Source organism: Parabacteroides sp. ASF519 (assembly GCF_000364265.2).
Classification (GTDB): Bacteria; Bacteroidota; Bacteroidia; order Bacteroidales; family Tannerellaceae; genus Parabacteroides; species Parabacteroides goldsteinii.
In genome coordinates, this window is sequence record NZ_AQFV02000006.1 from 4,729,063 (window position 1) to 4,786,733 (window position 57,671).

51 protein-coding genes, 1 tRNA gene and 2 pseudogenes (1 of these 54 running past the window's edge) are annotated in these 57,671 nt (G+C 43.4%); 13 read left to right on the forward strand and 41 right to left on the reverse strand.

Features of this window, described 5'->3' with window-relative positions; all coding sequences use genetic code 11:
- Positions 1-424: 424 nt before the first annotated feature.
- Positions 425-655 (reverse strand): hypothetical protein, encoded by a 231-nt coding sequence (locus tag C825_RS18845; RefSeq protein WP_010803661.1) that lies wholly within the window; start codon positions 653-655, stop codon positions 425-427.
- Between the two features lie 66 nt (positions 656-721).
- Positions 722-1,015, reverse strand: coding sequence for a hypothetical protein (locus C825_RS18850; protein ID WP_010803662.1), 294 nt, complete (start codon positions 1,013-1,015; stop codon positions 722-724).
- Between the two features lie 202 nt (positions 1,016-1,217).
- On the opposite strand from C825_RS18850, the gene C825_RS18855 reads away from it, so the two are divergent.
- Positions 1,218-1,472: a helix-turn-helix domain-containing protein gene (locus C825_RS18855; RefSeq protein WP_010803663.1), complete on the forward strand. Its 255-nt coding sequence runs from the start codon at positions 1,218-1,220 to the stop codon at positions 1,470-1,472.
- Between the two features lie 40 nt (positions 1,473-1,512).
- Here the strand turns inward: C825_RS18855 and C825_RS18860 are convergent.
- From C825_RS18860 to C825_RS18910, 11 genes and pseudogenes are all read right to left on the reverse strand, one after another.
- Positions 1,513-1,926: pseudogene (locus C825_RS18860) on the reverse strand (BRO-N domain-containing protein); the annotation flags it as partial.
- 333 nt (positions 1,927-2,259) lie between these two features.
- Positions 2,260-2,763: a hypothetical protein gene (locus C825_RS18865; RefSeq protein ID WP_010803665.1), complete on the reverse strand. Its 504-nt coding sequence runs from the start codon at positions 2,761-2,763 to the stop codon at positions 2,260-2,262.
- A gap of 58 nt (positions 2,764-2,821) precedes the next feature.
- Complete coding sequence (locus C825_RS18870) at positions 2,822-3,493, reverse strand: hypothetical protein (RefSeq protein ID WP_010803666.1); 672 nt, start codon at positions 3,491-3,493, stop codon at positions 2,822-2,824.
- Positions 3,494-3,803: 310 nt separating this feature from the next.
- Complete coding sequence (locus tag C825_RS18875) at positions 3,804-4,022, reverse strand: hypothetical protein (RefSeq protein ID WP_010803667.1); 219 nt, start codon at positions 4,020-4,022, stop codon at positions 3,804-3,806.
- Positions 4,019-4,495, reverse strand: coding sequence for a hypothetical protein (locus tag C825_RS18880; protein WP_010803668.1), 477 nt, complete (start codon positions 4,493-4,495; stop codon positions 4,019-4,021). Before C825_RS18880 ends, C825_RS18875 begins: the two co-directional genes overlap by 4 nt.
- Positions 4,495-5,535, reverse strand: a complete 1,041-nt coding sequence (locus C825_RS18885) for a DUF6371 domain-containing protein (protein ID WP_010803669.1) — start codon at positions 5,533-5,535, stop codon at positions 4,495-4,497. The genes C825_RS18880 and C825_RS18885 overlap by 1 nt, the downstream gene beginning before the upstream one ends.
- A gap of 172 nt (positions 5,536-5,707) precedes the next feature.
- The gene (locus C825_RS18890) at positions 5,708-6,763 is read right to left on the reverse strand and encodes an AAA family ATPase (RefSeq protein ID WP_010803670.1); all 1,056 of its coding nucleotides are present in this window, start codon (positions 6,761-6,763) and stop codon (positions 5,708-5,710) included.
- Positions 6,753-7,055: a hypothetical protein gene (locus tag C825_RS18895; protein WP_010803671.1), complete on the reverse strand. Its 303-nt coding sequence runs from the start codon at positions 7,053-7,055 to the stop codon at positions 6,753-6,755. The genes C825_RS18890 and C825_RS18895 overlap by 11 nt, the downstream gene beginning before the upstream one ends.
- A gap of 1 nt (position 7,056) precedes the next feature.
- Positions 7,057-7,356, reverse strand: a complete 300-nt coding sequence (locus C825_RS18900; protein ID WP_010803672.1) for a helix-turn-helix domain-containing protein — start codon at positions 7,354-7,356, stop codon at positions 7,057-7,059.
- A gap of 166 nt (positions 7,357-7,522) precedes the next feature.
- Positions 7,523-8,095, reverse strand: coding sequence for a hypothetical protein (locus tag C825_RS18905; protein ID WP_044214520.1), 573 nt, complete (start codon positions 8,093-8,095; stop codon positions 7,523-7,525).
- A gap of 3 nt (positions 8,096-8,098) precedes the next feature.
- The gene (locus tag C825_RS18910; protein WP_010803674.1) at positions 8,099-9,424 is read right to left on the reverse strand and encodes a tyrosine-type recombinase/integrase; all 1,326 of its coding nucleotides are present in this window, start codon (positions 9,422-9,424) and stop codon (positions 8,099-8,101) included.
- 268 nt (positions 9,425-9,692) lie between these two features.
- Here C825_RS18910 and C825_RS18915 point away from each other — a divergent pair.
- A tRNA-Cys gene (locus C825_RS18915) sits at positions 9,693-9,764 on the forward strand.
- A gap of 154 nt (positions 9,765-9,918) precedes the next feature.
- On the opposite strand, the gene C825_RS18920 is transcribed toward C825_RS18915, so the two are convergent.
- Positions 9,919-10,896 (reverse strand): hypothetical protein, encoded by a 978-nt coding sequence (locus tag C825_RS18920; RefSeq protein WP_007653209.1) that lies wholly within the window; start codon positions 10,894-10,896, stop codon positions 9,919-9,921.
- Between the two features lie 292 nt (positions 10,897-11,188).
- On the opposite strand from C825_RS18920, the gene C825_RS18925 reads away from it, so the two are divergent.
- From C825_RS18925 to C825_RS18955, 7 genes are all read left to right on the forward strand, one after another.
- Positions 11,189-11,854 (forward strand): DUF3575 domain-containing protein, encoded by a 666-nt coding sequence (locus tag C825_RS18925; RefSeq protein ID WP_052334407.1) that lies wholly within the window; start codon positions 11,189-11,191, stop codon positions 11,852-11,854.
- Complete coding sequence (locus C825_RS18930; protein ID WP_010803677.1) at positions 11,851-12,729, forward strand: DUF5119 domain-containing protein; 879 nt, start codon at positions 11,851-11,853, stop codon at positions 12,727-12,729. Before C825_RS18925 ends, C825_RS18930 begins: the two co-directional genes overlap by 4 nt.
- 48 nt (positions 12,730-12,777) lie before the next feature.
- Positions 12,778-13,809, forward strand: coding sequence for a hypothetical protein (locus C825_RS18935; RefSeq protein WP_010803678.1), 1,032 nt, complete (start codon positions 12,778-12,780; stop codon positions 13,807-13,809).
- 68 nt (positions 13,810-13,877) lie between these two features.
- Positions 13,878-14,819, forward strand: a complete 942-nt coding sequence (locus C825_RS18940) for a fimbrillin family protein (protein WP_010803679.1) — start codon at positions 13,878-13,880, stop codon at positions 14,817-14,819.
- 15 nt (positions 14,820-14,834) lie between these two features.
- Positions 14,835-15,980, forward strand: a complete 1,146-nt coding sequence (locus C825_RS18945; protein WP_007653197.1) for a fimbrillin family protein — start codon at positions 14,835-14,837, stop codon at positions 15,978-15,980.
- A gap of 11 nt (positions 15,981-15,991) precedes the next feature.
- Complete coding sequence (locus tag C825_RS18950; RefSeq protein WP_007653196.1) at positions 15,992-17,158, forward strand: BF2992 family fimbrillin-A clan protein; 1,167 nt, start codon at positions 15,992-15,994, stop codon at positions 17,156-17,158.
- 12 nt (positions 17,159-17,170) lie between these two features.
- Positions 17,171-20,461, forward strand: a complete 3,291-nt coding sequence (locus tag C825_RS18955) for a DUF4906 domain-containing protein (protein WP_010803680.1) — start codon at positions 17,171-17,173, stop codon at positions 20,459-20,461.
- Between the two features lie 87 nt (positions 20,462-20,548).
- Here C825_RS18955 and C825_RS18960 read toward each other — a convergent pair whose 3' ends face one another.
- From C825_RS18960 to C825_RS19035, 16 genes are all read right to left on the reverse strand, one after another.
- Positions 20,549-21,400, reverse strand: a complete 852-nt coding sequence (locus tag C825_RS18960; protein WP_010803681.1) for a D-Ala-D-Ala carboxypeptidase family metallohydrolase — start codon at positions 21,398-21,400, stop codon at positions 20,549-20,551.
- Positions 21,393-21,596 carry a hypothetical protein gene (locus C825_RS18965; protein WP_010803682.1) on the reverse strand — a complete coding sequence of 68 codons (204 nt, stop codon included), beginning with the start codon at positions 21,594-21,596 and terminating at the stop codon, positions 21,393-21,395. The genes C825_RS18960 and C825_RS18965 overlap by 8 nt, the downstream gene beginning before the upstream one ends.
- A 36-nt stretch (positions 21,597-21,632) precedes the next feature.
- Complete coding sequence (locus C825_RS18970; protein WP_010803683.1) at positions 21,633-22,085, reverse strand: HU family DNA-binding protein; 453 nt, start codon at positions 22,083-22,085, stop codon at positions 21,633-21,635.
- A 201-nt stretch (positions 22,086-22,286) separates the two neighbouring features.
- The gene (locus tag C825_RS18975) at positions 22,287-22,724 is read right to left on the reverse strand and encodes a hypothetical protein (RefSeq protein WP_044214523.1); all 438 of its coding nucleotides are present in this window, start codon (positions 22,722-22,724) and stop codon (positions 22,287-22,289) included.
- A gap of 127 nt (positions 22,725-22,851) precedes the next feature.
- Positions 22,852-23,133 carry an HU family DNA-binding protein gene (locus C825_RS18980; RefSeq protein ID WP_010803685.1) on the reverse strand — a complete coding sequence of 94 codons (282 nt, stop codon included), beginning with the start codon at positions 23,131-23,133 and terminating at the stop codon, positions 22,852-22,854.
- Between the two features lie 189 nt (positions 23,134-23,322).
- Entirely contained in the window at positions 23,323-25,737 is a 2,415-nt protein-coding gene (locus C825_RS18985; protein WP_250690603.1) for a BACON domain-containing protein, read from the reverse strand.
- On the reverse strand, positions 25,692-26,042 hold the full coding sequence (locus C825_RS18990) for a hypothetical protein (protein ID WP_250690604.1): 351 nt from the start codon (positions 26,040-26,042) through the stop codon (positions 25,692-25,694). Before C825_RS18990 ends, C825_RS18985 begins: the two co-directional genes overlap by 46 nt.
- Before the next feature lie 71 nt (positions 26,043-26,113).
- Positions 26,114-28,771, reverse strand: a complete 2,658-nt coding sequence (locus C825_RS18995) for a BACON domain-containing protein (protein ID WP_010803687.1) — start codon at positions 28,769-28,771, stop codon at positions 26,114-26,116.
- 30 nt (positions 28,772-28,801) lie between these two features.
- Positions 28,802-29,956, reverse strand: a complete 1,155-nt coding sequence (locus tag C825_RS19000; RefSeq protein WP_044214525.1) for a BF2992 family fimbrillin-A clan protein — start codon at positions 29,954-29,956, stop codon at positions 28,802-28,804.
- 17 nt (positions 29,957-29,973) lie between these two features.
- The gene (locus tag C825_RS19005) at positions 29,974-31,095 is read right to left on the reverse strand and encodes a fimbrillin family protein (RefSeq protein ID WP_010803689.1); all 1,122 of its coding nucleotides are present in this window, start codon (positions 31,093-31,095) and stop codon (positions 29,974-29,976) included.
- Positions 31,092-32,306: a fimbrillin family protein gene (locus C825_RS19010; RefSeq protein ID WP_010803690.1), complete on the reverse strand. Its 1,215-nt coding sequence runs from the start codon at positions 32,304-32,306 to the stop codon at positions 31,092-31,094. The genes C825_RS19005 and C825_RS19010 overlap by 4 nt, the downstream gene beginning before the upstream one ends.
- Positions 32,307-32,437: 131 nt before the next feature.
- The gene (locus C825_RS19015; protein ID WP_010803691.1) at positions 32,438-33,355 is read right to left on the reverse strand and encodes a fimbrillin family protein; all 918 of its coding nucleotides are present in this window, start codon (positions 33,353-33,355) and stop codon (positions 32,438-32,440) included.
- On the reverse strand, positions 33,352-34,287 hold the full coding sequence (locus C825_RS19020; RefSeq protein ID WP_010803692.1) for a DUF5119 domain-containing protein: 936 nt from the start codon (positions 34,285-34,287) through the stop codon (positions 33,352-33,354). Before C825_RS19020 ends, C825_RS19015 begins: the two co-directional genes overlap by 4 nt.
- A gap of 12 nt (positions 34,288-34,299) precedes the next feature.
- On the reverse strand, positions 34,300-35,637 hold the full coding sequence (locus C825_RS19025) for a DUF3575 domain-containing protein (RefSeq protein WP_157310097.1): 1,338 nt from the start codon (positions 35,635-35,637) through the stop codon (positions 34,300-34,302).
- A gap of 553 nt (positions 35,638-36,190) precedes the next feature.
- Positions 36,191-37,168 (reverse strand): site-specific integrase, encoded by a 978-nt coding sequence (locus C825_RS19030; RefSeq protein WP_010803694.1) that lies wholly within the window; start codon positions 37,166-37,168, stop codon positions 36,191-36,193.
- 630 nt (positions 37,169-37,798) lie between these two features.
- Positions 37,799-38,212 carry a hypothetical protein gene (locus C825_RS19035; RefSeq protein WP_007653188.1) on the reverse strand — a complete coding sequence of 138 codons (414 nt, stop codon included), beginning with the start codon at positions 38,210-38,212 and terminating at the stop codon, positions 37,799-37,801.
- 219 nt (positions 38,213-38,431) lie between these two features.
- Between C825_RS19035 and C825_RS19040 the strand changes: the two genes are divergently transcribed.
- Together C825_RS19040 and C825_RS19045 are read left to right on the forward strand one after the other, a co-directional pair.
- Entirely contained in the window at positions 38,432-39,904 is a 1,473-nt protein-coding gene (locus tag C825_RS19040) for a RimK family ATP-grasp domain-containing protein (RefSeq protein WP_010803695.1), read from the forward strand.
- Positions 39,905-39,907: 3 nt separating this feature from the next.
- A complete protein-coding gene (locus C825_RS19045; RefSeq protein ID WP_010803696.1) occupies positions 39,908-40,369 on the forward strand; it encodes a GNAT family N-acetyltransferase in 462 nt (153 codons plus the stop codon).
- Here the strand turns inward: C825_RS19045 and C825_RS19050 are convergent.
- Complete coding sequence (locus C825_RS19050) at positions 40,360-42,348, reverse strand: retaining alpha-galactosidase (protein ID WP_007653182.1); 1,989 nt, start codon at positions 42,346-42,348, stop codon at positions 40,360-40,362. The two genes, C825_RS19045 and C825_RS19050, sit on opposite strands and share 10 nt — an antisense overlap.
- Positions 42,349-42,471: 123 nt before the next feature.
- Here C825_RS19050 and C825_RS19055 point away from each other — a divergent pair, with 123 nt between their 5' ends.
- The gene (locus tag C825_RS19055) at positions 42,472-44,202 is read left to right on the forward strand and encodes an SGNH/GDSL hydrolase family protein (protein WP_010803697.1); all 1,731 of its coding nucleotides are present in this window, start codon (positions 42,472-42,474) and stop codon (positions 44,200-44,202) included.
- Here C825_RS19055 and C825_RS19060 read toward each other — a convergent pair.
- The 5 genes and pseudogenes from C825_RS19060 to tsaD form a co-directional block, all read right to left on the reverse strand.
- The gene (locus C825_RS19060) at positions 44,179-45,237 is read right to left on the reverse strand and encodes an MATE family efflux transporter (protein WP_250690605.1); all 1,059 of its coding nucleotides are present in this window, start codon (positions 45,235-45,237) and stop codon (positions 44,179-44,181) included. The two genes, C825_RS19055 and C825_RS19060, sit on opposite strands and share 24 nt — an antisense overlap.
- On the reverse strand, positions 45,192-45,542 hold the full coding sequence (locus C825_RS19065) for a hypothetical protein (protein WP_250690606.1): 351 nt from the start codon (positions 45,540-45,542) through the stop codon (positions 45,192-45,194). The genes C825_RS19060 and C825_RS19065 overlap by 46 nt, the downstream gene beginning before the upstream one ends.
- A gap of 88 nt (positions 45,543-45,630) precedes the next feature.
- Positions 45,631-46,185: a Crp/Fnr family transcriptional regulator gene (locus C825_RS19070; RefSeq protein WP_007653179.1), complete on the reverse strand. Its 555-nt coding sequence runs from the start codon at positions 46,183-46,185 to the stop codon at positions 45,631-45,633.
- A pseudogene (locus C825_RS19075) lies at positions 46,178-46,668 on the reverse strand (CinA family protein). Before C825_RS19075 ends, C825_RS19070 begins: the two are co-directional and overlap by 8 nt.
- Positions 46,669-47,348: 680 nt before the next feature.
- Complete coding sequence (tsaD, locus tag C825_RS19080) at positions 47,349-48,368, reverse strand: tRNA (adenosine(37)-N6)-threonylcarbamoyltransferase complex transferase subunit TsaD (RefSeq protein WP_010803700.1); 1,020 nt, start codon at positions 48,366-48,368, stop codon at positions 47,349-47,351.
- Between the two features lie 143 nt (positions 48,369-48,511).
- Here tsaD and C825_RS19085 point away from each other — a divergent pair, with 143 nt between their 5' ends.
- Positions 48,512-52,981, forward strand: a complete 4,470-nt coding sequence (locus tag C825_RS19085) for a translocation/assembly module TamB domain-containing protein (protein ID WP_044214693.1) — start codon at positions 48,512-48,514, stop codon at positions 52,979-52,981.
- Here the strand turns inward: C825_RS19085 and C825_RS19090 are convergent.
- From C825_RS19090 to C825_RS19110, 5 genes are all read right to left on the reverse strand, one after another.
- A complete protein-coding gene (locus C825_RS19090; RefSeq protein WP_010803702.1) occupies positions 52,944-53,876 on the reverse strand; it encodes a tRNA-dihydrouridine synthase family protein in 933 nt (310 codons plus the stop codon). The genes C825_RS19085 and C825_RS19090 overlap by 38 nt on opposite strands.
- Positions 53,876-54,541 (reverse strand): lipoyl(octanoyl) transferase LipB, encoded by a 666-nt coding sequence (lipB, locus tag C825_RS19095; RefSeq protein WP_010803703.1) that lies wholly within the window; start codon positions 54,539-54,541, stop codon positions 53,876-53,878. Before lipB ends, C825_RS19090 begins: the two co-directional genes overlap by 1 nt.
- The gene (gene mtgA / locus C825_RS19100) at positions 54,487-55,281 is read right to left on the reverse strand and encodes a monofunctional biosynthetic peptidoglycan transglycosylase (protein WP_010803704.1); all 795 of its coding nucleotides are present in this window, start codon (positions 55,279-55,281) and stop codon (positions 54,487-54,489) included. The genes lipB and mtgA overlap by 55 nt, the downstream gene beginning before the upstream one ends.
- A gap of 75 nt (positions 55,282-55,356) precedes the next feature.
- Positions 55,357-56,295 carry a DUF1848 domain-containing protein gene (locus C825_RS19105; protein ID WP_010803705.1) on the reverse strand — a complete coding sequence of 313 codons (939 nt, stop codon included), beginning with the start codon at positions 56,293-56,295 and terminating at the stop codon, positions 55,357-55,359.
- Positions 56,296-56,361: 66 nt separating this feature from the next.
- On the reverse strand, positions 56,362-57,671 hold the 3' portion of the coding sequence (locus C825_RS19110) for a GLUG motif-containing protein (protein WP_010803706.1). The gene runs 727 nt beyond the window's last position; 1,310 of the gene's 2,037 nt are visible here — the last part of the coding sequence; the start codon falls outside the window, past its right edge; its stop codon occupies positions 56,362-56,364.

Sequence of the window (57,671 nt, forward strand, 5' to 3'; positions counted from 1 at the left end):
TTGCCATCACTCCAAACTATCTACTTCGAAACATACAATCGATAATAAAGACAGCACGAAACAGTGTTCTCATATTCCTGGTATTCCTTTATCTAAAAACTCACAGTTTAGAATTAAGCAATGAAAATATTCGGTTAAATTTTCACCGATGTTGTTAAACCCCCTTGGTTTAACCTTAGTATATTATGCTAAGTTAAGCAACATATTAGAAAAAAGTTTTTTACCTTACATTGAATCGGTGACCTCAATCCGAATGGGGGCATCCGTCAGCCTCCTTACCGTAATCTTACCGCTATTTATGACGATCCAAAACTGGATTATCATACAAACCCGGCAGCCGTATTACTGCCGGGGCATCATAGAGATACGGATACGTTGGGTACGAAAGACCCCAATGTGCTGTATCAACGCTTGATATGTTGTTTTATGCGGCAGTCAATGAGGCAAAGAACTTTCTGTATTCTCTTATAGCTTGGATAATTGATAAGTACTTACCCTGTGAGGCTTCCGGATCATTAAGGCTCATATCGGCCAGATCGCATGTTATATCGTCTATCTCTCGTAAGATATCCATGATACCGGCATTGTTATTACTCTGTAATTCTTCAATCTTAGATAAGATTGCACTGTCGATGTTAGTTCTTTTTGTTTCCATAATTGTTTATGTCAATAATATTTCTTGTTTGGGATGGAGTGGTTACTATCCACCCCACCCAGATTATTAATCTCCGTTATATCTATTGTTAGCATAATAGTTCACCAAAGTATCAGCCATGAAAGCCATAGAAGAAACCTTTACATTGCGCTTTGCGTCTCTTTCCTTTTCCTGCTTTGCAGCAAGGTTCCAAAGGTTATACATGTTCATAGCTTTGTTATAAGAAGACCGTTCGTTCTTCCAGGCTTCTTTCAAGCATTCGCCAAATGTTAATACATGATTACGATACTTCTTTCCAGCCTTGAACATTGACCAGGCTGATTTCATGATTCTACTTTTGCTGTACTTTGGTGCTTCCATTGTTTTGTTGTTTTACTTTGATGATGCAAATGTATAGTTAAAACTAAACCTTCACAAAGATTTGTTTAGCTTTAACAAAACATTAACACATCACCATCATTTAGTTAAAACAGCATTTTGTTGGAATAAAGTTTAGATATTACTGTATTTCTTCATGGAAAAGCAATATATTTGCGTCAAGTTATAACTAAACATTTGGGATATGGATATTAAATCAGTAATTAAAGCACATGGCTATACTATTGAACGTATAGCAAATGAATGGGAAGGTAAAAACGGTAAGCCAATAACTAAAGGGGCGTTATCACAGTCTATTAACAAAAATCCCACGATTGACACTCTCCAAAGAATAGCTAATGTAATAGGGTGCAAAGTGGGGGATTTCTTTGCAGATGAACTTGATAATGTAATTCGCTGCCCTCATTGCGGGAAAGATATCAATATTAAAGTAGAATAATGTCCCGTCCCGCTTCTGTAAATACCGAAGTGTCCCACTTTTGGCACAGGTATCCGTTTTTGCGAAGCCATTCGAATAATCTGTTTTGTCCGATCTTGATTCCATTTTGTTGTAAAATCTTCGCCAACTCAGCTATCAAGCATGAACGCCGGGATGTGGACACTGCATCTGCGAATAATACCTTGGGAGCGTCAGATCGAATCTTTTGTTCTGCCTCGATACGTTTTTGTTGTTCCTCCTTGAGATTAGTGGCTAACTGGATCAGGAAGTCGGGTGAAGTTAAAGCCTTTTCCAATGTGGTGTTTGTCATATATGCACCATGCTTGCGGATGGAAGGAAGGACTTCGCTTGTTACCCATTTACGGAAAGACTTCACTTTCGGAGATGAGCTTTGTAAAATCACATCATAGAAGCCTGATTCAGTGACGAAATTAGCTTTTGTGTTTCCCGTGTTACCCTCCGTCAAGTTTAGGGCGTGTAAATCAATAAGATACACTTTATTAATCCGTAGAATTTACGGCATTGAGTTAATACCCCAATTTAAGGTATTATTAAACGTCTGATTTTCACCATGTCGCATTTTTGAGATATGGGGTATCGGTTAAACCTAGCCCCTCCCTTTCCATATTTGAAAGGAACCGGCATTATCGTGAAACACCTTTTTGCCTGATTATCAGATGATAGGGATTTACACCTTATAAACAGAAAAACCAGGATAAACTAATAATCAATAATTTAGCCCCGAACCGATTGTTACCGGAACGGAGCTAATACCTAAACAGTCTGCTCAACCTTCCGGTTGGCCAGCTTTCCCTATCGCCTCCTTTTCCTTAAGATACAAAGCACATTTCGAGCATTGAAGAGGCAAATAGTACTTGATTTGTTCCTCCTGTTCTGTTTGCTCTTTTTTCATCTGCTGAAGGTCGGCAAGTTTCATGCCGATATCGGCCTTTAACTTCGGGTCTTTCTCTCGCCGGAATAGTATTGTCAGTTCCCGGACTAATTCGGCCTTACCTATGTCCTGGCCTTCCATGCCTCTGTCAATGTCAGAGGCACGTGCTTGCGTCTGGTACTCCTGAATGAATGCTTGTACCTTATCGCTGTTGAACCATTTAGACAGATTAACCCGGAATCCTTCGCCTTCAGATTTTAACGGCTTTTCCCGTGAGCATACGAAAGCCATTTTCTTGTCTTTGGTAATTAAATAAGCCTGTAGGCAAAACCGTTCTTTCTCAGTCAGTTGAGACATGAAAGAGACTCTTTCTTCCAATGCGTATATTCGTTGTGCCATAATGATTTAATTTAGGGGGGGTATGCGTATTTTTCGGCATACCCCCTGTGATTAATAATTATAAATTGATAGAACTTACTCCTGTTCTCTCGAAACGTTCTTCTAATCTGGATGAGATCTGCTTTAACCGGAATAAATCCCATTTAGCAAACTCTTCAACCGTTACGCCCTGGCCAAAACGGGCAAACCAAAGCTGATTGCCCGCAAAAGGTCGCAAACCTTGTTCTTTCTCATAATCCCGACAGTCCCTGTATGCTGTGTACAATTTTTGATACAACTCAAACAGCTTCTTTTCTTCTGCACGGAATCGACGTATGCCGATTGACGAGATACACTTGTCTACTTCTTCAGGATTAAAGCAGAATCGCCCGTTTCCCGCTTGAATAAGCGATAATTTTACACCTTTGATGTTCCGGGCATAATCCGTACAAACGCCCTCCAAACGACCTAATACAGCGTCAAAAACCTTTCTGATCCTAACTTTCTCCTCATTCGGGCAAAAAGGAAGAGAAAGAACGTATTCCCGTTCTTTATTTCGGATAATTTCCGCTATAGCCCGTTCAGTCTTTAAAGCTTCCAGCAATTCAATATCAACTGCAAAACCTTCCTTTTCGAATGCAGGCACTAAAATTTCATTGATAAACTGCTCAATGTCATGGAATCTCTGCAATTCTTCCGCTCTTGCTTCTTCGTTGATAACTGTGTTTGGTAAATTAATAATCTGTGTCATAATTATTTATGATTTAATAGTGAGAAAAAAAATCCAAGAAAAAAAATTTATCTGTATCGAATGCCCCCCAATTCTACCACCTGGTAGACCGGGGGTGTACCCCCTCCCTTACCAGTCATCTGAATGCAGATAAAAACGTTTCAACTTCCGGCAATATCGCCTCCGAATAAACTGTTGCCGTTGCTCCTTCGAACGAAAGTAGAACATTGTTCGGCTGTCAATCCTCAACTTGTACATTGTCGACACGTCAGGAGATAAACGAGTTGTGTCTAATGGCTGTTGCCTGTTGATTAAGTCCAGCTTCTCCATATCACATAATCTCCATTACAAACCGTTCGAAGGTCAATACAATAGGCTGCTTACCCGTAAATCGAAAAGCGTAATCTAGCTTATCGTTATGCTCCACACATAGGTAGATATCCCCTCTTCTAAGATTCTTTTCCCACCAGGCGATATCAAACGGTATCTTCATACCCATTCTGTCAATTAGGCGTATCTGGTCGATGTTTTCTACTTTTGTCGCTATCATATGCTCATTTCGTTTAAAAAGTCGTCGTAACATTTAACGATAGCATAATGACCGCCAGCTGCTTTTATTTTTGCCTCAACATCCTTCTGTATATCCGATTGGCGATCCTTACCTATTTTGATCTCAAAATTGTACACCTTGCCGTTATAGGTCACTTGTACATCGGCAATACCTTTCGTTGTACCGGACTTGCGCCAGCATCCCAGATGCGAATCATATTGTCCCTGGCTATTCTGACGCTGATAGAAGGCATTATTAACCTTTGACCAAGCATCTATACATTTAGCCAAAGAATTGGCTGTATCGTCCCGAAATGAGGTCTTAAATCGGCAATGTTTAGGTATAGAGCTATCCCGGTATTTCCAATCGAAATAATCTTCCTCTAATTGCTTCACGCTATCCGGCTTCATATACCGGGATTTGGCCGGTTTCTTTATCTTTTCTATTGTAGGAATTAAATCATTCGTATTCATTACGCAATAAGTTTTAAATCAAATGTTTCAATTAATGATTTCAGTACCGGGTTAATACCTAACAGTGTATCCAACGTATTCGGAGCCGGTCTACAATCAGTCATAAGATCACGTATTAACCAATCTGCCAGGTCGATCTTGTTAATCCTATCCTGATCGGTCGCATTCTTTTCCAATATATCCGATACCAGGACATTACACCCTATGGATTCAAGCTCTTTGGCCTTATCTTTCCAGTAGTCGAACCCGTCTACATCGGGGAACGCTAGAACCGTTCTTCCATGCAATACCTTCATCTTTTCAATAGATAGCTGGCTTTTGCCGCCCGTGGCCAACCATATGTATTCAGGGTACACACCAGACGCAATCAAGGCTGATTTCTCACTTTCTACCAATGCTACCGGCTTTTTAGGGTACATCTTCAAAAGCTGCTCACCGAATAGGCATTGAACCAGGTTGAAATTGTCCGGCAATAGCTTCTTTTTCTTCAATATCGAATGAACCCAGTTGATGCCACCTGCATCTTTTACCCTACGTCCGGTTTCCGGGTTGTACCGCATGATCTTGCCGGTTCGAGCTTTGCCATTGATATCAATCTGCCAGTAGATGATACAACCGTCTTTAGTGGCTCCCAAAGTGTAATCATTCATCAGTCTTTCAATCGTAGGTGATTCCAGCGTATAACGGTCAAATAAGCCGCACAAGAAGCGGATAAACGAACTATTATAGCTTAATGCCTTTTCAACGTATTGAAAAGGAATATAGCCTACTTCTTGTTGAGGCTTCTGTATTGTTTTTTGCCGGACAGGAGCTACAAACAGTTCTTTCTCTACCGGATTATCAATAAAGAACTGTTTCGGTGTATAGTGGTATCCACAACTACTTTCGTGATTGCACCGTCCGACCGTTCTATCTATCGGTTCCCCTGTATTGCCGTTCATGTAATAAGCGAACGAGTGAGGATCGCCACACAACGGGCATTCATGCCGGGAAGATCGACCGGCGTATTTTTCCAAATATGGTTGATTGTAATTTGTCATACTATTATCAATTGAAAAGAACAACATCAATGAATATAGGTGGGTACTATGGTTATGGCTACTTAGGTGGGTACAGGGTACACCCCCTATATATAGGGGGGTGTGTACCCGGTTACCCGTACCATTGCTACTGTACCCGAAAATACCCGATTGTACCCGGTAGTGTACCCGCTTAAAAAGGTAATTGTTCCGATTCATTATTTGTCTCCTTTCCTTTGTAATAAAGTAACCCCACATTGTTTTCAACAAGTACCCCTATTTCCCTGGCTTCTCTTATTCTTCGGTTAGCCATAGATTTCTTTATCCCCTCGTCGACCATAATAGCATCTCTTAAATCAGTTTGCCGAATAGGTTGAGTATATTTACAAAAGATGGTCTTAAGATTATCTTCTTTATCAGACTTTTCAGGAATAGAAGCAAGTACGGGTAATCCTTCCTTATTCACGGCAAAAGCAAAATCGTCTACTGCAATATCTCTGCACCGTTCTACTGATACGGTTGAGATATCACCATCTGCCCGGACGATAAACAAGGCTTGTGCCTTATTGAGAAAGTTTGTTCCTAAATGGCCTCTAGGTTTATCGCCTCCTGGATTGGTATGTAATACTGTAACAATATGATTATCTAATTCTTTCGTGATATCCATGAACATCGTAGCCAGCTTTGCACTTTCAGAGCTATCATTTACATCAAGGATAAGATCAGCAGCACCGTCTACCACTACCAAAGAAGGACGATATAACCGAATCGCTTTATCTGTTAATTCTCTGCGCCTCCCCGGTTCGTACTCTCTAAAACAAAGCATACGGAACCGATCTGTTTTTTGATTCGTTGGTAATCCTGCAATTCGGCATACCCGTTTAGCGATTTTGGCCGCATGATAGATACTTTGTTCCGTATCGATCCATAGTACACTGCCTGCATCATTAGGACTACTCATGTTCATGTATTCATCAGTACACAGATAAGCACCAACCATAGCAGATACACAAAATGTTTTCCGGCTTTTAGCGGCTCCGACCACAACAGAAAAGTCACCTTTGCTGATCATTACCTTATTCCCTTGATACAGTACTGGTGGTGGTGATGGGATATCAATACTTAAGTCTATTTCTGCTTTTTGAAGCAATGAAAGAGATTCATCATCGATATTTACGCCATTATTACCACTGTGCAAATCAATCTTTTGCAACTCGGCTTTAATAATATCTCTGTAGTTAGAAGTCATCTTGTTGGTCATTTAAAAAAGATAATTCACCCTGTTTATTATCAGGTATCAGCCAGTAAAGTTTGCACATGTTTGCCTGTCTGACATCTTGAATATTATACCCATCTTTACGCAAATCAGAAATTACTTTGCGAGCGTCATTACTATTTGTGAGATTATTAATATCTTTCGCTGTAAGTCTTTTTCCTGACCTAAAAAGGAATCGGACAGTTGCACGTATTCGATTTTTTGCACTATCTTTGTTCCCGGTTTCAGGGGCGGGCTTTGTGTTCGCCTTTTTCTTTGCTTCCATGTTATCCCCTCCGGTATTTAAATACTACTTGCTCTTTCACAGCTCGATCTATAGCATCCGCATCATACAGTATTCTACTTCCAATTCGTTTAGACTCAATAAGCCCCTCCTTAGTAAGCCTTGCCAAAGTAGGTAATGTTACATGTATTTTATCGGCTGTTTCTTGCCGGGTATAATACCTCGGTTCTCTCTTTTCCGTCACTACAAGAACCTTCTCCGACACCCTATCTACTATAACGTCTATAATTGGAGCAAAAAAGCTCATTATGACGGATTGTTGTGTTGAATTCAAATTATTCATCTTTCCTATTCTTTTTAAATTGATAAAGAAAGATTCGTTGTGCACCGCAAATCTTTTATGCAAAAGTAAATAGGGGGGAAAAACAAAAGTGAGTGCAAATATTAGGGTAATTTACCCCCTATTGCACCCACTTTTTACTCCCAGTGGTTATCAGTTAGTTATGTCTTTATCTATAGTAATTCCTTATCATATCATATTTATCTTTATTGTTTTTTGTTTCATCTTTTGCAATTATACCCATACCTGCAATAACATCATATAAAATAGGGTATATTTCATATTTATTCAAATTATTCCAATTCCCGGAATCAATAAGTTCATTCTTGATTTTATTTAGGAACTCTTTAAGATAAACGCTTTTCCTTATCTCTTTCTCATATGTTACAGAAGATAACCGCCTTTGTACAACTTCTGGATCAATAACCGATGCTCCGTTTGAAGAAAGGGACAGCATGTATTTATCATTTAAATCGATTAACTGATTTGATAAGGCTCGTCTTATCAGTTCGACAATGTTATTATCAACAAATATTTTTTGAGAGTGACATTTCCCCGATATAAATACTCCTTCTTCCTCCGATTGTAATAATCTTAATGCATTGAGTAAGTTATATTCTTCATTATCCGCTTTATAACTCACCTCCATAAAAGCCGAATCAATTGCTTTATCAAGAACATCATTGCCAGTTTTAGGCATATTGAGCAACCAACTCATATTGTTAATAATTCTTTTCATCATTTTTTATTTGGCTACTTTCAATTTTGCGAAATAATTCTCTTTTGCAGCAATCATACTCTTTTCTGATTCATCAAGTTTAAGATATGTCTTTAGTTGCTGTTCGCTACTATGGCCGGTTATAGCCATGATAGAGCTAAGAGACGCACCAGCTTTATACATATTAGTCGCAAGACTTCTACGGCAAGTATGAGTTTTCAAAAGGTCGCAAAAACGTTTCTTTGCTACATATTCCATTGCTCCCCGTTGTTCATCCAGTTCTACTATCTCCGTCCAACCTAGAGCTTCACCAATTTCTTTGATATGGTCGTTTATCTTTTGATCATAAACTTTTGGCAAAGATCCGTCATACTTATTTAAGATAGCTTCTACTCGAGGATCCAGGGGAATATACACAATGTTCCCTGTCTTTTCCTGCTTTAGTTTAATATAACGGTTCCCGTCAGTAAGGGTAACGAGCATCTTTGCATTGATGCGCTTATAATCGCTTACACGCTGTCCGGTCAGGCAACCTACTACAAACACATCTTTTACTTTCTCCCATGCCGGACGATTAGATAAATCATACTCGTAAAGCTCCTGTATGCGTTCCTCTGTCAAATAAACATTATCAACATCTTTATAAATAACATCAAATCCAGATCGAACGTTACCGGCATCCATTAGCTTTAATTGTTCAGCTGCATAACAGATCGTTTTGCATATCTTCACCATTCTAGCAATAGTATTCGGAGAATATTCTTTGTCGGTCAGGAATAACCGGAAATCATTATAAAACTCTATTGTTAGATCGCTAAAGTCAACAACTCTTAGCCTTGCTTCCTGATATGCTTTGAACTGCGAATGGAAGCCCTTATAACTTTTGACTGTTCCAGGTGATACATTAGTAGTACCGCCTTTTTTCTTGCGTTTCCCTGTTTCACACTCATGGATGAATTGAACAATGAAGTCATTGAAGTTTGTAGCTTGTTCTTCTTCCAATGCTTTCGCCTCAACTTCTGCACGTTTCTTTTCTTCTGCGATCTGTTCTGCATACACTATTTCATGAATGCGTTTTTTAGCCATATCAGAAGTAATAGCCACACCATTCTTTATAAGGGCATCAATCATGGCGGAAATAGCATCAAGTTTAATAAAGAGGTTTTTACCTTTACCATTCCTGAACACTGTTAACGCTTTTGCACCAGTCAAAGACTTATTCCATTCCTTGATATCAACTTCTAGTCCAGTAGACACCCGAATGTTTATCTTTGGCACTCTGTTTTGTATGCGAGCGTATAAGGTTGCATATCCTTCACTTTTATCGGTTCTTAGAATGAATGTAGCTGCCATATCTTTTACTGTTTAAATTGGTACTACAAATATAGAGGTTCTTTTTAATTTGGTACTACATTGGTACTACAATCTTTTATCTTATTTTATTTCTATTTCTTTCACAAATAAAACAAAACACTGATTTTCAATAATACCAATATTTAATCTTTTATTAAAGATATAAGCAAAATAAAAGAAAAGAGGTTCGCCAGGAACCTCGAAGAGAAAATAACAATTGATAATTAACAATTACAATTTTATTAATCAATTGATTTTTAGCCACATTGGTACCTTGGATGAGTGGCTTAGTCAGTGGTCTGCAAAACCATGTACGGCAGTTCGAATCTGCCAGGTACCTCCGAAATTAGTGAAGGAACAGAATGAAAATTTCTGTTCCTTCTTCTTTTTTTAAGCACTTACGCTATCTGTCATGAAAGAACTGAAAACTTAATACTCCATAACTCCTTGCATTTCATTATTTGAGAGGTGAATTGCATAAGTCGGTATTACCCTTACAACAATATCTTATCGGCCATATTGTTTACGTAGTTTTTTTGCTCGTTAAAGAAATCAGCTTGCTGTAATTCGTTGGATTGAGTTATGAGCGTCGAATATTTCTTTAGTGAATCTATCCAGTGTTTATGCCTGTCAATTATATTTCGGTTTCTTGTGTGCATAGGATAACAGACGTTATGCCAGAAAGCCGATTCTTCATTATCTTCCCAAGATATATAAGATGTACTGCTGCTGATACCGAGCATGGATAGATAAATATCATAACTGCTTCCATTAGGATCAGTTCCTTTTGTTATGATCTTTTCCGTAAAATCCATATAGCGTAGATACTGTTCTTTAAGCCTGATGAGTTCCGATTCATCTATAAGTCCCCGTATGTAGAAATATTGTATTTCTTTTATCAGGTTCAGATGTATATTTTTATCTATGATCATGGTCACTTTCTTTAAGTTTTTATGTAAGTTGTTGATATTTTTGCATATATCTTTTATCTGGGGAGGGATAACCAAGTTTGAATAATGATAATTCAAAGGTACCTCTTTCATTTGATGCATCCAATGGTAGTAGACGAATTTGAATAACTCGTCAAAACCGACAAACATAGTACTCAACATGTTATTTATCGTGTTTATAACCTCTGTATTTTCAGCGTTTAGAATATTCTTCAGATAGTTCTCATAAAAGAGAAGAAATTCCAGAAAGTTGTTATCCGGATTCTTATCGGAAGAGCCTATGTAATTAAAAGTAAAGGTGTTTGTATTCTTGTTTCCTAATATTTCATCAAGTGAAAAACTTAATTCAACAGATAGTTTATGTATCTCTTCCAATGATAATGCTTTCTCTCCTCTCAATCTCCGGTAAGCCGACTCTTTTCCCAGATCTAAAATATCCATCAAGTAATTAACAGGTTTGATATTTTCTGGTATACAGTTCAGTATTTTATCTAAAACAGATTTGTTTAAATTATTATTCATAAGTAAACCAATTATTTAACATGGCTAAATTAGATATAAAATCCTGTGTGAAGAATGTCTGGAGTGAAGGGTTTGTGTCAAACATTGACACGAAACAGTTGTTTATTTTTAATAAATGACACTGTTGCATATCGATTATGATAAAATGACAATTTGTAGGTTTATTGTTTATTGCAGTTTCGAATAACCGGATAATTAATTGATAATTGTATGAAATCCTATCATCCGGTTCACGTACACTCAGTAATTTTACAATTGGATAAATAGAGTGTTTTTCACGAGGAAGATCATAATGAAACATAATAATAGCATTGTACATACAATAGTAATAAAGCTTCTGTTTATTGTCGGGTTATCGGTTTGTATTGTAACTACTGTATTTTCTAATACTACCAAACAATTAGAGGATATCCAAACACCGCAGAAGAGTGTTTCTCCTTTGCTGGCAGTAAAGACTAATCTCATATATTGGGTTGGTATTATGCCTGATTTTAAACATTATAGGTGGATGCCGAATTTAAGTCTTGAATATTTTTTTGCCGACCGATGGTCGATTAACGCTACTGGAGCATACGCCAAAAGGAAGGTCGGTGGAGATCAGTATTTCGGAGTTTCGGCCTGGAGCCTTGAACCCCGTATCTGGTTGAATGCCGACGGTACTTACCGCTGGCTGTTTGCCGGGTTTTATGGTGAAGCCGGCGATTTCGATAATCAACGAATGCATATTGACGACAATCGGACAGGAAAGTTTGCCGGTCTTGGTTTATCCGTAGGAGGGCATATTCCTATAACCGACCGTCTGGGAGTCGAATTAGGGTTGCGTGCCGGATATAGCCGTCGCACAATCGATTATTATACGCCGGAAAATGAGCATTATTATTTTGATTACGATAAGAAGCGTAATAAGTTTGGAATAACAGGGATTAATATCTCGATTGTGTACCGATTTATAAAATGAAAAATAAGGTAAATATATATATCATATTGAGCATCGTTCTGATAGCTATGCTAATGTTCGGATGCACACGCCGTGATCTGGAGATGAGGCCTGATAATGGATATCTGAAGATAAACCTGCATTGGAAACAGTCTTCTGTGCCGGGAGTTACTACCTATTATTTCTATAACAGTCGCGGTGGTGAACCCATTGTTGCTGAAGGAACATCCTCTGGCTTCGAAGGTTGGCTGCCGGCCGAAACTTATCATGTGATAATCTCGAACAAGGAAATGAGCGGTGCGTCTTATCAAGTGAATGGTAGTCACGAAAATGATATTATACTGGCCGGGGAGGTATTCCATCGGGCAGGTCCCGGATATATCGGTAGTGTAGAAAGAGTGTTTGGCACCGGACTGGAAGAAATAGAAGTTCCCCGTTCGGAGATACCTGTCGTGGTAGATGCTTATCCTCAGAGCTACACACGTTATATTACCTTTATATTACAATCGGATGCGCTGAATAATGTTTCGGCATTGTCGGTGGATGTGGATGGGATTATCTATTCGGTAAAAGCTTTTAGCGGCGAAGCCGCTAGCATGGGAACAGCCGTTGTACGGGCCGAAGCTTCCCGGAAGGACGGAGAGAAGGATTTCAGTACCACTGTTTCCGTTTTCGGTTTTATAGATAAAAACGAAGTTACTGCGGATGTGACCTTCTCCGGTGGAGAAACGGTGACAACTCTGCCGTCTGATATAACCGATGATCTGGCTGCTCTACCCGAAGAAGGCGGGACGGTAATTGTGCCATTGAAATTCCCCGATGGAGGCGAGTTTAACCTCACGATGGTGGTTCGTCCCTGGAGTTGGGGAGGTAGCGGAGGTGCTGTCATAGAATAAGGAAATGAGAGTTTAAATAGATAAAAGAGTAAATAAACCATTAAGTGAATGAAAATGAAAACGAAAACAAAAATTACATCGATCTTTATGCTGGCATTGTTGGCAACAGCCTGCTCCAATGGGGACGACCCAGTCAATGGAGGGCAGGATGGAGAAGATAAAAGTGAAATTTTACTGAGAACGACAGTTATGACCCGTGCGTCGGTGGAATCTAACAGCAGTGGTATTATCACAACACCGACCTCACTGAATGTTGCTTTTCTTAGAGCTCCGGATCATTCATCTTCTACTGCTACATCTACGGTATGGGCTGATGCAATAGCTACGGCTCAGACAGTAGAGGGGACAGGACCTGGAGTTGTTGATGCTACATTGAAAAATGTAAGCGATGAAAATATGCTTAAATTTACTAATTCGCAGTATTATAATATCGATGGTACTATATACTCTCACTTGAAAGGTTTTTACCCGAAAGTTAACTTAGTAAAGGATACCCATGTTAGTGCCACATGGATGATAGACGGTAAGACTGACGTGATGGTAACCAATTATTTTCATGACAATAAAGAAGTATCGGGTTCCTCGAACCCTGTAACATTCCAACATTTGCTTTCGAAAATAACAATCAAGGTCATTGCCGATAGCGATGCTGCAGCAAGAAGTTGGGGCGATGTTACCGAGGTGATAATCACAGGTACGAAATCTACGGTAACTCACACGTTTGATGGTAATGAAGCTAATCAGTATCAATCAACCAGTACTGCATCAACAAAAGAGATCCCTGTATTAAATGCGAGTGGCGATCAGGTTCTCGATACACAGGCTGACAACCTTACGTTAACAACAGATACTCTTACTTTTGGTAAAGCAATGGTTTATCCCGAAGCGAACTATAATTTAGTAGTGAAGACTTCTGGTGGTGATGATGCGGAACTTAATGGGATAGTGATTTCTGATGGTGGTGCTAAACCTGGTATGGATCATGAGATTACTTTGACATTTAAATCCGGCGAGATTTTACCTTCTATTAAAGTAAAACCGTGGGAAGATGGCGGTACAGGATCAGGTACCATACAATAATAGCAACAACTTACACAGACCGGACAGGATTAGTTTCTTTTCCGGTCACCAAATGAAAAAGAATTAGAATGAAATATTGGCCTGTATATATTATCACAATCGTACTCTTTCTGTTAACAGCATGTAATGAAGACCCGATAGCTGAGGTGCCTGTTAAGAATGAAATCAAATTCAATACGGGTGTCGTTTTAACCCGTGGGGTTATAGAATCCGATGAAAATCATATCCCTCAACAGGAAATGATTGGCATACAGGTGATACGAGGTACTGATGGAGATACGCAGCAAGGCTTTCTTACTTCCAATATAGCTTCTTCCGCTTCCATTGCAGCAGGCAGCGGAACGATAGATCTGGATATACGTCAATATTTCGATGAGGCTAACAATAATGCTCACTTCATGGCATTTTATCCGGAACATAATAACTATGAAGCTGGAAAGGCGTCGTGGACAATCGACGGAACACAAGATATTATGGTGACTAAGCCGGTTACCGCGGTTTATCAAGATGGACGTGAAATTGCGTTTGAATTTGAGCACAGTCTGGCACAGGTCGTATTAAAACTGGTTGCTGAAGATGATCATGTAGCTGAGTTATACGGCGATCTGCTTTCAGCAAAAATAAATGTCCCCACTCAGTTCGAACTGACCATATCCAATATCGGGGAGACTGCTCTGAATAAAATAACCCAACCGGACGATAGTCATATGGGTGAATTTGATTTTGGAGAGATGGAGCTGCGAACAGATACGGTTACTTCGCAAGGGGTGTTGGTTTACCCGGATGCCGCCGGCCTGACTGAAATCACCTTGGAGTTTGAAAACAGAAAAACCAAATCATACCCGTTCAGTGGTGTGACGCTGCAAGCAGGACATAAAACAGTTGTTATAGCTACAGTAAAGGGACATACCGTACTTTTCGATGTTATTAGTCTTGAACCCTGGGAGGATGCAACCGAACCGGATAACGGTAACGAGGTTGGGCTGGGTAAACCCGGTGAATCTTTATAATAAAGGAGAATATCTATGATCGAATTAATATATAAATATAGTCGTAACATTGGTTTTTTATTACTTGCCGGTCTGTTCTTTTTGGGCAGTTGTAGTAATGAAACGGAAATCAAGGACGACTCTTCTTCCTCACCTGTTCCTGTCTTGTTTAATGCAGCGGTAGGAACAGTGATAGTAGAGAACGGAGATGTTACGCGTGCCGGAATCGAAGAGTCGAATCCGGGTATGGAGAATATGGATTCTTTGGTGACCAGCGGTAGAGAAGTTCTGATCTATGGTACCCGTTATAATAATGGAAGCGCTGATTGGTTAAATCCGTTTATGAATGGGTTGACCGGTTCGGTAAAGAAAGTAGTTGACGGCTACAAAATTGATTATTCACCACTGAAATACTATTATCCGGAAGATGATGAACAATACGATTTTAAACTGTTTTTCCCGGCCCCATTGGCATCTTCCGCGGGAGGTGATTCGTCGGGAGTAACCATTCTTCCGCCCACTTCTGAACGTCCGCTCGGTTTGCGTGTGAATTTATATCGCCGCCCGGATCTGCTGAAGGCTACGCTGACAGACAAACAGAAAACCGATCAGCCACTAGAAACCCAATTCGAGCATCTGTTAACCAGTGTTGTCCTGAAAATAATTAAAACAGATGAAGCACCGGATGTACCGGAACAGGATATCTTTATCAATCGTATGACCGTTTCGGGTGTGACACGGGGTACCTATGATATAATCAAGGAAAAGTTCGAACCTCCTGTGAAAACAGGTACGGATCCCAGTCTGACGGATGCAACTTCGGGCGCTTCTATCCTTATTCCCGGTTATAACAGGGACAGCACGTTTCTTGTGCCGGCGGCGAAAGATGAACCGGCACTGATTCGGGAAATATTTTTGTTTCCCGTAGCCTCCACTGCTTCTACTGAGCTCGACGAATTGGAACGTTATTTCTTCGATATCTGGCTTAATGAAAGGCGGTATTCGTTTATGCTGCCTACCTGTACTGATCTCGATTGGGAGGGATGGAAACCTGGAGAACGTTATACCTATACTATAAAGGTGAATGAGGCGGATATTTACATTGAACTGGACGAGATTCAGCGCGAACGGTGGAAAACGGAAGATAAAGAAGATATTACAATTGGAGTTGGTGGCACTTAACAGAAGTATATATGAAAAGAAAATTTTACATACCGATTTTAATAGTCTGCTTGTTTACAGCATGTAGTGAGCAGATTCCGGAACCGGACATAAACGGTGGCGGTGACGGGGAGGTACTGATCAATATCCTGCCACCTCGCATTGCAACAACTGATGATCAGCTTACGCGTTCCATGGTTACGGAAGCGATGCCTGCCGGATCGACCATACGGTTGTATGTCTATGATGCCAATACCAGCGAAGGAGAAAATAATCCGTATTCAAATAATAGGTTGCAGGAAAAGGAAATGACATTCAAGGTGCGAAGTCAGGAAGAAAGAAATAATTCCTCCGATAAACGAGCACTCGTTCCGTGGCGTGTCGATCCTGTAACCGGAGAGGCCTTGGAGGATGGAGAAATAACCCATACCGACCTGCATCTTCCCGGGGCTCTCTATGATTTTTTTGCAATTTCGCCGGCTGTTCAACTGAATACATCGGCGATAGATGGGTATGACGTACCGGGATACCGATTCCGGCATGGCGGTGTCGTTGCTCAGGAAGGGGATATACCGGTCACTTTATATACCTCTAGTCCTCTTAAAGGAATACAAATCAGTCAGGATGCCGGACAAGTAACCGAAGGAACACCGGGTGTCTACAATATTCAGCTCGAGCCGTTCACTTTGCTTTCCTCACGGATCAGATTTATTGTTATTCGGGGAAGTGATGTTGAGAGTATGCGGATAGAAAATAGAGGTGTCGAGATGAGTAATATGACTTACAATGCTTTTAGTACTAACTTCTTTATTGGCGAGCAAAAACTGAGAGAAACGATCCTGACTGAAGAAGGTGCTGTCTTCGGAACTGTTTCTATCCGGAATGCGCGTAATGTTTATCAACAACCGAAAGGCTATGAAGATGGAATACATGAGAAAACTGATACCTGGGAGTTGATTTCCGAGGTTATCCCTAATCCCGATACCAATACCGAAACAGTGACCCTCAGAAGCAGGGATGTCAAACTAACGTTCCACTTGCTGATAAACGGAGATAACTACAAATCTTACGAATCCGTATTAAGGAATCAACGATTTGAACGTGGAAGCGAATACACGTATGAAGTGACGGTGAATGCCGGAGGTATTTTTGTAAGAGGATGGCGCAATGCCCAATGGACAGTTACCATACCCCGATAAATAAGGATAATTATGAAAAGAAAGAGAATAGAGAACGGGAATATAATTTGGCAATTAATCTTATCTGTAATATTCGGAGCAGTTATGCTGATCGGATGTACGGATGATGCATTCGAGCCAAACAAACGTAAGCCGGTCGATCAGATCGGTGTACCCGAAGGATTCGTACGGGCACATGTCAATATGATAGCATCCGGCTTTGAAACTGTACAAACTAAGTCATTAACCAGTCAGCAGGAGCATAATTGGACACATGTTGTTGTCGGACAATTCGATGCGAATAATGAACTGATTGATGCGTCCGTTAAACAATACGTTCCTGATGAAAGTGGTAATTTTAATGTCATTCTAGCCAATAGTGGTGGTACAAATAACCTTATTTATTTCATTACCAATTACGGTGAAGCCAACGGTGATATGGGAATGTCTGGGAATAATCCTTTTATTAATCCTGCCACGGGTACTCTTGCTGTAAATCTGGACGAATTTAAAACACTCGTTTATACGCCGGACAGTACGGATAATGCAAGTATCTCATCCGGGGATAAACTGGTGATGGTTGGTTCTATAAATATGGAGGTTAGCCTGGAGGAAACACCTATATCAAGTATACTGGTTTATGTGGATAAACTTACAGCAAAACTGGATGTGATGATAGAAGCTTCCCAGTCGATCAGTTCTCCCTCTCATCCTTTCATTGGTGCAACCCTTTCTATAACCGGACTTCAAATAGTGAATGTTCCCAAGCACGCCGCTTTTGCTACTGATGGAGACAAAATTACTGTTCCGGAGAATCTGTCATCTATTAAAGCCGGTTTGACAGATAATGGAGGAGATCTGGTTAAAAATTACAGCACTTCCGAGTCATATTATATACTGGAGAACAGAATGCATGGTGATGATGAGGCTCTATATCCGAATAATACATCTGAAAGGGGAAAGGAACAGTTTAAAAACAATGCGGCAGCCGATAATGAAATCGACAATATGGCTACATATCTGCTGGTCGAGGGAGTAATGAATGATGGACGTAATGTGGGAAAGGTGACCTGGAAAATATATTTGGGTGAAAACAATATAGACAATTTCAATATCAAACGCAACACTCATTATACCGTTACCGTGAAAATTGACGGAGCCGGTATCGTAACTTCCGATATCCGTGTAGATAAAGAAAATCTGCATGTGCGTGAATTGCGTTATCTGAATGGTCGGTATGCTTCCAACCGTTCGCCCGAAACCTCTTATCTGGATCCGAATGATACGAATTGGGGTAATCAGGTAAGACCTGTTCCTGTCGCAAACACTAATTCTTATCTGTATATGGATGCAGGCGAAGATACCTGGGGATTTGAACTGGTCGATATTTATGGCAATGTTATCACCAACTGGCAGGGGCTATCGCTTTCGTATCTTCCTCTTAAAGATGGTGCATCGGATCCCGGAACAAATGCAAATATGGGAATTGGAGAGATTCGTTCCAAGTGGGTAGAAGATGATGAAGCAAACTGGATAAATGTAGGTATGAAGAAGAATGGATTGCCTTCGGGAGCACGTATCAGAATAAATGTCGGAGTAAACGTTATGCCTGTGCCGCGTACTGTAGAATTACGGTATTTTAATGATAATGAACCGGATATGAGCCGAGCTTGGCGGGTTACCCAGTATGCTACCGATAAGATTACGATTCTCGACAATAACTTTTTCCCTTCTGAAGCCGGTACGTATGGTGTGATGGTTCGGGCTAAAGAAGGATCCTATTGGAGACTTCAGGAAATAACGGATGCGGGACCTGTATTTGAGGGGGTGATGGATCTTGGTGGGGACAAAGTTCAAAACACTGTAGGGGATGGTTATGTCAGCGGACATGGTACAATTCTCTTTAAAGTAACAAGATTTGACGGTGTTGCTAATAAACGCAAGAGAATCGTAGTGAGAACATTTGATGGAAATCCCAATGGTGAAATTCAACCCGGATATGCTGATAAAACGGTATACATAAATCAAATGGCCTCTGCAGAGAATCTTATAAAAACTAAAGCATTAGCGTCCGGAAGATATGTTTATGATTATACTACCGATCCTTTGTATGAAACAATGTTTGCCTTTGAGGGTAGTTTGCCGATGGGGATAAATCTTGTTGATGAAGGTACTGACTACGACAAAGATGAATCCAAGTACGGGGCTACGAGTACGAGTGACGGAAAAGAGAACACGTTAAAGATTTTCAAAGCATTGGAAGGATATGTGGCTGAACAGATTAATTATGCCGCTCAGGGAATGACGGCTCCACCGGTCTTTTCACCGGCAGGTTTTTGTATGATGATGAATGAAGAATGGTGGGATATAAACAGTGCGGATGATCCCCGTTTGGAATGGTATCTGCCTGCACGTTACCACGGATTGATGGGGGCTACTGCCGTTATGTTAGGAGTGAAAGGCATTGCGCTTAATAGTCGTGGACATTACTGGACGAGCACGGTGCCGAAGACTACTCCCTCGTCAGTACAGAATTCGGCATACTTTGCCGGAACTACCGTGGATGTGAGTGCCAATTATAGCTCAAGCAGTATTGTGCGCTGTGTGCGGGATAATAAAAATGTGGAAAAGACGTATCCATACCTCACGAATATAAGCGGTAATCCGGTAATCGTATCATACGAAAAAGTGAATGGTGTAGAAAAAGGATATGTCGATGTTAATCCCATGACCACAGGAACGTATAGTTATTACAGATTGGGATCGCCCTTGCGTTTCACTGAAAAAGATCAGGTATCTGACGTGTCGGGAGAAGGTCCGGCAGACCCAAACTGGAGTTACCTTTCCCCCCGATTCCGTGTAGCGAAAAAGGATGCTGTTATAGTTAATTCTTTGTCAAACGGCACTTGGGTGGAAGCTTCAGGATGGAGTAATTCGAATGCGGTTGATCTTGCAACACCTCTTACTGGTTGTGCTGCTTATAGTGAAGAGGGCAGTGAATCAGGATGGCGTCTTCCGTCGGAATTGGAGATGAGGCAGATTCTTTTGCTGGGAGGTGGTGTCGGCTCTAAATCGGGTAGTCCCGCGCAGATTCCGGAATTACAAAAAGGAGGGATGACTTTTAATGATTTTACTGATCTCGGTTTCGACCATCTCGGAGGAGAGCAAACTAACGGACGTTATTATTGGGTAAACCGAAAATATCCGAATGATAATCGTGCTGTATATTTCAATGTAACCAATAGATGGGACAATGCAATCAGCGGTAGTGCCATGGATTGGAATACGTCTTCTGTTTACGTCCGTTGTGTAAGGGATATGTAAGAATGATGCAGTGTAAATAAAAAGATATAATATACTCATTGAATTAATATCAAAGCCACTCCACCCCTAATGAAGTGACTAATAACCTCATGTTTGCGATGAGTTTCCGAACCCCAGGCATACCCCGGCTAACAGGACAAAAACTACTATCCAAATACTCACAGACGATGAGTGTTTGTACTGATTTTCGGAAAAAAAAGAAGAAACAGCGGTTTGATGGCGGGTCAATTCTACTGACGAATTAGCGGTCTTACTACTTATGTCGGTTATGCTGTGATGTTTTTTCCCTTGCAATAAAGCTATCTCTGCCGGATATTGTCGGCCGGTACTATCGGGTGGCGAAAAGACCACCCGGGTTATATTCCAGTTAATAGAATCTATAGTGAATGTTTTACGGTTAAAAAGGGAAGAGTCTTTGCCGGAGGCAACTAATGAGTCAATATAGAAAGCATGTTCTTCTCTCGTGCTGCCCCGTCGTATCTGGCAAGACGGCAACAGAAATACCAGACATAAAATATAAAATAATATCTGCATTCTATTGGTACCTTTCTCTTTCAGGGAGAGATGAAGAAAATTCCGTTTCTTGTACAGAATGGCCTGGTCGAAAAGCAATCCTGATTTCTTCAGGATATCCAGTAAACGGCACGGTCCTTCCGGGATATAGCAATCGGCAGCCTCCCCTTTCCGGTGCTGGCTGTTAACGACACCACCAGCTAGACGGTTAACAGAGTCACTACGATAACCACTCAGTACGGCAATCGGACTATTATAGAGCCCTCTCAATGGTTCCAACAGATGAACGGCCAGATAACAAAGTGACTGACGGACAGCAGGAGGCGGTTCATTATCCAATCCGTTCTCTACCGCTATACGGCTATAAGTCAACTCTTCCAGACTGAAATGTTCACTCAACATGGCTTTATGCTTTTTGTTACTCATGATTGTTGATTTTAAATTTATACGAATAATCCACTCCGAAAAGTGCTCCGGCAAACGTGCTGATTTCTCCGAAAGCCACCAGCACACTACTGTCTATCAACCCGTCAGGGTCTACCCAAAAACCGCTGAAGAGAAGAACAATCCCGCTCACTGTGAGCAGGATTGCAATAATTAACTGAACCGTTATCCGTTTCATAACCTAAACATTGAATCTCTAATTATGAATTCTCAATTATTCGATCTCCGGTCTATCGCTACTTCCGCCCCCCTCTTCTTCCTTCTCTTCGTCTTTCTTCTCGACCAGCTTCTCAAAACTGGCCTGGCTCTTGATAGTCCGAAGAGCCTTCCCCGGATAAAACCGCACTTTAGGTTCGCGAATCAGGTTTGTATCAAAAGTTTTCTCATCAGTGACCCCAGGAGAACCGATCGTATAACGAAACGTACCCAATTCCCCCACACTCACCCGGCGGCCATGCTGCAAATGGCGCACCAGTACTACATTCAAGCGGTCGAGCACCGCTTTCACCCCAGCGCTTCCCACGCCACTACTGTCACTCACTTCCTCAATCAACTCCGGGAAAGCAATATAATCGCCCGATACAATCTGTGCATACTTCTTTTCCGGCACTTCCCCTTTGTCGTTACCTAAATTCTTCTTGACAACCAATTTGTACTTTACACTCATGATAATAATAAATTAATAGATTAATACCCAATACCTCTATCAGTAACTGATACAACAAAGATAAACCGACAGAAAATTGAAATCTTCTGAAATATGCAGACGGCATAAGGTCACAAAATAGATAGCCTTCACTTTCTATTAATAAATGAAAGAATCACTGCATATTCCAGAAGGGTGAAAAGCCTGTTATTTTAGGTTTTATTAATCAGCGGGCAAATGACCGGACTCATTATCGGCATTCCATAAATCAAACAGTTCACAGAGATCATCCGAAGTGATACCTTCACGAAGCAGGTCTCCGAAATACTCCACTGATTTATTTTCATGAAAAGCAAGAAGATACACAAAAGACAGATGCAGATAGGAAGGCATAAAACCATTCTCCTTTTTTCCTTCCAGCAAAGAAAATACTTTCCGGAGAAGTTCAGGTTGTTGTAAATCATACCCCAGTAATCCAAATACCGTTTTATTAAGTAGATAATCTAATGTCTTTTGCCAATGGTGTTGAAACAAGTCACCCAAGAATAACCGGTACCGTTCAGGTGTATTTTCCCAATCGCAAAATGCCGTATCGACAGCTGCTTTTTTATAAATTAGCTGTTCCGATTCCGGCAAGTTTCCCAATAATGATTTAAACATTCTTACAGAGGGTGTCTTTGTCCCAAAGAGTTCTTTTAGTTTTGTATACATTATACTTTCAGACAGGGGAATGGTTTATCCCTGCCTGAAAGCACATACCAAATCCATATAACCGCGTAACGATTTCCTATTTCCGATCATTCAAAAATTTCAATAGGTCCTTACCGGGCCTAAATTTGACACTGGTACGAGACTTTATCACGACTGAAATGCCGGTACGTGGATTACGTCCAAGACGTTCGGATTGTTTCCAGGAAGAAAAAGTACCGAAACCTTGTAACATAATAGAGCCGTCTTTTAAAAGTTCGTTTGCCATAACATCTTCGAAAATGTTTATAAAGCGCAAAGAATCCTTTTGGGAGATCGACATCTTTTTTGCGATCTCACGCATTAAATCTGATTTGTTCATGATTATTACAATTATAATTATAAAATATATACCGGTAATAAAAGAGTGGCACAATATATTTCTTACGGATATTATGTCACATGTCAAAGAACGCTTTAAATGGTATCTATAGTTACCTTTTCATCCTTCCGTTCAATATTTCACCTGCTGAATACAACCATCATCATTCCTTGATTTAGCTGGCCATAATCAAATATCACGGACACATCGAATATAGTTCGTGTACTTCGTTTCTCCGTTAACAATGCTACCGTTACCCATGTGAAGTCCAGTACGGCGACTGCTGTCGCCTTCGCCGACCGTACTACTCCAATACCACATATTGATGAATTTAGTGCCAAGTAACTTCGAGTCTTCCTCATCGTCTGCTGCATTACTGTTTGTTCCTTTACACTTTGTCCACATAGCATACAATTCTATGACTGTTGGCAAACGCCAACCTTCTCCCTTACTCGTACAATAATTCTTTGCTGCACCATCTTTATATTTATGATCCTTTGTACTCTGAATATTCTCCACCTCTATGGTATAAGGTATAGGTATAGTACAAGATGAAGATTCGCCTTTGTAATCACTTCCGGTCCCTGTTACATTTCCATTATCGTGATTAAAAGGCGGATAAGAAGTCAAATTAACACCTGAATTTTTATAAGCTGTTGCTAGCTCCTGATTAATCGTTACAGTATTTGTCAATCCTGCCTGTTTAACCTTCACAACTTTTGAATGATTGCCTCCAGTAACTGCAATAGTAAATATAGCCTCCCGAGCCACACCAATATTCGTCGTAGAAGAAAATGTTAATGTTTGACTACCACCTTTCGTTATTCCCGAAGTTGTGCCGGGAGTTATTCCATTTTTTGTGACAGAAGGGTTTACGGTCCAAGGTAACCCTTTTGTCCCTGTTACAATGACCGTTCCGGAGCTTACTGTACTTTCCAAATCCAGCACCGTTGGTGAAACTTCAAACACCGATCCTGCCTGTGCTACCGTTATAACCTTTGATGGTCCCGGATGAGAATTTCCTATTTCATTTCCGACACGTACCGTGATCTTTCCTCTTCGTTCCGAAGCATTTAAGTTCAAGGAAGTCTTGTAATTGATTATTTGAGAGTCTGTACCTGTTGTTCCGCTTTCCGGAGTCAATAAAGACAACCAATCAGTTCCACTAGTCACTGTAGCAACCCACAGTAAGTCGTGGGTTGCTACAAAACTGTCTGACAGTTTTTCGTCGGCTTCCGGTCCCAGCTTTGGGGTTAGGTCAGTAACTTCAATAGATGCACCAGCCTGGGTGACAGATATACTTTCTGTCAAATCGGTATCCCCTGTCTCACTGATTGCATCCCCACCTTTCAACAAGATAGTCCCAGTACGACTTGAAGCAGACGGATTACTAGATGTTGCTTTGACCGCCAATATTTCATTTTCTCCCGTTGCTTCTGTCCCTGAAACAGGAGTTACCCCATTCCATGCCAACCAATCTCCCCATTCCGAAGCCAACGTTGCGGCCCAGGGTAACCCTTTCGTCGCTTTAAAAGTGCTGCTTCCCGTTGAAGATCCTTCGGCTTTCAATGAGACAGAGGAAGAGCCGACCGATAAAGAAGAAGCATTCTGCCTCACATAAATATCTTTTTCTCCTACGGTAAAAGAGGTTTCCCGAACTTCAGCCCGCGGATTCGCTGCGACTGCCTCAAACTGTACTTTGTAAGGACCTATAAAGTCCAGTTTATTACCTGCCTCATACGTTTTATCACCAACCACAGCAGACAACCAGGTAGGAATGGTAAACGACCATTTAACACCCGGACGGGTAGTAACCTGAAATATACTGGTAGCACCTTTCTCCGCTCCCAGATTATTCGGATCTTGCATCTCCGGAACAGTTCCTACCGTTACCCGTTTATCAGAGAAGTCTATACCGGTAAGTTTAATATCAATGGTATAAAACCCATTTCGGATAATATTATAATCATTATTTCCATTACCAGGATAAAGGGTGAAGACGACATCACTATAAGTAACTCCATCCTGTACAGCCTTCCCAGTCAAACGGATACAGGTTGCATAACTTACACCTTCACCTGTTTTATTCATAGGAATTTCTTCTATATTATTCCCCGTTCCGGCAGGATTTTCAGGAATATACCAATAGTGTATGCCACTATTACCTGGGGATGTTACCGTATAGGTTTTAAAATTACCATCTCCACTCAGTTGTCGCGGCATTCCATCTCCGATATATTTGATACTGACCGGGACATGACACAACTCAAGTGTCGCCGGAGTAAAAGAGAAGTTTTCACCACTTACCGAATAAGAAAATTTAATTTTTGCCAACGAACGTTTCAATTGGATATCCTCACTGATATTTTCTGTGATTTTACCTGACCACATGCCGCTCATTAAACACAGATTACTGACCGGTAATCCTTTATCTGTAAAAGCCTCTGAAGTTGTCAAAGCCTTCAAATCGGCTTCTGTACCCGCTTTTTCCTGCAAATTCCCGGCATTGGCAACGACCCACACATGACTGGTCTCTTCAAGTCGTTTCAACGGCAGGTTCACACTTTCCTGTGTAACCAAAGATGAAAAATATTCATTTGCCACCAATTCACCTTTTTCATTATACTGTCCGGCCCATAAGTTCTGAATAGTTCTATCTGCCGATTCACCCGGATCAGTTGTCGACCGGGTCTTTGGCCGCCGACAGGAACCGGTATGCTATCGACCTCGGTTGTTCCTTCTGTTGTAATAACCATGCTACGTGTTTGCGCTATTGTACTCGCTAAGACATTCAGATGAAAACAAGTTGATACTTCTTTTCCCTTGCCCATACCGGTTACTACTTCGTTTTGCGTGCAACTACAATACAAAACCGTCAATAGGAAACAAGCCAATAGCCTTTTATTCATGATTGTAATATTCATTATTTAATAAAACACATTTCTTACTTTTTATAATTATCCTCTTTTAAGGCCAACTATTAAAGATCACGGACACAGCGAACATAGTGTGATTGCGACTGGGCATCGTTTCCGGTCCCGCCATTATCCCTAAATTTCAACATACATCGTCCGTTACCATTTTTATTAAAGACAGAGCTGCTCCAGTACCACTGCGTAATTTTAAACTCGGCAACACCGTTATTTTGCAGCGTAACCCTATTATCATATATAGCTCTCAACTCAATAATAGTAGGCACACGCCAACCATCCTTCTTAGCTTTACAATAATTTGCAGCACCTTCATAACTAGAAGTTGATCCCCGCTCCCCTTCCTCGACTTCTATAGAATATTCACTCGTCAATGTACAATCTGAAGATTTACCATTTCTATCAGATCCCAACCAACTTGAAGTTGTCGAACCTCCATCATAATTAAAAGGAGGATAAAGGGTAAAATCAGTTACAACACTTTTATAACTTGCAACAACAGCACTATTTATAGTAACCTTATTACTTACTCCTGCAGCCTGATTCACCGTAACCGTTTTAGAATGATTTCCCCCTGTAACTGCAACCGTAAAAGTAGCAGAACGAGCCTCCCCGATATTTGCAGGTGCAGTAAATGTTAAGAATTGACTACTCTTATCCAACATTGAACCTGAGGCATTTACTGAAATATCAGTACTTCCGTTTTTTCGGGTTACCGTCCAGGGTAATCCTTCTGTTCCGGTTATAATGACCTGACCTGAACTTTCAGTATTCTCAAAATCCAAGCTTGTAGGCGACACATCAAAAACTGAGCCGGACTGTGTGACCGTTATATTAGTAACCGGTCCCGGATGCTCATCACCTGCTCCATTACCTACAGACACTGTTATCTTTCCGGTTCGCTCCGATGATGATAAATTGAGTGTCGATTTATAATTTATCGCCTGAGAATTTCCATCCGTTGTACCTGTTGAAGATGTTAATAAAGTCAACCAACTATTTCCACTAGTCACCGTAGCAACCCACGGTAAGTCGTGGGTTGCTATAAACCTGGCAGCCAGGTTTGCCGAGGCTTCCGGACCTATATTTTGAGCGGCACCGGAAATCGTTGAACCCGCCTGAGTAACAGATATACTTCCTGTCAGACCGATATAAGCTGAGTTACCAACCGATTCTCCCCCTTTTATCTGTAAGCTACCTCTACGAACGGATGAAGACGGATTACTAGATATAGCCTTAATGGCCAGTGATTCATTTGTACCCGAAGCCTCTACACCCGGAGTTGGAGCCGTCCCGTCCCATTCCAGCCAGTTACCCCATTCAGAAGACAATGTCGCAGACCAGGGTAATCCTTTCGTAGCCTGAAAAGTACCGTTTCCTACAGCTGTTCCTTCAGCAGAAAGTGATATGGAAGAACCGACAGTCAAAGATGACGCATCCTGTCTTACTTTTATTTCTTTCTCTCCTACTGTAAACGACGTTTCGCGTATTTCGGCACGAGGATTTGCAGTCGCTGTTTCAAACTCCACTTTATAAGGACCAACAAAATCCAATCTGTTTCCAGACTCATACCTATGTTCCCCAACTATGGCTGAGAGCCAGTTTGGAATAGTAAACGACCAGGGAATACCCGGACGGGTAGTAACCTGAAAAATTCCTGTTGCTCCTTTTTCCGCCCCCAGATTATCCGGATCCTGCATTTCAGGAACAGTGCCTACCGTCACACGCTTATCAGAAAAATCTATACCGGTCAAAGTTATGTTAATCGTATAAAGACCGTTCCTCACAATATTATAATCATTATTCCCGTTACCCGGATAGAGTGTGAACACGACATCATTATACAAAACACCATCCTGCAAAGCCTCACCGGTTAATTTAATACATGTAGCATGTTCTACACCATCACCTGTTTTATTGGTTGCTTTATTTTCTGTATTATTTCCTTTCCCTGCCGGATTTTCAGGCATATACCAGTAATGTGTACTGCTGTTACCGGGAGATGCGAACCTATAGGTGGTAAAATCACTTTCACCCGTCAACTGTTCCGGGTTTTCATCTCCTATATATTTCATTTTAACAGGAACATTACACAATTCAAGAGTTGTAGGAGTAAAAGAAAAGTTCTCACCGCCTACCGAATAAGTGAATTTTATCTTAGCCAACGAACGGCTTAACTGAATATCCGCACTGATATTATCCGTTATCTCGCCAGACCACATGCCGGTCATTACACACAGGTTTCCGGTTGGTAATCCCTCTTCTGTGAATACATCGGACACATATAGTGACTTCAAATCAATTTCAGACACCGCCTTGTTATTCAAGTTTCCGGCATTAGCCACCGCCCATACATGACAGGTACCGGACATACGTTTCAAAGGAAGATTGACACTCTCCTGCTTTGGTAAAGAGGGGAAATATTCTTCAGCAACCAGTTCGCCGGTTGAGTTATATTGTCCCATCCACAGGTTATACAATGTTTTATCTGCAGTTTCTCCGGGATCGCTTTCAGAACGAGTGACTATTGTTGTATCACTACGGGTATGGAGTGTAGTGGCCGCCAAGACATTTAGATGGAAACAAACAGACACATCCTCCCCTTTCAGACCTCCGGTTACAACCTCGTTCTGCGTACAACCACAAAGAATTACTAGTAATAGAAAACAAGTTATCTGTTCCGTCTTTTTTATTTTTTTCAGTTCCATCCCTACCGGTTTGTTTTAATCTCTGTAATGTTATAAAGTACTACCACCCACTGTTTCTCCCCCTGTCCAGAGGATATCATCCCATCCGGCAACTACTAGTCCGAAAGGTACGCCCGGTGTTACTCCCGGCTCGGTCGGACGACCATCAGGTGCACCGCCTACATTGTCATCGGTCAACGAAAAAGGTGTCCAGTCGTAAACGCTCAGTAGCAGCAAGCTGCGATTATTTTCCACTTCCAACGTAAATACATATTGTTTGCCTGCTTCAAACACAATATTCTGAGCAATCGTCGCTTTCAGCGTAACAGCCACCCCGTTGCGGGAAACGGTGACCGCGACCTGAAAGGAGTTACTGTTTTTAGGCAACAGGATCGCCCTTGCACGGTTTAGTCCTAAATCGTTCGGTTCAGGCAAGGTTACAAAATCCGTTACAATCAGTTTTCCTTTATCCGTTTCGTCTCCGCCGGTCGAAGTTATCGCTTCGTTCTCACCGACAATCAACGATGCTCCGGCCGATGAGATACCCGTCAGTTCCAATCGGGTTCCGCAGAGGCTACTCATAGGGACAATATTTTTTTTAGTCGGGGTCACTTCAAACACTACCTGCGCACATTTACGTTGGAAAGCTTGAAGACTCACCTGACGGGATGCCTGCGAAACAGCTACTCCCCATACAAAGGAAGTCATCACATCTTCCTGATGCGGGATACCTGTTATCTGTTGTTTACCGTCGACTTTTGTTAACGGACGTGCCGGAGAAACGGCATAAAAATCATACACTCCGGCAAGCACCGTCATCTCTTGGGATGTTCCGATTGTCTGCTTTCCTTCCGCATCCACAACACAAGGCAATAAAAAACCTTCTTCATCTACCAGATAGGTGGCCTGATAAGCAGGTAGAGCGGTGGATAAATCAACCATAGGTAAGTCAGCCGACAATAAATCAGGTTCGTTATTCATCCTCCGATAAGCAGCAATACGTACCGTACTACCGGAGGGTAGCGGAGAAGTTTCCCCGCTACGGGTAACCGGAGCTATTTCCAACCCCGGACGCCCGAAACGAAGTTCTATGAAACGTTCTTCCGACTCTTCCTGTTCTTCCACAAGCCCTCCTGTACACCCTGCCATTCCCCACAAAAGGCAGGATGCAAACAAAAGAAGAAGATATTCTGATATACGTTTCATCGTCATTAATTAATCAATTACTCCACCGGAACAGTTACGGGATCCCCTGAGCTTTCCCAATCTGCCACCTCAACACTACCGAATTCGAGTCCGCGGTCTGTTACTGTCATTGTATAGATGTAATGTTTTCCCTTTTCCCAAGTAACCGAAAGCGAATTACCGGATACAGTCGAATAGGTATGGTCATTACCACCGGTCAATGCCCCGGTAGCACCCAAGGTAACCTTCACCCCTGTCAGGCTGATATTACTGACAGGAGCGACTAATCCATACGCTTGCGGGGTGACAGACGAGAAATCTGCGGTCCCCCCTGAACCGCCTTCCGTCCAGGTTGCAATCTGCCCTTGCTCGCTTGTGCCGGTGGTAGCTGTCAGGGTCAAAGTACCAGTTGTCAATGTCCCTGTCAAAGTCCCATCCGTTAATTGCATGGTAACTTCGGTAGCAGGCGAAGCTGCTGTAACAAATGCATTATTACTTGTCAGTTCCACCTTCTTCACATAATCCTCTGTTGTCACTGTTTGCTCCTTCCCTTTCATTACCTTAAAACTGATTTTCGACAAGGCATGCTGCATGGAAAGAACAACCGACGATTGCTGGCGGCTAACTTTAGGGGTACTCTTTTCTGCATTAGTCCCATACAGGTAATCCACCTGATTCGTTTTCCACTGATTATTATAAGCAAAAGTCTGCTCAGCCAATATAACCGGAGATTTCAGTACCGGTATTTTCGGTGAGTTGTTATTCAATTCACCCGTTGCCGTAGACGGCGCCCATGCATAAACCGCCCCCTCGGTATCTCCCAAGTATAAAACGGTTGTTGTGCTCCAGGTTTTATCTTCCCCACTAACGCTACAAGTAAAAGTCTGCGTATGATTACTATCCGAATAATAATCCACAGTACCGCTACCTTTCGTCACCAGGACTCCGATAGCTCCCAGATGATTCGGTTTACTGTTTTCATCGTTTCCCGTCTCTTCATAAATAGCCTTTGTCTCTTCCCGAAGAGACAAGGTCTGGATAGACAAGGCTTCCTTCTCTTCGCTATCACCGGGAGTATCTTCCGGCAAGTCAGTCTCTATACCTGTACAGGATACCAATAGAGACAGAGAGAATACGTAATATATAAATGAACGTATCATAGCTCTATATTTCCTCCCGGCTCCTCATTCCATTCGGCAACACTTACACTAGTCACTTCCAGTTTACGCTGTGATGCGCAGACTGTATAAACATAGTTTGTCCCAGCCTGCCATGCCCAAACGTCAGTGACGGGCAACGATACGGTATAGGTCTGATTATCGATTGTAAAAACCACTTCTATATCCTTATCCGAAATGTTTGTAAGAGGATAAGTCAGGATACTGATTTTACGAGCCACTTTCGGACCGGTAACGGTACCACTCACAATATAAGTGTTGGCACTCAGTGTCTCACCTGCCTTGATTTCTTTGGGTATCGTATAACTGCTGACCGTACGTGTCAGTACATCCGATGTATTATCTGACAGACCCGCAATCGTACCATCCGCCAGTTTCATGGTCGCACCTTCGGTCGTTTTAATCAGCGTCTTAGTCTCGGCATTTTTAAGTTCTATCTTCGTCAAACTACCTGCTCCCGGTAATGTACCATCATTGTAAAGCCGAAAAGAAACCATTGTTAGAGCATGAGCCATCGACAGGTCGATCGAACGGTCAGGACTGTCGGCTGCACGTCCGTTACTGACTTTACGATCACTGTTATTGGCATACAGGTAATCCGTTTCTGTAGAAGCACAGATGATCTTTTTCTTACTGGCTGAAGCATTCGCAACCCACGAAGTTCCGTCAAAACGCAAGTCCGCATTCGTCACATCATCGGACAACGCAATCGTTCCCGTTTTTTGAAGCGGAGCGGGAATAGTCAAGGCAGAAGCAGAGGTTCCGCTAACGGTGCTTGTTTTCGGATAATAGGCATAGACTGTACCTACCTCATCATTCAGCGTATAAGGAGCAGTTGTAGCAGAAACAAAATTCTCTCCTTTTGCAGAAATAGATTTCCAGTTTTCACCTTTTTCATCCCCCATAAACCAGAGATGATCGGTTGAAATCTCTCCTCCCGAATAAGCTCCGTTCCCATCCGCATTCAATACCACTACGCCCATTCCCAAAGCATCCGAGGCATAATTCGCCTTGGTGTACGTAATCATATCACTACCGACCACCGATTTAGTCTCTGTAGTCAGTACACCTGTTGAAATCCCTAAGGTGACCGGTTCCCCATTTTCTTCATCCCCGGTAAAAACTTCCTGCTGTGTGCAACCTGTTGCCGACAGCATAACAGCCAATGCTGCTAATGATACTAATTGTTTCATACTATTTTGTTTTAAACATCATTCTTCACAGGAGGCATAAAAAAATCTCAATATTTCAATAATCGCTTTCAAACTTTATGCCGCAAGTACTCCTTAGCCGTTAGCCGAAGCTAACAGATTGTTCTGATTTACTAAAACTCTACCTCTCCCCCATCCTTCTCCGTCCAGTCGGCTACAGTAGTGGAAAGGGTCAGCTTTTCTTTTTCCGCATTCAATACGACCGAAAGCGTATAAGACACACCTGGCCGTGGCAAACTGTCCGCCTCTATAAAACGGATCGGAAGAGCTTCATAATCCAAACTCGTTCCGTCCGGAAGAGAAACCGTAGCAAAGAACGTCAACGGAATACCAGCTTCCAACATAACCGTTGCAGTCGGGGTATCTGTATAGGAACCGGACAACAAAACTCCGGTTCCGTCCGGTTCCCATATAGTAAGAACCGCTGGTTCTCCTATTGCCATTAAAGTGGCTTTATTTAAATCCAGCAAGACTTCCGGATGGCTGCCACCTATTTGCATCCGTGTCAAACAAGCACCCTCCGGATAACCTTCTTCCACACGAACACGTATATTCAATTGGGTCAGTAAATGTTTAAACGTAAACTTTTTACTGTCCTGCCAAAACATATCGCTCAGACAGCCTGACTGTTCATCACTGACCAGCAGATCCTGACTTCCGTCCAACCGGTAGACCACTCCATTACTACCCGGTTCCGTCATCGGGTAATATCCGCGCAGGTACAATCGGCTCCCGTCTTCAGGATAATAATGGGATTGTAATGGAACAGCTTCCTTTCCGTTCACCCGGCTTTCCCATATCTCACTGTATGTACCCGGAGAAGTTCCGGCTGCAAAGGCTATCGTCTCCCCGTTCAACTCCGATACTGTGCCACGAATCGAGGAGAGATGCCTCAATGCCAGTCGCACAGGTATACCGGTAACCGGCCCAGATGCCTCCGGACCGGTACAACCGATATACACCATCAGTGCTATCGGTATTGCCAATAGCCTCCACCTTTCTCCCGATCTCATTCCAATAATCTTTTTCATTTTTCCGTTTGATCTTTATCTGTTCCGACCGTACCCCCTACTTCCGCCGTCCCCTCACGCCAATCGGTAATATCTATCGCATAACCACCCGTCTCCAACGGATGGACCATCAGATCCAGTTCGATACGGGCTGTCAAACCGCTATGTACCGCTTCATTTACCTGGTCGGTCACGTCCGTATGCGAAACGAACAATTGCCCGTCTTTTTGTTCCACCGTCAATGACAAGCTGGCAGGTACTTTGATTCCTGCTTCATTCTCCGTACGAAGTCCGAATAAGGACAAAGATGCCGTATAACGGTTTATGCCGTCAGCCTCAGCCGGAAAACAAACAGATGCATAATTCTCTTCGCACAGCTTGCCTGTCGGAATACAGACTTCGGGGGGAATACCAGCTAATTCGCCGCTTACCACCGAAACATCACTCCCCCCTTCGATACGAATGTTCAGTATCACATCTTTGACCAGACAAGCAGGAGTCAATACAACGGCCTCATCAACAACAGTCGTAACAATAACCTCCTCTTCTCCGGCACCGTACAGGTTTCCGGGTTGGCTAATCATCCCTACAGTCCCTTTCGAAGAAACGGAAGAGCGAGCTATCGCACGGGCACGGGAATATCCCTCATTCATCGACAAATCCAGGTTAATGCCATCCGGATTACAAGCCACCACTCCATAACATCCCTGAGGGATGGTTCCTTCATAACCGGAAACATCTCCACGACGAACCAGCGGGACCGGGTTACCTTCGGCATAGAAATAATAGTCAAAAACACTTGTATGTACAGCACGACTCCCCCAATCCAAAACCAACCGAACTTTACCGTTTTTTGCCCAGTCTTTATCGGTAGTCAGGGAAGTACAGGCTGTGAATAGCAATCCAATCAACAGTCCCCCCATATAATCCCATATCTTGTCCCCCTTCTCCATCTTAATTTTCAATTATCTAATCCCCATCCTATACACAATACTTAATCTGAACCCGACCATCATGCCGGTTGCTGTGAACAGGCTTTCCTGATAGTTCTTATCGTCCGCCTTGTCATACCGGTATTTTTCTCCGCCAAATACCGAGCGGTAACCGCCTTGCAAGGCAGCCTCCACACAAAAACCGGCACCTAACGGGATCATACAACCAACAGACAAACCACCTGAAGCAAATTTACCTGTTCGTCCGTAAAGACCTGTGGCACTGATCTTCTCCCCACGTACATCGAAATCACCATACTGCCCAAATGCTCCTACCCATAACCAACGAAAACGCCCGTCTCCTCTCAGCCAAAAACGCGGCTCCAATGTCAGGGACGAAACACCCCAAAGGTTGTCCTGATCACTTCCATATGTAAAATAGGAATAAAGAAACGAGGCATCAACCGACCAACGCCGACCAAAACAATACTCCAGTTCCAGATTTGGCATAAACGATCCCCGATTAAACTCTACCGGACCATTACCCAACAATATCGAAGGAACCAGCGTACACCAGGGAAGCAGATTTGTCTTGACCGATAGATTGAAAGGACACGCACCGTAAAAACCGTCCGGAATGACTGTATGAATTTCCCGTACTCTTTTTTCATCCGGCTTACTATCACTCAGAGATGACTCTTCTTTCTTTTCATTCTTATTTTTCGTCACAAAGGATACATCAGTATTCTTCCGTATCAGCAAACGATAATCATCCAGTTCTTCCCGTTCAAACAAAGCATCGGAAATCACATAGATTATACGATCTCCTCTATCGCTTGATGCGCGTTTATATTGTTCGACAAAAGGAATTGCCCCATATTTCCCGATAGCCTCTTCCATACTTTTGGGATAATGACTTTCACTATAACAAATTTCCTGATTGGCAAACCAGCGTAACGGGGTTTTCAAATAATAAACATGTACCTCTTCACAATTCAAACCACTGCGATCAATATAAAAAGCCATACTCTCATAAGGCAGCTTCAGTTTTGTCTTAATATATTTACGGAGACGGTCGGCACGAATCGAAGCCTCATTGACCGCATCCGTTTCCATATATTGCCAGGATTCCAAATGAGCCACGATCAGCAAATGAGAAGTTCCTTCCAATAAAGCGACACGTGACTCCTGCAAAGACTTTATCATCCGCAATAGTTCGACTGCGTTCTCCCCATAATCAGCAAACAAGCGATCTTCATTTTCCGGAAAAGAGAAAACAAATGTCTCTGCCTCCTGAAAATTCTGACTGAAAAGGGGAAAACTCTTTGCTGTCAAAACCATTATAAATAATATGTACAATGCTCTTTTCATGATATCCCTATATATGTTCCGTTTCTTAGGAAGAAACGGAACGTAAGAAGCCAAACAGACGTAAACTAATGGAAAACAACAATTTATATAAACAATCATACATATTCTTTATAGTTGTAGAGTACAGTATGAGCCATTTCTTTACGTCTGCTTTTCCTTTATTGTACTTATGAAGAAAATTGAAAGACAAAGAGTCTTTATGTTCTTTTCTAGAAGTAGAGCATCTTTTATTAACTCTAAAAAAGACAATAAGAAAAGTAAAAACAATATGAGAAAAACAAATTAGCGCCACGACAAATATTAATTAAACAACTGATACTTTGACAATTGCAAGAGTGCAAACGAAGGAGTATAAATGAGAGAGTGGGTTGTACCCTATTTTAGAATATTTACCTTTACAGATTTAAGAGAGTATAATATTCAGGGCTTCTTGTGCAAAATTTTGGTTTTTCATAACTATTATAAGAAATAAAGTTATTACTTTTGCAGTGTATTAATATTATTAATGGGTAACGTTCCGTTTCTTCCTAAGAAACAGAACCAACATTTTAACTTATCTTGCTGATTCATACAATTTAATTTTTCGTCCTTGTTTTCTTTTTAATACAATCCTATTGGCTTCATTAATCACCGAACTATTTAGTTCTGCCAGATAAATACGGGTGACCAATATAGAAGAATGTCCCAATGCCTCGCATATGGTTTCAATATCCACTCCTTTATCACGAGCTATTGTCGCCCAGGAATGCCTTGCCACATGAGTCGTCAATTTTACATCCAAGCCGAGAATCTTTGCAACCCGTTTCAATCGTTTATTTTGTAACCTAAGCGCACTTTCATAGCCTGCTCCATCTTTTGTCAGGAGTGGGAACAGATAAGGGCTGTCTTTTACTTCAGATGCATACCGCCGGATAATCATGATCATTTCCGGGAGTAATTCAATATGTAACACCTTTCCAGTTTTGCGCCTCACATAAGTCAAGACTCCCCCTTGGATATCCTTTTTCTTTAAATGTGCCAAATCCACAAACGACATTCCCCGCGTATAATAAGAAAAAAGAAACATCGAAAGGGCAAATTCCAGCTTTTCGGGTAATCGCGTCACAACCTTTTCCAAATGAACGATGTTTTCCGCAGGAACAGCCCGTTTTACAGTCGGCTTCGTTCCTGTAAAAACATCTTTAAAAATATCTTCCCGCCCCAATTCCGGTACTCCTGTTTCCTGCATCTCATGCCAGATGGTACGCAAATGCCTCAAATAAAAAGAGGAACTATTTGCCAATAAACCTTTTCCTTCCGGCTTATCTTCCATCAACCAATGTTCATACGCCACCATCAACTCCCCGTCCATCTTTTCCGCATACACTCTCTTCGATCCTAAAAAACGCCGGAACGAATTGAGCGTACTCCTGTAATTATGTGCCGTACTCTTTTTACCACTATCTTCCAAGCGGTCTATTTTCTGCTGCATAAACTGCAACATTTCCACTTTCTGCCGCCTGCCTGTAGCCCGGCTTTTGTCTGTTCTCATATACTTAATTATTTACTAATTGATAAATATTGAAGGAATTTAGTAAACAAAATAACACATAAACAGGCTTTCTACTAACAAGCGAATCAAAGAAATCCGTATAAACAGAAAAGTATGTATTCCTTTCCTTCCGGATAGCATTCACTACCTGCGCAGATCGCTGCCGTTATCCGGCAGGTAATCACTACCATCCGTACAGATTATTGCAACAAACTGTGCGGATAGTCAAAACAATCCGAGCAGTCAGTGGAAACGATCTGCACAGATAGATAAAAAGGGAATCAGAAAAGAAAGGACATGACCTGATCTGAGATATACAAAGTGAATATTTTTTTTAAATAGCAACTATTTTTCTTCTAAAAGTATCTACCAGACAGTCTAACTTTCACTTTACTAAATGTTATACAAAACAATATAAAAACAAACCGGACTACACCTATCCGTACAGATAAATGCAGTCCGAAAATCATTTTTCCATATTATTAGAAAACTACCATCCAAAAAGATAATCCTTAACTTCCGTACAGTTCCATATTTTACAGGCAAACCGGAACCGGATACTTACAAAGCAAAGATACAGAAGGTAAAATAACAAAATGACATTTTGACTTTAAAGTGATAATACTTCATCTACTTAGACTTTGCAAATTTAGAAAACAATTTTTCATCCAACTTAGTATGAATAATTTTAAGTATATCACAAAATTCTTCTTCAGTAATTATTTCTGGTTCATCCTCTATTATTATTTCACAATAATTTTCTCTTCTGTTTGTATATTCATCAGAATTTTCATATTCAAATATACCATATCTAAATCCAGCATAAACGCCTTTAAAATCAATAACATCATACCTATCAAGATCCAAACGGTATATTTCTCTTACATAACAAATTTGTAATTCTGAAAGCCGCAAATACTTGTTATTATAGACCTCTTGCAAAAGCTCTTTTCTCTTCTTTTCACATGATTCTATTTTCCTCTTTGCATTAGCGATAGACTTCTCCATCTTCTCTATTTCCGCGTTCAATTCATCTATTTCCATTATTATAATATTTATGTTTCAACAAAAGTAAACATTTCTACACCCAAACCGTAAAAATCAAGATGTTTAACAACACAAACAACGAGATTGGAGATAATATGTGACAGGAAACAACACCCTGAGACTCAATCAGCAAAGAGTACTTTTAATAATTAATGATTATTCGCATTACAGATTGATTTATTTGTCTATTTTTGCGCACTCATTTTAATATTCAATATGAATAATGTGCTGATTCTTTTAGACAGTCTGAATGATTGGAAACCGTATTACAAGACAAGCAGTATCTTAACTGTTTCCGATTATTTAAAAAACAAATCTCTCCAAAAAGAAAAGGGGAGTAAATTTGTCATCAACCTCAGTAATGACTACAGTTATAATTCCGAAGGATATTACTGTTCATTACTGGCTCAACCCCGAGGACACAAGGTGATTCCCGGAGTAGATATCATCAATAAGCTGGAAGCCGGGGCGGGTGTCCGCATGGACCGGAACTTACAGAAGCTCTGTTATCAATGGATACAGAAAAACAATATTACCGATGATATCTGGTATCTGAACCTCTATTTCGGGACTTGCCAGGAAAAAGGGCTGGAGAAAATTGCCCGATTCATCTTCGAAAACTATCCTGCTCCCCTCCTTAGGATCAGTTTTAATACCCGGGCTAAGAACCAGATTGAATCCATTCAACTCTTGTCATTGGAACAACTGAACGATGAAGAACAAAGTTTCTTCGCTGAAGCGCTCGACCGTTTCAACAAAAAGGTATGGCGTGCACCCCAAACCGTTAAATCCGCCCGCTATAGCCTGGCTGTATTATACGATCCGGAGGAAAAGTTCCCCCCCAGCAACAAACAGGCCATAAACAAACTGTTGGAAGTAGCCAAAAAGATGGATATACATGCCGAACTGATCACGGAAGAAGATGCCACCCGTCTGATGGAGTTCGATGCTTTATTTATACGTACGACGACTTCACTGAACCATTACACCTTCCGGCTTTCGCAATTGGCAAGGCAGAACGGAATGGTCGTGATAGACGATCCGTTATCCATCATCCGGTGCACAAATAAAGTATTCCTGAATGAATTATTTGAAAAGGAAAAGATACCGGCTCCCCTCTCGATGCTGATATTCAAGTCAAACGAAAACACATTCGAACAGATCAGCAGCCAGTTGGGATCACCGTTCATCCTGAAGATTCCGGATGGTTCTTTCTCTTTCGGGATGAAGAAGGTGACCAACGAAACGGAGCTGGAAGCAGCACTCGACCTGCTGTTTGAAAAATCATCCATCCTCCTCGCCCAGGAATTTACTCCGACTGAGTTCGACTGGCGGATCGGTATCCTGAACGGTGAGCCGTTGTTTGCCTGCAAGTATTATATGGCCAAAGGACACTGGCAAATCTACTGTCATTATGATTCGGGAAGAAGCCGGTGCGGACTGGTCGATACCATTCCTATTTATCAGGTTCCCCGCAAAGTGCTCGACACGGCAGTCAAAGCGACTTCATTTATCGGAAAAGGATTATACGGAGTCGATATGAAAATGGTCAACGACCGCGCCATGGTTATCGAGATCAACGATAATCCGAGTATCGACCACGGTATCGAAGACGCTGTACTGGGCGATGACCTGTATTACAGGATACTGAATCATTTCGGGCGTATGTTGGATATGAAACACTTCTAAAAGATGGAACAGGAGATTATAACCAGGCAGGCAACCCGGGCAGACCTGGACGGGATTATGAGAATAGAGACATCCTGTTTCGGTCCGGACAGCTTTTCCAAAAAACAATTCGTCTATCTGATCACAAAAGCCAAAGGAATGTTTTATGTCGTTGAATACCAAGAGAGAATAGTCGCTTACGTTTCTCTCTTGCAAAACGATCATACCCCTAATCTGCGCATCTATTCTTTAGCCGTACATCCCGGTTTCAGAAAGCAGAAGTTAGGGCAACACCTGATAGACAAAACGATCGAATTTGCCAGACAGCATAATCATCCAAAGATTACGCTCGAAGTAAACGTATCAAACCCGGCAGCGCTCCGTCTTTACCAAAAAAACAAATTCGAACCGGTCCGCACAATAAACAATTATTATGCGGACGGTTCGAACGCTTATTCCATGCACCTGGAAGTCGGTTATTTATAGATCTTTGCAGCATATCCGCCGCCCGGAGCCATTTTGATCTTCAGCTTACGGTCGGCGGGAACCGGGATGATTTCTTTTTTATAATCGCAGGCGGCACGGTCGGCATTGATACCGTCTTTGAAAAGTTCCAGTTTGTAATCGCCGTCACCCAGGAAAGAAAGATCCAGTTCCATCTCGCGCGGCTCCCAATTGGTCAGGGCACCCAGATACCAGATATCATCGTGCTGGCGGGCCATAGCAATATATTCGGATACTTTTGCATCGAGCACCTGTGTTTCGTTCCAAACGGTCGGGATGTTTGCGATAAATTCGGTACATTCTTTTTCACGCATATAATTGGTCGGATTATCGCAAAGCATATTCAGAGGCGATTCGAAAATCACATAAGTAGCCAGCTGGCGGCAACGGGTACCCTGGCTCATCGGTTCGGAGTTGACCGGACGATAGTTGGCACGGGTTGCATTCCGCATGGCACCCTGTGTATAATCTACCGGACCGGCAACCATACGAATGAACGGGAATGTTACGTCGTAAGTAACCATATCATAAGAGGCAGGCGACCATTTCAACTGTTCCAAACCATTCACCCCTTCATAATTGATCACGTTCGGATAAGTACGCTGCAAACCGGTCGGTTTACATATGCCGTGAAAATCGACCAACATCTTATATCTGGCACAAGTTTCTGCCGAGCGGTACAAGAAATTAATAAGTTCCTGATCGTCACGGTCCATAAAGTCAACCTTGAAACCTTTGACACCCATATCCGCATAATGCTTCACAACATTCTCCATATCACGGTCGAAAGCATAAAAACCTGCCCACAAAATAATATCCACATTCTTCGATTTGGCGTACGATACGATGGTTGGAAGATCGATTTCCGGGATGACTTTCAACAAATCTGCTTCCAGGTTAACAGCCCAACCCTCATCCAGAATTACATATTCGATGCCATGTTCGGAAGCGAAGTCGATATAATATTTATAAGTATCGTTATTGATACCGGCACGGAAGTCCACTCCGTAAATGTTCCAATCGTTCCACCAGTCCCAGGCAACCTTACCCGGTTTGATCCAGGAAACATCACTTACACGGGAAGGAGAAGCCAGGCGATACACCATATCGCAATCGACCAGCTGCTTGTCATTTTCAGAAACGACAAACACACGCCACGGGAACGAACGGTTTCCTTTCGTTTTAGCTATAAAATCTTCACGTTCCTTGACCAGCATCTGAAGGCGGTTATGTCCCCCCTGCTGTTTTACCTTCGGATAAGGGGCATGCACAGATTTCAGAGAGGGTTTATCTGTTGCATTGTTCAGGAACATACCCGGATAGTCTTCCAAATCGGCTTCGGTGATACATAGTTTCTTTCCATTGCCCAGATCCACCAGATAAGGGAGGATCATCAAACGTTTGTCGTTCAGTTTGGTGATAGCTTCATTCACATAAGGTTGCTCAAACGAGTTGGAGAACTGTTCTTCGAATGTCGGCTTCGTACTGTTTACATAAGCAGAAAATGTCTTATGGTCTGTCGAGAAGTTGTAGGTTGCCGCTTCGTCTGCAACGACAATCTCCCCTTTCTTACGGGTAATGAAACGATAAGCCAGTCCATCGTTATATAAGCGGAAGGCGATACTGTAATCTCCACGGAAAGAAATCGTCATTTCATTATAGATATCGCTTACTTCCGCCTTCTTATAGAAAGGAGAAGGAATCACTTTGTCTACCGACCCTTTGGTTACTTTCGATACTTTCGGTTTTGCTCCCAAAACTTCTCCATTCTGTAAAGTCATGGAGATTGCGGATGGGGCCAGGACCTCTGTTCCGTCATGAGTCAGGGAAAATTCTACATTATCACCTACGGTAACTACCGTTTGCAGTTTTCTGTCCGGCGATTGTAACTGATAACTCTTCTGAGCCATCAACGACATGCTTCCGGCCAGAAGGAATACGAGCAGTGCTTGTACTTTCATGGTATTTTTACTTTTTGTTTAACAGTGGCAAATATACATGAATAAATAAAAATAGAATTCCTGAAATTGTTTTATCTTTGTCAATATCGTATCAAAAAGTAACATAAACACATAATAACGACCATGAAAAGACTCTTTTGCCTACTATTTTTCTGTATGGCATGCCTTTCTGCCGGGGCACAATGGAAATGGCAGAATCCGATGGATGCAGGTTTTCCTGTAGTACAAAACCAGGGCTGGCCTGATGAAATAGGTTACAAATATGTCCGCCTGCCTGACCGGGCAGAGAAGGAAATAAGACCCGCCGTATGGAACCTCTCCCGCAACTCGGCCGGGTTAGCGATCCACTTTTATAGTAATGCCCCACAGATCACCGTCCGCTACAAAGTGAGTGGCGGATTGAATATGCCGCACATGCAAAGTACCGGTGTATCCGGCGTCGACCTGTACAGTATCGACAGCGACGGGAAATGGGGCTTTTGCTTCGGAAACTATTCTTTCGGAGATACCATTACATACAGTTACAGAAATTTAGGTCAGGACAGCTATCATAACCGTGGATTTGAATACCGTCTTTACTTACCTTTATATAATACGGTAGAATGGATGGAGATCGGCACTCCCGAAGACAGCGAACTGACCTTTATCCCGCAATCGCCGGAAAAGCCGGTCGTACTCTATGGAACCTCCATCGCACAAGGAGCCTGTTCCTCCCGTCCGGCTATGGCCTGGGCCAATATCCTGCAACGTTCGCTGGGCTATCCGCTTATCAACCTGGGATTTTCCGGAAACGGGAAACTGGAAAAGGAAGTGCTGAACTACATCATAGAGCAGGATGCACGTATATATATCCTGGATTGCCTGCCTAACCTGACACCAAATACCGAACAGGAAGTTACAGACCTGATCGTTGCCGCCGTAAAACAAATCAGGACAACCCGCAACGCTCCCATCCTGCTTGTCGAACACGCCGGATACAGCAATGCACCGACCGACAAGGGACAATATGAACTATATACCCGCCTCAACAGAGGTTCACAAAAAGGTTTCGAAAAACTACAATCGGAAGGAGTGAAAGACCTCTACTACCTGACACACGACGAGCTCGATTACTCGCCGGATGCCTGGGTTGATTACGTACACCCCTCCGACCTGGGTGCACAGGCTCAGGCAACAGCCGTAGAAAAGAAAGTACGTGAAATACTCCGTATCCCGGAAGGTAACCGCCCTACCTGCCAGCCGGTAACCCAACGCCGCGAACCGAACAATTACGAATGGCAAAAACGCCATCGCGAAATAATAAGCCATATCAAACAGCACCCTCCCAAAGCCGTTATCATAGGCAATTCGATTACGCATTTCTGGGGAGGCGAACCTGCCGGCCCATTAAACAGAGGTCCGGAAAGCTGGAAGAAATACATGGCAGCCGCCGGTTTCCAGAACCTGGGATATGGTTACGACCGCATCGAAAACGCACTCTGGCGTATCTACCACGATGAACTGGACGGTTACGAAGCAAAGAAGGTCGTCCTGATGATCGGAACAAACAACATGGGTTCCAGTACGGACGAAGACATTGTAGAAGGTCTACGATTCCTTATCACAGCCGTTCGTAACCGCCAGCCAAAAGCAACGATCCAGGTAATGGGTATCCTTCCCCGTCGCGAACATGAGGACTGGGTGAAAAACATCAACCGGAATATCCGGACGATGGCCGAGGAGGAAAACTGCCTGTTCGGCGATGCAGGGCCAGCCTTGCTCCTTCCCAACGGAAAGATAGACGAATCCCTCTTCTCCGACGGATTGCATCCGAATGAAAAAGGATACCGGTTAATTGCTCCGATTATTAAATAACGACCTACGTACCAGCCAGAAAGAAACGGACAAGGTACATATCTCAGCGATCGGTACATCATACCAGATGGCATCGATACCGAACACGGCAGGGAGGACAAGTATGCCGATTCCCACAAATACGAGTCCTCTCAAAGCTGAGATAATAATAGATATCTTAGCATTCCCTATCGCCGTAAAATAACTGGAAGCCAATATATTCAACCCGCACAACAAGAAGGCGAAACAGTAAATCGAAACACCCCTCGAAGCAATCTCAAAAGCCTCGCTCCCATGATCCTTAAAAAAGAGTCCGATCACCTGCTCGCCAAACAGCAACAACAGCAAAAACAAACCGATCCCGATCAGCGAATTCGTCCGCGCCGCCAATTTCAGGATCGATTTGATACGTTCCTGTTGTCTGGCCCCGTAATTATACCCGATAATAGGAATGATCCCATCCGATATGCCAAGGAATACGGTCGTTCCGATAAACAATATATAATTGATTGCCGTAAATGCAGCCACCCCACTCTCTCCCAGATACCTCATCATGGTAATATTGAAAAGAAATACCGTAATCGCCACCGACAACTCCGACATACCTTCGGACGAACCGTTATAGAAAGCATTCCACACCAGCCGCCGGTCATAGCGTCCACGCTGCACGGCAACCACTTCATGACGTGAAAACAGACGGGGCACATTGAAACAGGCTCCCATCGTAAAAGCAATACCGGTAGCCAGTCCGGCTCCCATAACGCCCCACCCCAGAACGGCAACAAACACGAGGTCCAGAACAATATTCAGAACCACAGTTATCCCCATAACAGAAGTCGCATACAACGGATGCCCCATCGCCTTGATTATGTAGTCGCCGAAAAACATCGCACACAGCAGCGGGAAGAAAGGAACGAGTGCCCGTATATAATGTACCGCATCGGGTAACAACACTTCGTTCGCCCCCAAAAAAGAAGCAATCTTTCCTGCTGACAGAAAAATAACCAGGCTCACCACCACGGACATCCCCAGCAAAAACACGAATACCGAGCGCAAAGCGTTATTAGCCTCCTGCTTATCCCCTCTTCCGAGGCTGATACTGACGAGGGTTTGCCCCCGATACCCATCACGATTGCAAATGCCGAAATCAGACTGTAACACGGCAAAACCAGATTCACACTGGCAAGCGCATTGGCTCCTACAAAACGTCCCAACACAATCCCGTCGATCACGGATTGTATACCCAGGAACAACAATCCCGCAACACCGGGAAGTGCATACTTCATAAATAAGCGGGGAATCTCACCTGTCAACAATAATTTCTCCCTTTCCAGGCGGAAGAGAGCTTTGTCTTTATTCATAAATCAACTCACTTTTGGTTTCCGGCTGCAAAGGTAGGGAGGTCTTTTCAGAGAAAAATTACCATAGGATAATTTCGGTCTGCTCTTTTTATTTAGAAGAAGAACGAATACGGCTCAACGATTGAGGAGTGATCTGGAGATAAGAAGCGATATGCTTGAGAGGCACTCGCTGGAAAAGTTCGGGATTGCTGCGCAACAAGGCTTCGTATTGCTCGCGGGCATCACTCCAACTATCATTAATAAAATAATTTTCATATTCCCGGAGGTAATAATCAAGCAGTTTGAGTCCCCAGACAGCTATGTCGTGCGACTGCTCGAAAAGCTCTTCCAGTCTGCGGGCAGGGATACGGAGCAAGTCCGAATCTTCCACCATCTCGATATTATAAGCGGCAATATCCCGATAGACGAAATTTATCATTTCGCCATCCGAAGCGAACCATAACGTGATGTCTTTCGTTTCCCTTTCGACATAAGAACGGATCAATCCCTTCCTGACGAACCACACGAACGGATCACGGTCGCCCTCCCTGATAAGAAGATCGCCCTTCGGGAAAGAAACCTCGTCCATCTCATCGATCAGAAGCCGGATGGCTTCGTCCGACATCGGATAGATCAATCGCTGTTGTTCTATGAATTTATCCATCGGACTTCTGTAAAAGTTCCAGTAACATTGTCAAAGCGGTATCGGCTGCCGACTGTATGTTTTCGGCCCGCACCGTACCGAAATGATAACAATGTGAAACGACCTGTTCCTTCAAAGCGGCAGCGATCCAGACCGTTCCTACCGGTTTTTCGGGACTTCCCCGCCCGGTCCGGCAACTCCCGACGTCGCCACCGAGCAATCGCATCCCAACGTACGGATAGCTCCCTGCGCCATCTGTTCCACCACTTCACGGCTCACGGCACCATGAAGACGCAAACTGTCTTCCGAAACTCCGAGCACATTATGTTTCACCTCGTTGCTATAAGAAACAACGCCCCCGACAAAATAATCGGAACTACCAGCCACCAGGGTAACCATATTGGCAATACGTCCGCCCGTACAGCTTTCCGCCGTACCCATTAACAATCCTTTCGAACGGAGAAGTCCGCCAAGTTGTTCGCTGAGCGAATTATTATTATTCATATCGTTTTATTATCAGGTTTAAATGTTTTAATAATTATCAGATTTAAACTAATTAATTGTCTTAGCTTGTCCTGAAAGGACTAATTGTGAATAGCCCCCTCAATATAAGAGGTTTTCACGGAATATACTATCATACTGTCATTACGACATGTAAATAACTATATAGCAATCATTTAAACTATGACAGTACGTCTTTTATACTATCATTTACCTATCATGCAACCATCATTTTAACTCTATTTTAACCAACGGACAGTCTTTTTAAGACTGATAAAGACGTTTGTTACAACCGCCTACGGCATCTTATAATTCGTCAGATTACTTCCTTTTTATCCCAAAACTATGACTTAATTTCACTCGAACACAGACTTTTTGTTGCCGGGATGCCCGTTTCACCCCTTTTTACACCCCCATCTCGACGATGCCTACACCCGGGTGTCAAAGGTTTCAAGACCCGGGTGTCGAGCAACTTTTGTCACTATCTGCTTGTCTTTTAGCCATATACTTAGTGAAAACAGCATACTGTCTGTCCCATTTTTTAAGTAGGAAATGATAGTAGTATGATAGATAAATGATCGTTGAAAACAGCTACTATCATACTATAACAAACATGTATACAACTACTTATATCGAAATATGATAGTATGATAGTATATTTCTTCCAACCTTTGTATTCTTCTTTAAATAACAACCCTAGAGAAAGGAACTGCATCCATCGGGCAGAAATCCTTATCGAGGTATTTATAATAACCTGTAATGGCGACCATCGCTGCGTTGTCTGTTGTAAACGCAAACTTCGGGATATGTACCTTCCAACCATACCGCTTGGCATGATCCAGGAAAGCATCACGCAAACCGGAGTTTGCCGATACACCTCCGGCCACTGCTACCTCTTTTATATTCAGGCCTTTCGCTGCTTTACGCAACTTATTCATCAGGATATCAACCACTGTAGACTGTAAGGAAGCACAGAGGTCTTGTTTGTTCTTTTCGATAAAATCGGGATCTTCCTGCAACCGATCCCTCAACGTATAAAGGAAAGAGGTTTTCAACCCGCTGAAACTGTAATCGTACCCCGGAATATGCGGTTTACTGAAAGCGAAGGCTTTCGGATTTCCTTCGTTGGCCAGACGGTTCACCACCGGACCGCCGGGATAACCCAATCCCATCACCTTGGCACATTTGTCGAAGGCTTCGCCGGCCGCGTCGTCTATTGTCTGGCCTATCACCTCCATATCGTTATATGCGTTCACCTTGATGATTTGCGAATTGCCACCCGACACCAGCAAGCAAAGGAAAGGGAAAGAAGGCGCATGATCGTCTTCCGGCGTTTCCTTGATGAAATGGGCAAGCACATGGGCCTGCAAATGGTTGATCTCGATCATCGGAATATCCAGAGAGGCGGCAAATCCTTTGGCAAAAGAGGTCCCGACGAGCAAGGAACCCATCAGTCCCGGTCCTCGTGTGAAAGCGACGGCGCTCAGTTCCGATTTATCGATACCGGCCCGTTTGATGGCTTCGGCAACCACCGGGATAATATTCTGCTGGTGTGCCCGCGAAGCCAGTTCGGGAACGACACCGCCATAAGCCTCGTGAACGGCCTGGCTGGCTATCACGTTCGACAGCATCACGCCGTCGCGTATTACGGAAGAGGAAGTATCATCACAGGATGATTCTATCCCCAATATTGTTACACTCATACTCTTCTCTCGTTTTTTTGTGCAAATTTAATGAAATCTATCGCGATATTGTTGTAGATTTGCGTTTAAAATATAGTAAAGATATCAGAGGACTAAAATACATAATCATTACCCTACTTGTTTTGTTCTGGATATTCTATGCAATGCCTTTCATTTTATTGAAGATACCTTATATCCAATCTCAGGTTTCCGGCATTGCATCGACAGAATTATCCAGCCATCTCGGTGTGCCCGTAAAGATAGGAAATGTAAATATCGAGTGGTTCAACCGCGTGGTACTCGACAACTTATACCTGGAAGACGAGACAGGTAAGACCTTATTCGAGGCAAATCATGTGGCTGCCGGTTTCGAAGTCCTCCCGTTGCTCAAAGGCAAATTCGTATTCTCTACGGTCCGGTTATTCGGCTTTTCGGTCAATCTCAATAAAAAGACTCCCGACAGTCCGCTGAACCTCCAGTTCGTTATCGACGCTTTCGCCAGCAAAGATACGATGAAGAAGAATCCGAATATCGACCTGCGCTTCAACTCCATCCTGATACGCCGCGGTAATTTCCGGTTTGATGTGGAGAGCGAGGCGCAAACGCCCGGTAAGTTCAACGCCAAACATGTGGACATCAAGAACCTGAGTGCCAAGATTTCCATGAAAGCGTTCAATAAGGACAGTCTCAACGCGAACATCAAAAAGATGAGTTTCGACGAGGCTTCCGGCTTTACGTTGAACAAACTCTCGATGAATATCATCGGCAACCGCGACAGCACATTTATCAATAACTTCGAAATCAAGTTGCCGGAAACCGATTTGAAAATCAGCAAGGCCAGGATAGACATGCGCGAAATCAACAATGCTTCCGAGCTACTGAACCATGCGCCGCTGGCACTGAACATATCTCCGTCGCAAATCTGCCTGAAAGACCTTTCGTCCTTCGTTCCGGCCTTTAGTAATTTCACCGAAACCATTGAGCTTTCGGCCGAAGCCTCCGGAGCCATCAACAATATCAACCTGAAACAGTTGACATTACGATACAGTGACAAGATGCTGTTTATCGGAAAAATGGACCTAAAAGGAATCAGCCACCCGGAAGACGCCTATATCTTCGGACAGGTGAACAAAATGTATATTACCACCGACGGACTGAGCGGACTGATAAACAATTTCAATAAAAAACCGGTCGTCCTGCCCGATCCGGTTATCCGGTTGGGTACGATCAACTTTACCGGAGAGATATCCGGCTTCTTCGATAACCTGGTGGCTTTCGGCAAGTTCTCTTCGGCTATCGGCTCCGTACAAACCGATATGATATTCGGTAGTGATAAAGAAAATAATATCGCAGCCTACCTGAAAGGACATGTTTCCACCTCCGGCCTGCTTCTGAACGAACTTTTCGACGAAGGCAACCCTTACGGTAACGCCAAGCTGAACATATCGGTCGATGCCAAACGGCATAAAAACAGCAGTTTCTTTGGTAATATCAAAGCAAATATCGACGAATTCGAATACAGGAAATACAAATACGAAGATATTCAGTTATCCGGAAATTTCAAGAAAAACAGCTTTGACGGGATGGTACAGGTGAACGATCCGAACGGTAAGTTGTATGCAGAGGGTATGTTCCGCCACGAAGGAAAGAACTCCATGTTCAACTTCACCGCCAATCTGGAGCATTTCCGCCCGGACAGCCTCCACCTGATCGATAAATACGAATCGCCGGATATCTCGTTATCCCTGAACGCCGACTTCACCGGCAACAATATAGATAACCTGGAGGGGAACATCACGATAGACAGTCTGTCCTTCCTCACAGCACCCAGCAGCTTTTTCCTGAAAAAGTTTCAGGTAACGGCCTCCGGTCATTCGCTGGATCGCCATCTGACGATCTCGTCCGACATTCTGAACGGGGAAGTGACAGGTGCTTACTCGTTCAAAACGATCATCCCGAGTTTCATGAATACCTTCAAAGGATATATTCCGGCGCTTATCAATGCCACGCAGAAAAAGCAGAAAGTAGAAGAAAACAATTTCTCGCTGTTGCTGACTGTGGAAAACACGGAGAAGATATCCGAAACACTCAAATTGCCGGTAACAATAGTAAACCAGGCACGTATCACGGGACATTACAACAACCTGTATAACAAATTCCGCATCGAAGCCTTCCTCCCCAAGTTCAGACTGGGCAAATCCATGTTCGAATCCGGTTATCTGACATGCGACAACCCGCAGGAAAACATCAACCTGCTATTAAAAGCGATCAACTACAACCAGAAAGGACTTCGCAACTACCTCGATCTGAAAGTGGATGCCAAGGATAACCGGATCAATACGCTGATCGGATGGGCAAACAACAAGGAAAAAGAATTTCGTGCCGAACTTTCGGCTTCCGCCCTCTTTACGGAAGAGGAACAGGAGAAAAAGCCTGCCGTGCTACGAACCGATATTGCCGTGAAAGAGAGCCAGCTGGTGCTGAACGATTCTCTATGGATCATCCACCCGTCGGATATCAGAATAGCCGACGGTAAAATAGATATCCATAAATTCAGGGTAGGCAACGAAAAACAATCGTTGTTGCTGGACGGAAGCATCTCCAAAAATCCGGCAGATACCCTTTTAATGGATCTGAAACAGGTTGAACTCAGTTATATATTCGATATACTGAACATTCCGGTATTACAGTTTGCCGGGAAAGCAACGGGTACATTCAACATCTGCGACCTTTACGGAAGCCGCATGCTGAACACCGACCTTGAAATAAATGACTTTTCATTCAACCAGACTCCCCTTGGCCGGCTAAATCTGTTCAGCGAGTGGGACGATGCCCAAAAAGGTATCCTGATGCTGGGCAGCATCTATAAAAACGATACGACATGGACCGACGTAAGCGGCTATATCTTCCCGGTCGGACAAAATGCCGGACTCTCCCTGTTCTTCGATGCCAACGATATCAACCTGGGATTCCTCCATCCTTTTGTGGAAAAGGTGGCCAAAAACATGAAAGGACGGGGATTCGGAAACGTCCACCTGCACGGCCCGTTCAAAGCGCTGACCGTAGAGGGCGACGCATACGTGCTGGACGGCGGCCTGGGTATCGAATATACCAATACGTATTATACATTCTCCGACTCCATCTACATGGATGCCGGTTCCATAAATATGCGCGACCTGACGGTTCACGACGAGTTCGGCAATCCGGGTACCGTCAACATGAGCGTCTACCATAACCACTTCAAAGATGTCAGCTTTGAAGTGAATGTCAAGACAAAGAATATGCTGGTATTCAACGCTACCCGCAAACTGAATCCACTGATCTACGGTACCGTTTTCGGCAGCGGTTCGGCCTCCATCAAAGGAAATGACAAGCTGATCAACTTCGATATCAATATGCGGAGCGATCCTAAGACGTCCATTACCCTCGACTTCATCAACAACACTACTGCTGCCGACTATGACTTTATCACTTTTATGGATAAAAAACAATTGAAAGATCTGGCCAACGGTACATTATCGCGGGATTCCCTGAAGATTGTAAACAATGAAGAAGAGGAAGGGGCCGAAATGCGCATGAACTTCCTGCTCGATATCACCCCCGATGCCAAAATCGAACTGATTATGGACCCGATTGCCGGCGACAAAATAACCGGTAATTGCAGCGGAAGCATGCAGATAGAATACGGGACGAAAACAGACTTACGCATGTATGGCAACATGGGAATCGTCAGCGGTAACTATAATTTCAGCTTACAGCAGATTATCCATAAAGACTTTAAGATACGTGAAGGCAGTGCAATCGACTTCCGTGGCGATCCTTTCGACGCGACGATGCATATAAATGCTATTTATAACCTGACCGCCAACTTGCGTGATCTGGATGACGGACTTGCCAGGGAAAGTCCACGAACCAACGTCCCCGTCAACTGCGTGCTTAACCTGGATGGTATGTTGCGCAGTCCGGCAATCTCATTCGACCTGGAGCTGCCCGGCACCAACGAAGAGATAGAACGACAGATGAAGGCATTGGTCGATACCGAAGATATGATGACGCGCCAGATCATCTATCTGCTGGTATTGAATAAGTTCTACACACCCGACTATTCTCAGAATGCGTATCGTTCGAGCGAATTCAGTGCAGTAGCTTCTTCTGCCATCTCTTCCCAGATTTCAAGCATTCTGAACAGCCTGACCGACAAGGTACAGATCGGAACGAATATCCGTACCAGCGAAGACGGCATACAGGATACGGAAGTGGAAATGTTGCTTTCCAGCCAATTGCTCGACAACCGCCTGCTGTTCAACGGCAGTTTCGGATACAGGAACAATACGTATCAGCAAAAGAATGACTTTGTCGGTGAGTTCGACCTGGAATACAAGCTAACCCCCAGCGGAGAAATCCGGCTAAAAGCATACAATCATGCAAATGATATGTACAAATACCTCAACGGGGCGTTAACAACTCAGGGCGTAGGTGTCATGTTCAAGAAAGACTTCTCCCATCTCTCCGAGTTTTTCCGCCGGAGAAGGAAATTAGTACCGATTATCCCGCTTGCCCCAGCCGATACAATCGCACCGGCAAAGGCTGATTCAACTATTGTAACAGTTCCTTCACGGCCTGAAGATAAGTAGGCAGTTGGTTGCTTTTCAGTATCTTCTTCCGCAGACGTTTCTCCGCCTCCGGCAACAGGTAATCCCAAAGGGTTTTCATTTTGGCCAGTATCTGATGGTCGCCTCCTTCAAGCGCACTGCTATATTTTTTAAACAACAACGTATGGAAATGTAGCAGTTTCGCTTTCTTTTCTTCATCCGTAAAACCGTTGCCTGCTGCATATTCCGCAGCCAGCCAGGGAGAGGATAACAGGCCACGCCCCGACATCACACCCGCCAGACGGGGAAACCGGCAGAGAATCCGGTCGATATCTTCCAGGCTGTTCAAATCTCCGTTATAGAAAAGCGGATGCCTGCATGCCTCATAGAAACGGGCGAAACTATCTGTATCCACATTTCCTTTGTATTGTTGCGTACCTATCCGGGGATGCAAAGTAACATGAGCCAGCCGCAAGGAGTTCATTACCGGAAGCAAGGCAAAGACCTCATCCGGAGCATTCCAGCCTAACCGGAGTTTAACCGAAAAGTTCATCTCCGGGAACTCCCGGATCGTCTGTAACAAAGCCTCCGCCTCTTCAACAAAAGGAAGAATCCCCGCCCCCCGGTGCAAACGCGCCTGCATAGGGTAAGGACAACCCATATTGATATCCGCCTGCCGGTATCCCTTTTCCCGAAACAATGCTGCCAGACGGCGGAACTCATCGGGAGTAGCAGCAATCAGTTGGGGAATCACAGGTGTTTCCGAATTTCTGTCCGGAGCGATATCACGGATATCTTTGTTACGGAAACCGTCTTTCTCCACACGCACAAAAGGGGTGTAATAATTCTCCACCCCACCGAATATACGGTGGTGGACTTCCCGGTACACGGCATCGGTATATCCTTGCAAAGGGGCGAAATGTATCTTATAATCCATCAGGGAAACAGTTCTGAGAATAATGAATGAAGTTGTGTTTTAGCCAGTTCGAAGTCCTGCTTTCCGCCTAATTCCTTTTCCAGCGAAGTGACGCCTTTATCAGTGAAGCCACAAGGATTGATCAGGGAAAAATAGCTCAGGTCGGTATTGATGTTCAGCGCAAAACCGTGCATGGTGACGTACCGGCTGCTCTTCACCCCGATGGCACATATCTTACGGGCACGGCCTTTCACCATAGGCTCGATCCAAACACCGGTCGCTCCTTCCAGCCGCTCCCCTTTTATCCCGTAGAGAGACAGGAAGCGGATAATGACTTCTTCCAGGGTATGGATATACTGTTTCAGTCCCAGTTGCCAATGCTCCAGGTCGAATACCGGATAACCAGTGATCTGTCCGGGGCCGTGATAGGTGATATCCCCTCCCCGGTTCGTGTGGAAGAAGGAAATGCCCCGCAGTTTCAGCAGCTCGGCAGGGATCAGCAGGTTAGCGTCTTTCCCGCTCTTGCCGATCGTCAGCACGGGTTCATGTTCGCAGAAAAACAGTTTATTCTCTCCCTGTCCGCCCCAAACCTTAGCATGCAACAGTGTCTCAAACGCTTCCGTCTGAACCTTTAAAGCGTCGGCATAAGCGATACGTCCGAGGTCGTGAAAAGTGAAGCTCTCCATTTCTTTCTCTTTTTTATTTTACCATCTTTATTTTCTATCTCTCCGGCACCGTGGCCCATCTGTATCTTTATCAGCTTACCCATCAGGGAAAGGATCTGCCCCTGCCGTTTCAGCATATAGGGAGAAGGTTTGCCGGAATTGAATTTCCGCGGATTGGGTAGTGAAGCAGCTATCAACGCCGCCTCGCCCGCACTCAACCTGGCTGCCGGCTTCTTGAAATGAGCCTGTGCCACCGCCTCGGCCCCGTAGATACCATCCCCCATCTCTATGGAGTTGAGATAGACTTCCATGATCCGTTCTTTTCCCCATATCCATTCGATCAGCAGGGTGAAATAGGCTTCGATCCCTTTCCGGATATAGCTTTTAGCGGGGAGAAGGAATACGTTCTTGGCTGTCTGCTGTGAGATCGTGCTGGCACCACGGACACGTTTCCCTTTCTCGGCTTCGTCGCGGGCCTTCTGTATCTGCTCGATATCGAAGCCGTTATGGTCGAGGAACAGGTTGTCCTCCGAAGCGACCACCGCCTGCACCAACGGCTGGGCGATCTCCGACAATGGCACCCATGTATGATCGAGCTTAAAGGGTTTGCCGGCCTTATGCTGGTCATACAGACGTGTCAGCATCAAAGGCGTATAGTAAACGGGGATGAACTTATACACCACCACCGCCAGAATGCTGGATATGAACAGAAAGATAAGTATGTTCCTGCACCAGATCAATATCCGTTTTATAATAGGCATATCCGAAATCTTTTTAATCCGGACAAACTTACATAAAAATCCGGATTTATAAACGTGTCTGATAAAATATAAACTCTAAAACAGCGAAAGCTGATCATCCCTCAGGCTCTTCATCAGCCTGTCTTTTATCACATCCCCCGCTACGACATTACCGATCAGCATGGGAGAGTTTTTATCGTGCTTCCGATTGTTGAACCCGGCGGTATTGTAGTTACCCTTGATAGCATAGCAATAAATGCAGCCGTTCAGACAACTTTCGTAAGTGCCTATATCGATGCTTTCGATACAATTGCAGATATCCCGCTGGTTCTTGTCCTTCCTGGCGGAGATAGGATAGCCAATGATCTTTTCGATCAGTTTTTTATCCACACACAGGCCACTGGGTATTCCCAGATGGGTCAAGTCCACTTTCCTTGTGCAGGTATCGAACTCGATAGACGGATACTGATCCATAGTTTGTTTGAAAGAAACGGCCATTTCTTCGATCTCTTCCTGCTTCAGAGGCTGTATGTCGAATTTGCTCACTTCGCCGCGAATATGCTGATAATGGTCGATAAAGCCGAGCATACACCGTTCCGTATGATCTTGGAGGCCATATGCTATCCCGGCAAATGCTTCTTTATGAAAAGAGGTGTCGTATTTCTTATTAGTCAATAAGGGATCGTATCGCCAAACGACCTTTTCCCGGCCTATCTTATCGGAAAGCCGTTTGAATATTTCGATACGTTCCTTCACCGCCGGTAAATGATTTTCCACATCTTCGCCATAAGGATTGAGGGTAAACTGAAAATAATAGTTGTAATCCTTTATCCCCTCCAGCTTGTCGATCATCCGGTTCGGATTCTTCGTCCAGAACACAAAACAATCCACCACCGCAGGGCTCAAATCAATCCTGCTGATCATTTTGGGATTGTACGGATTGGGTACCAATACATATTTCTCTTTAATCCTATTGAAGAACCATTCCGAATAGAAAGCGGGAATATCGGTTCGTCTACTTGCGCTTATAATCATATACCTATAGGAACAAAAAACGTGCCACGTTTGTTGCTCCCATAGGTACCCGCAAGTACGACACAATCATTTAACTTTTACCGCCACCTTTCGTACCGTCACCCCAACCTGTACGATATAGATCCCCGTCGGCAATTGCCGACGGTTCAACCCCGGGGTTGAACCGAAGCTGTCGAGCAGGCGGCCTTCCGCCGTAAAGATGCGGACGGGCGACGTCAGCAGGCCTTCGGGCAGGCGGATGCAGAGGCAGGCGTCTTCGCTCCATATCTCCGGCTCGGGGGCGGCGGCACGGATCGGCTCGTTGGCGACGGGCGGCGGGTTCAGCAGGATGCCGTCGATGTAGACTTCCACGTCGGTGCGCACGTACTTCAGCAGGTAGGCACCGTCGGAGGTGCGGGGCTGAAGCGTTTCGCCGCGGCTGGTGGTGACTACGGGTTGCGACTGGCTGTAGGCCGTGTCAATCGTGAGGTAGAAGCGGAAGGTGCTCCACGACTCTACGTCGTAAGTGCCGGCTACGGGATCAGTTACGGCACCTTCCACGCTGGGAAGGAAGACGGAGTAGTAAATCGGGGCAGGTGGCGGTGGAGGCGTGGGATCCTCGTAATTGAAACGGGCACTCAGGTAGAGGTCGGCATCGGAGATCTGAATCGTGTTGCCGGAAAGAGTACGCAGATTGTCGGCACTGCTGCCGGAAAGGTACTCCGAGAAACGGTAATTAGGGCTTTCCGTATACGAAAGCGTCAAAAGGGTGCCGGAAACTATCTTGCTGCCGTCAGATAGTTCGTTTCCGTCTTTGTCTGTTACCTTCAGGGTTCCTCCGGTGGGAGAAACGATGTGAAGGATATGCTTCGGAAGGAAATAGGTGGCGGCATCGAGCGAAGGTTGCGGGGTGTAGCCTTCGCCGGTAGGCCAGGCGATGTAAGAGTAATTAGGGTCATCGCCTGTCTGCCTCTTCAACTGCGGCAGGTGCGTGTCATCTCTTGTATCCCAACCATTACCCCAAGTCAATACAGAACCAAAGTTACCAAGATTGACACTTGGATTGCCGTTCACGTCGTCCCCGGCTCCATCGTTGACAACGCTGCCGTTCACCTGTATCTCGGGGGAGGCGTAGTTGGCGTCGAGAGTGGCCTTACTCTCCTGATGACCAATTATCCGGTTACTATATGAGTCGCCTCCTATTATCCGTCCATTGACGGCCAAACTGTTTGTGAGAGTGCCCTCGGTCTGCAAATATCCGCAGATACCGCCGGCGTAACGCCTATAATCTACTGTTCCCGTTTCAACATCTCCCGTGGCATAGGTGTGGGAGATCGTTGAATTAAAATTACCAAACCCGACAATACCACCAACATAAACCAAACCATCAGATTCTA

Bases quoted from the DNA above. Each gene is read 5' to 3' on its own strand.
- C825_RS18850 (WP_010803662.1), bottom strand. From the start codon at position 1,015: ATGGAAGCACCAAAGTACAGCAAAAGTAGAATCATGAAATCAGCCTGG.
- C825_RS18890 (WP_010803670.1), bottom strand. From the start codon at position 6,763: ATGACTTCTAACTACAGAGATATTATTAAAGCCGAGTTGCAAAAGATT.
- C825_RS18845 (WP_010803661.1), bottom strand. From the start codon at position 655: ATGGAAACAAAAAGAACTAACATCGACAGTGCAATCTTATCTAAGATT.
- C825_RS19005 (WP_010803689.1), bottom strand. From the start codon at position 31,095: ATGATACGTTCATTTATATATTACGTATTCTCTCTGTCTCTATTGGTA.
- C825_RS18945 (WP_007653197.1), top strand. From the start codon at position 14,835: ATGATCGAATTAATATATAAATATAGTCGTAACATTGGTTTTTTATTA.
- C825_RS18875 (WP_010803667.1), bottom strand. From the start codon at position 4,022: ATGATAGCGACAAAAGTAGAAAACATCGACCAGATACGCCTAATTGAC.
- C825_RS19035 (WP_007653188.1), bottom strand. From the start codon at position 38,212: ATGGAAATAGATGAATTGAACGCGGAAATAGAGAAGATGGAGAAGTCT.
- C825_RS19025 (WP_157310097.1), bottom strand. From the start codon at position 35,637: ATGAAAAGAGCATTGTACATATTATTTATAATGGTTTTGACAGCAAAG.
- C825_RS18965 (WP_010803682.1), bottom strand. From the start codon at position 21,596: ATGAAACGGATAACGGTTCAGTTAATTATTGCAATCCTGCTCACAGTG.
- C825_RS18940 (WP_010803679.1), top strand. From the start codon at position 13,878: ATGAAATATTGGCCTGTATATATTATCACAATCGTACTCTTTCTGTTA.
- C825_RS18880 (WP_010803668.1), bottom strand. From the start codon at position 4,495: ATGAATACGAATGATTTAATTCCTACAATAGAAAAGATAAAGAAACCG.
- C825_RS19105 (WP_010803705.1), bottom strand. From the start codon at position 56,295: ATGATTATAAGCGCAAGTAGACGAACCGATATTCCCGCTTTCTATTCG.
- C825_RS19055 (WP_010803697.1), top strand. From the start codon at position 42,472: ATGAAAAGACTCTTTTGCCTACTATTTTTCTGTATGGCATGCCTTTCT.
- C825_RS18900 (WP_010803672.1), bottom strand. From the start codon at position 7,356: ATGAATAATTTGAATTCAACACAACAATCCGTCATAATGAGCTTTTTT.
- C825_RS18855 (WP_010803663.1), top strand. From the start codon at position 1,218: ATGGATATTAAATCAGTAATTAAAGCACATGGCTATACTATTGAACGT.
- C825_RS18910 (WP_010803674.1), bottom strand. From the start codon at position 9,424: ATGGCAGCTACATTCATTCTAAGAACCGATAAAAGTGAAGGATATGCA.
- C825_RS19020 (WP_010803692.1), bottom strand. From the start codon at position 34,287: ATGGAGAAGGGGGACAAGATATGGGATTATATGGGGGGACTGTTGATT.
- C825_RS19000 (WP_044214525.1), bottom strand. From the start codon at position 29,956: ATGAAACGTATATCAGAATATCTTCTTCTTTTGTTTGCATCCTGCCTT.
- C825_RS19045 (WP_010803696.1), top strand. From the start codon at position 39,908: ATGGAACAGGAGATTATAACCAGGCAGGCAACCCGGGCAGACCTGGAC.
- C825_RS18885 (WP_010803669.1), bottom strand. From the start codon at position 5,535: ATGACAAATTACAATCAACCATATTTGGAAAAATACGCCGGTCGATCT.
- C825_RS18925 (WP_052334407.1), top strand. From the start codon at position 11,189: ATGAAACATAATAATAGCATTGTACATACAATAGTAATAAAGCTTCTG.
- C825_RS19065 (WP_250690606.1), bottom strand. From the start codon at position 45,542: ATGAATAAAGACAAAGCTCTCTTCCGCCTGGAAAGGGAGAAATTATTG.
- tsaD (WP_010803700.1), bottom strand. From the start codon at position 48,368: ATGAGTGTAACAATATTGGGGATAGAATCATCCTGTGATGATACTTCC.
- C825_RS19015 (WP_010803691.1), bottom strand. From the start codon at position 33,355: ATGAAAAAGATTATTGGAATGAGATCGGGAGAAAGGTGGAGGCTATTG.
- C825_RS19090 (WP_010803702.1), bottom strand. From the start codon at position 53,876: ATGGATTATAAGATACATTTCGCCCCTTTGCAAGGATATACCGATGCC.
- C825_RS18935 (WP_010803678.1), top strand. From the start codon at position 12,778: ATGAAAATGAAAACGAAAACAAAAATTACATCGATCTTTATGCTGGCA.
- C825_RS18960 (WP_010803681.1), bottom strand. From the start codon at position 21,400: ATGAGTAACAAAAAGCATAAAGCCATGTTGAGTGAACATTTCAGTCTG.
- C825_RS19010 (WP_010803690.1), bottom strand. From the start codon at position 32,306: ATGAAACAATTAGTATCATTAGCAGCATTGGCTGTTATGCTGTCGGCA.
- C825_RS18905 (WP_044214520.1), bottom strand. From the start codon at position 8,095: ATGATGAAAAGAATTATTAACAATATGAGTTGGTTGCTCAATATGCCT.
- C825_RS18955 (WP_010803680.1), top strand. From the start codon at position 17,171: ATGAAAAGAAAGAGAATAGAGAACGGGAATATAATTTGGCAATTAATC.
- C825_RS19070 (WP_007653179.1), bottom strand. From the start codon at position 46,185: ATGGATAAATTCATAGAACAACAGCGATTGATCTATCCGATGTCGGAC.
- C825_RS19050 (WP_007653182.1), bottom strand. From the start codon at position 42,348: ATGAAAGTACAAGCACTGCTCGTATTCCTTCTGGCCGGAAGCATGTCG.
- C825_RS18970 (WP_010803683.1), bottom strand. From the start codon at position 22,085: ATGAGTGTAAAGTACAAATTGGTTGTCAAGAAGAATTTAGGTAACGAC.
- C825_RS19040 (WP_010803695.1), top strand. From the start codon at position 38,432: ATGAATAATGTGCTGATTCTTTTAGACAGTCTGAATGATTGGAAACCG.
- C825_RS18895 (WP_010803671.1), bottom strand. From the start codon at position 7,055: ATGGAAGCAAAGAAAAAGGCGAACACAAAGCCCGCCCCTGAAACCGGG.
- C825_RS18870 (WP_010803666.1), bottom strand. From the start codon at position 3,493: ATGACACAGATTATTAATTTACCAAACACAGTTATCAACGAAGAAGCA.
- C825_RS19030 (WP_010803694.1), bottom strand. From the start codon at position 37,168: ATGAGAACAGACAAAAGCCGGGCTACAGGCAGGCGGCAGAAAGTGGAA.
- C825_RS18865 (WP_010803665.1), bottom strand. From the start codon at position 2,763: ATGGCACAACGAATATACGCATTGGAAGAAAGAGTCTCTTTCATGTCT.
- C825_RS18975 (WP_044214523.1), bottom strand. From the start codon at position 22,724: ATGTTTAAATCATTATTGGGAAACTTGCCGGAATCGGAACAGCTAATT.
- C825_RS18930 (WP_010803677.1), top strand. From the start codon at position 11,851: ATGAAAAATAAGGTAAATATATATATCATATTGAGCATCGTTCTGATA.
- C825_RS18995 (WP_010803687.1), bottom strand. From the start codon at position 28,771: ATGGAACTGAAAAAAATAAAAAAGACGGAACAGATAACTTGTTTTCTA.
- mtgA (WP_010803704.1), bottom strand. From the start codon at position 55,281: ATGCCTATTATAAAACGGATATTGATCTGGTGCAGGAACATACTTATC.
- C825_RS18950 (WP_007653196.1), top strand. From the start codon at position 15,992: ATGAAAAGAAAATTTTACATACCGATTTTAATAGTCTGCTTGTTTACA.
- lipB (WP_010803703.1), bottom strand. From the start codon at position 54,541: ATGGAGAGCTTCACTTTTCACGACCTCGGACGTATCGCTTATGCCGAC.
- C825_RS18990 (WP_250690604.1), bottom strand. From the start codon at position 26,042: ATGAATAAAAGGCTATTGGCTTGTTTCCTATTGACGGTTTTGTATTGT.
- C825_RS18980 (WP_010803685.1), bottom strand. From the start codon at position 23,133: ATGAACAAATCAGATTTAATGCGTGAGATCGCAAAAAAGATGTCGATC.
- C825_RS18920 (WP_007653209.1), bottom strand. From the start codon at position 10,896: ATGAATAATAATTTAAACAAATCTGTTTTAGATAAAATACTGAACTGT.
- C825_RS19085 (WP_044214693.1), top strand. From the start codon at position 48,512: ATGCCTTTCATTTTATTGAAGATACCTTATATCCAATCTCAGGTTTCC.